The organism is Paenibacillus sp. P13VS (assembly GCF_015143645.1).
In the GTDB taxonomy this organism is placed as follows: Bacteria; Bacillota; Bacilli; order Paenibacillales; family Paenibacillaceae; genus Paenibacillus; species Paenibacillus xylanilyticus_A.
In genome coordinates, this window is the sequence record NZ_WYEV01000017.1 from 1 (window position 1) to 57671 (window position 57671).

Below are 57671 nucleotides of genomic sequence, written 5' to 3' on the forward strand. Positions count from 1 at the left end.
CGAACGCTTACCGAAGCACAAAGCAAAATCGAAAAATACATCCGTTTTTATAACAGAAGGCGGCCACAACGGAAACTAAAAAAACTGACGCCGGTAGAGTACCGACGTCAGTTTGCCGCCTAGGGTCTTTTTTCAATGTCTACAAAATGGGGTCTTGACCAGTGGAGGTTGGGGTCTTTTTTGGCGTCCATTGATTACGATGTGGCTAGTACCTGCATTGATCCAATGATCTTAGTCCACGTATCCAGCGTGGCCTTTTTCCATGAGATAGTCCATTTCGGCATCCAGAATGCCTTCTACTGTCAATTCATCGAGCTTCACATCTTTGCGGCTCAGGATGTAGTCAGCCAGATCATCGCCGTCGATGTCCACTTCACCCTTGGCATTTTCATGCGCTTTGTTGATGTAGGCTTGCTCATGCTTCAGCACAAGCGAAATATTCGCCTGGCTCGCTTTGGTTTTGTCCGCAATATATTGCATCATTTCCTGCTCATTAATCGAATTCGCTTCCGTCACGTTCAGTTCAGCTCCTTGGTTCATACATACTGTTGCCATTGTAGCATAGGTTAACCCATAACAGACATGCCTTATTCAGATCTAAGTTAGACGAACATAGAACGTAGCTCCCTCTCCTACTACACTACGAGCATAGATCTGACCTTTGTGCTGGTCCACGATGGATTTGGCAATCGCCAGACCGAGACCATGTCCACCATGCTTGCGTGCTCTGGATGCATCCGTACGATAGAACCGATCGAAGATACGATCCAAATGCTCTGGTGCAATACCTTCCCCTGTATTGGAGACGGCTAGTACCACCTCATGATTATGCTTCTTCAGAGAAACATTGACTGCGCCTTTGGCTTTGGAATATTTCACGGCGTTATCCAGCAGAATCAGAATGACCTGCTTGATCTGTTCACTATTGCCATGGACCATGAGCTCCGGCTCAATGCTGTAGTCGAGAGATATATTTTTCTCAAAAATAACAGCTTCCATCGTCAAAATAATGGTCTCTACCGCATCGCTCATATCAAACTTGGAGTGGATCATCGTGGAACGTGAATCATCGATCTCGGTCAGATATAACAGATCACTCGTTAACCGGGACATACGCTCTGTCTCCGACTTGATATAATGCAGCCATTTGGACTGGTTATCGATTGTATCGTCCCGATTGGCAAGCAGCACGTCGGTGTTGGTATTAATGATGGCAAGAGGTGTCTTCAGCTCATGAGAGGCGTCCGCGATGAACTGTTTCTGTTTATCGAACGCTTCCTTGACCGGAGCAATGGAACGATTGGCAAAATAACGGCTCAGGAAGTAAATAACGACTAACATGAACAGGCCTACGATGGTGAAGGTATAGATCAGATTCGTAAGAATGCCCTGCTGGGCAGTTACATCAATGAACGCAATCATATGTCCATCGCTGCTCGGATCAATGAGATACGCCCAGTTCGTTCCATTTAGCGCAAATTGTCCGGTCTTACGCTCTGAATGATCAGCCTTATCCACCTTCTCCAGTGCCTCCGCGTAAAATGATTCCTCCATGCTGAATCTGGATTGTGAATCCGTAATATTCCACTCATTATCTGTCTTCACCATGAACGAGACCGAACGACCTGGCGGCGAATTGGGATCTCCGACGGGTCCGTTCTGCGGCATGTCCGTTGGCGGATTACCTGCGATTGCGTCATCCCCACGCGGCATCTTGGACGAATTATATGGATTGTGATAGAAATCGGATACCTTGAAGAGCTCCATATTGGTTTCCCGCTGCACATTCTGGTACGTAATGATATAGATCGTCGCAAAAGCAACCAGCATCATGATGGAGATCGATACCAGATTGACGACCAAAAACCGGTTTCGAAGTCTCTTGAACATTAGGCCGTCACCTCAAGTACATAACCTACACCCCGGATGGTATTGATGCGGACCTTGGAGTTCAGGAAGGTCAACTTCTTGCGCAAAAACGAGATGTATACCTCCACATTGTTATACTCCACTTCAGAATCGAACCCCCACAGCTTCTCGATGATCTGCTCCTTGGACGTGATGGCCTGTTTGCGTGTGATTAGCAGCTCCAGCAGCTCGTTCTCTTTCAGATTAAGCTTCATCTCCTTGCCCTGCACGGCCAGCTTCAGCTGCGTTGTATTCAGTTCAATATCGCCAAACTTCAACCCGTCCTCGGGTACAACCTCGCCTTTTCTTCTAAGGGCTGCCCGAATCCGGGCCAGCAATTCCTCTGTCGCAAACGGCTTCGCAATATAGTCGTCCGCCCCACAATCGAGTCCGGTTACTTTGTCCGATAGCTCACCCTTGGCTGTCAGCAGGATCACAGGCGTGTGGTTTCCCTCACTGCGCAGCTTCCTCAGCACGCTGATCCCATCCATCTCCGGCATCATGATATCGAGCAGCAGCAGATCGTATATACCGCTTAACGCATAATCGAGTCCTGATCTGCCGTCATGGACCATGTCCACGGAGTAATTGTTTTTCTTCAATATCTGGGATACGGCCTCAGCCAAATGAACCTCATCTTCCGCAATTAATATTCTCATGATCTATTCATTCCTCTGCCTTGAATTGTTCGTCGCCACTTTCTTTTATTATATCAATCATTCTACCTGCGGAACCTTGAATCAATCTTAATTCATTTATTTTACGAGAACTATTATAGGAAGGTAAAAAAAGATCAACGGAACGTAAAATCATTTAAGATTCATTCAAGGTTGGCGCTCTAAGATACAGACATGGAAGCGATACACGATGAAACAAAACATACAATCCATGGATGAAAGGAATGAATCTTAAATGGCGATTGAAGTATTCAACCGATATGAGAGCAAGTATCTTCTGACCGATGAGCAATATGAACGTTTCTACCGTGATTTGCTGAAGTACATGGAACTGGACGCGTACAACAAGAAACACGAGTTCTACTCCATCAGCAACCTGTACTTCGATACTCCGCAGGATTCCCTGATCCGCGCAAGTCTCTCCAAGCCCAAATATAAGGAGAAGCTGAGATTGCGGGCTTATGGGGTTCCTGAAGAAAATGCCAAAGTGTATCTGGAGATCAAAAAGAAAGTGTTTGGCCTGGTAAACAAAAGAAGAACCGCCCTGATGCTGGATGAGGCTTACGAATTCGTCCGTACGGGACATGCACCGGAGCTGGCAGACTACATGAACAAGCAGGTTGTCGATGAGATCGAATACTTCCTTCGCTTATACAACCTGGAGCCAAAAGTGTATCTGGCCTATGAACGCAAAGCATTGTTCGATAAGAACAGCCGCGATCTCCGCATTACCTTTGACACCAATATCCGCAGCCGCAGATACGATCTGAAGCTGGAGCAGGGAGACTACGGTGAACCACTGGTGGAGGACGGTCGCTGGCTGATGGAGGTCAAGGCGGAAAAAACCGTTCCGTTCTGGCTGTCCCAGCTATTGTCTGAACATGGCTTGTACCGTGTAGGCTTCTCCAAATACGGCAACGAATTCAGACGCCTCGTCCGAACGACGAACCTGAACTACCAGGGGGAACGGATCCTCGTTCCAGGTACCGATTTCGATCCTGCCACGAAACCAAACCAAACGATCATAGAAAGAGAGAGTGTAGTATATGCTTGATTCCATTTTCAGTTCTGCTCTAACCGACACAAACCTGACATTCAGCAGCGCCGTGATCACGATTGGCCTAGCCATCCTTATGGGTGCAATTATCAGTCTCACATACATGAAAACCAATGCAAACACATACTCGCAAAGCTTCACATTAACCATGGTTGTCCTGCCTGTTATCGTTGCGATCATCATCCTGCTGATCGGCAGCAACGTAGCTCGCGCCTTCAGCTTGGCCGGTGCCTTCTCGATCATCCGTTTCCGAAGCGCACCTGGTGATCCAAAGGATATCTCCTACGTCCTGTTCACTATGGCTTCCGGTCTTGCCTGCGGCGTTGGCGCATTTGGATACGCAGTATTGTTCACCGTCATCTTGTGTGTACTGATGTTTGTTCTGAGCCATTTCAAATTCGGAGCCAAGAAGAGTCAACAAAAATTGCTTAAAGTCACCATTCCTGAAAACCTGAGCTATGAAGAAGCCTTTGATGAAGTATTCAAAAAATTCAATGTCGAGTACCAGTTAAACAAAGTGAGAACAACCGAACTTGGCAGCTTGTACGAACTGGTCTATCTGGTTCACCTTGGCCAGCACGTCAATCAGAAGGAATTCCTAGATGCTGTTCGTACACGTAACGGGAACCTGGATATTTCCCTCAACATGGCACCTACGCCGGAATATTAATTCGAGACATTTTATAATCGAGAGGAACGATATATTATGAATAAAAAATGGATTACAGGCAGCAAGTTATGGTCCGTAGCGATGATTACCGCAATGCTTGCGGCATGCAGTGCTCCAGCAGCAACCAGCTCAACCGCCAACGCCGCAACGTCAACAACAGGCACAACCAAAACCGTTTCCGTTAGTGAGCAGACCTCCGTCAAATATGCGGACCTGGTCTCCCTGGATGCAGACGATACCAATGTAAGCTGGAGTGAAGCCGATTCTACAACCATTAAACTGAGCGGGAAAACAGCAACCGTTACCGGCTCCGGAGCCAAAGCGGCGAACGGCTCGGTAACCATCTCCGAGGCAGGTACGTATGTGCTTAGCGGGGAACTGACAGACGGGCAGATTGTCGTTAATGTAACCGATAAAGGAACCGTTCACCTCGTGCTGAATGGGGCAACTATTCACGATAACGACAGTGCGGCCATCTACATTAAGGAAGCTGGCAAAGCTGTGATTACCCTGCAGGAAGGAACGGAAAATACCGTTTCGGATGGTACAACCTACGTATATGCTGATGATGCAACGGATGAGCCCGATGCAGCGATCTTCAGTAAGGCAGATCTGACGTTTAACGGCGCAGGTAAACTCAACGTAACAGGTAACTACAATGAAGGGATCACAAGTAAGGATGATCTCATCATTGTAAGTGGTACCATTAACGTCAAGGCAGCCGACGACGGCATCAAAGGTAAGGATATGCTTGCTGTCCAGGAAGGTACCATTACCGTTGATGCTGAAGGCGACGGTATGAAATCGACCAATGATACCGATGCCGAAAAAGGCTTCGTAGCCATTGCCGGTGGTACATTCGATATCCAAAGTGGTAACGATGGTATTCAGGCTGAGACTGCGCTCGTTGCCGATGGCGGAACCTTTAACATCGTAACTGGCGGCGGCAGCGCCAATGCACCAGCCAAAGCAGAAGAAGGTCCATTTGGCGGCGGTGGCGGTGGCTGGGGTGGCGGAACACCTCCAACAGACATGGGTACTCCACCAGATGGTGAACCGCCTGCTGATATGCCGGCAGCGGATGGAACGAATGCAGCAGGTACAGCACCGGCAAGTTCTGCGGATAAGGCTTCGACTACTGCCTCGGATGCAGATGCTGCGGCCACAACTACAACAGAAACAGAATCAACCAGTGCCAAGGCACTTAAGGCAGGGACAGATCTTACCGTTAACGGCGGTACGTACACCATTGATTCCATGGATGATTCCCTGCACAGCAACAGCAACGTAACGATTAATGACGGCAAGATCTCACTCGAATCCGGTGATGACGGCATTCATGCCGATCTGGTGCTGACCATTAACGGTGGAACAATTGTCATTGCGAAGAGCTATGAAGGGCTTGAAGGAGCATCCATTACACTGAATGATGGTGATGTGGACGTAACTTCTTCAGATGATGGTGTCAATGCTTCGGGTGACATCACTGCAGCAACTGCGGATGCTGAGGCAGCGACAGGAGAAGACAGCACTCAAGCAGCTGACACAACTGCCGCTTCCAATATCTCTGTAACCGAGACGACTGGAACAACATCAACAACTGCAGATACGGTTCAAGCAGATCAAAGTACGGACGCCAATACCAATACTCGCCCACAAGGTGGTGCTCCAGGCGGTATGCCGGGTGAATCTGCTGGAAACAGTGAGCTTCACATTAACGGCGGATCCCTTACCGTCAATGCAGACGGTGACGGACTTGACTCCAATGGTTCCATCTACATGACTGGCGGAACTGTAATTGTGAATGGTCCAACCAATGATGGCAACGGCCCGCTCGACTATGATGGCACATTTGAATTGAGTGGTGGTTACCTGATCGCAGCTGGCAGCTCCGGTATGGCTCAAGGTACATCAGAGAGTTCAACTCAAAACACCATCGTAATGACATTCCCTGAAACGCAAAAAGCAGGAACCCTGGTTCACGTACAAGACAGCGATGGCAACAACATCCTGACCTTTGCTCCGGCAAAAGATTATCAATCCGTTGTCATCAGCTCTCCAGATCTGAAAGAAGACGGCTCTTATGAGATCTACTCTGGCGGAACATCGACGGGTACAGCCACAGATGGCCTGTACACAGATGGTACGTACAGTGGCGGCACCAAAGTGGTTGCATTTCAATCCACAAGCAACGTTACTTGGGTGAATGAATCGGGTGTAACTACTGCCAATACCGGAATGGGTGGTCCTGGTGGAGGACGCGGCCAAGGTGGATTCGGAGGCGGACGAAACAGAACAGAATCCGGTACAACGACAGATAGCACAAGCACAAGTACCAACGCGACAGACTCCACAAACTCAGCAAAATAAGTAATGACGCACAGAACGGAGCGCTGTAAAATAAATCGCCTGTTCAGGATAACAATAGAAGGCGCCGAATTCACTGTAGAAGTGAGTTCGGCGCCTTCTTTCGTTCTCTTCAAAATGTGTATACATAAACCTTTGTACGCAAAGCATCCTTGCACGTGATTGTTCGGAGAGGAACTTTGCCCGGAAGTGCGAAACAGACACTGATAACCCGCGCCCCCGGTGGAAGCTCCCGGCTAAACTTGTCCACGAGCCGGGTCATGGCACCCGGAAACAGGTAACAGACCACACCGTCTGCATGTTCATAGGAGCTCTTGTAGATATCGCCGCGTATGAACCGCAGCCGTCCCCTCAGTGAATTCCGCTCGCCCTTGGCTTTCCTGAATCCAATCATCATGCTGGACATGACTTGAGAGAACCAGAAGGGAATGACCGAATTCTCAATGCCCGTAACACGCTTGCCCGGACAATGACGGACGATGTCCACTCCAAGCGTCCCCCAGCCGGAACCTGCCTCAATGATATCCCCGTAACCCGGAATGCGATGAACCTCCTGAATGACTACCTGCCGGACCATTCTGGATGTGGGCATGGGCGAGATTTCATTTTTCCAGCTGACCAGCACAATCGATATTACGGCGATTAGCGTCACCACGGCAATCAGCCATGGAATGAATTGAATAATCAACATGGCCTCATCCCTTTATTCATACAAACTGGTTACATCATGCCGCCCATAACGCCAGGCACATGTGATTTCATGTATACACCCTTTTTGTAAACGGACTTAATCGTAAAATGGTCACCCAACTTGCGATTGGTCCGATAGATCAGCGAGTTGATCTCATCGATTCCTACCGAATCGCTCTCCAGCATGCTTCGTTCAGGCCATACCTGGCCAACGATCTGCTCTCTCGTCACAAAATGATCCAGTTGACTGTACAGCAGCTTGAACAGCTGGAACTCCTTCTTCGACAGCGGAATTTCCACCTCGCCAATCTGTACCGTCTGCAGGTGATCATGTACCCGGACTCCCTCACCCAGCAGATCGGATATGCGGTATTCGCGTGTTTCTTCGAGATCACCCTCCGTCCGAAGCTGGATCAAACCGTTGACCATGGTCAGAATGTCTCCTTCGGCAAACGGGTATTTCTCATAGGGAACAAGCCGCTGCCCGTTCAATTCGGTACCATTTTTGCTATCCAGATCCTCCACCCACAGCTGACGCTGTGCATCATAATGTATGCGGCAGTGCCGCTTCGATATCAATTGATTATACACGGACAAGTCCGATTCACCGCCGCCCGTATAACGTCCCACCGTGATGGAACGTCCCTGGCTTACGTAAGCAAATGAGCCATCGCTCTCCTGCCCAGGTGTACGAATGACGATTTTTGCCGTCTCCCGCATGTTCATCTCCCACCTTCAATTTTAACTCTAGCTCTATACGTTTCATGAATAATGATAACTTCATCAGATTTGTTCCATTGTTTGCATCCCTGGATATTTATATAGTGTATACAGGCAATGATGTATTCGTTTCTCTACTATACCAGACGTTGTGCTTTTTTTCTCATATCGGTCTTTCATCCAGCCTAATCAACAAGAGAGGGTTATCATCATGAACAAAAAGAAGATTTTCATATACGTACTGCTCGCTTTTACCCTGTCCATTACACTAACTGTCCTGTCACGCATGACAGACGAAAGCAGCGAATTATTGAACGGCACGCCAGCCTCTGAAACATCATGGCTGCAACTGAACACACAGCCGTGAGCTTACTCTATTATAACGCGATCCATGTCATAAACGTTTCACCAATGTCATAACTCACCGTTTGGGTAGAACTTAACTCCCTGCCCACATAATTGCATAAGTCCACATGAAAAAGCCCCTTACACGCTGACATCACAGCGGGAAGAGGCCTGTTTGCTTTGCTTAGAAATATACCATTGGAAATGCGATCTGACGATTGTTCATATTTAAAAAAGTACTTACTCAGGCCGATCCGATTCTTCCACCTGTGGGGTCTTCTTGGCTTGAGCTTCCTCCATCCGACTGGATACCTTCTGATACAGATACGAAATGCCCAGCAATAACACACCAAAGCTGAAGTAGGCGATGATTTTGCTGCCCGTTGTCAGCAAACCTACATCGTAGAACACCATTTTCCCCGTGGAGAACAAGGTCAGACCGAGCCCGAGACGACGAATCATGACGTACCTTCTACGAAATCCGTACGCAATATAGAGAATCGCAAGCAGCAGATACATCAAGCTGAACATCAGACCGATGTCTCCCCATTGGAACTGCACCGTCAGGAAGACCGTGATGACACCCAGCAGGTAGATTCCCGCAATGACCGGGTACCACTCCACGCTCTTGAACTGTCCGCGTATGCCCGCAATCAGCAAATCTCTTCCAGCGAAAAACACGGCAATATTAAAGATAATCAGAACCAGCAGCCCCACAATCTCCGCAGCAGTATGCTGCTCCGCTCCCGGATCGAGTGCCGGCATGGACAACGTCACTGCAAGTGCAATACAGCAGCCTGCTGCATGCAGAAAGGTTGTGTAGTACTTCACCATCTGGTCATGAAATAACTTAGCTCGGCTTAAGCCATACGCCAGTGCGATGGTTAATGCAGCAAACATCAGCCATTTGTAGAACAAGTAGAGCAGGAAGGTCCCATCAACCGCTCGGGTATAGAGTTCATTTGACTCGTACAGAACATATATCCACAGGTTGCCGAGGGTAACGTACTTGAATAGATTCAGTGCGCCAAGCTCCAGCACACTATGATGAATTGTGGGTTTGGACCATATCCCTTTCCCGCTGCCAACCATGGCATAATACGATGTAATCAAAAGCGCACCCAGCGTAATGCAGGAGTATTTCAGCATAAAATAGGATTGCTCCCCCACCATGTACAACACCAGCACATCATAATATACGAAGGTGAACACACACAGGAGCACAACGCCCCATCCCGCACGTTCTACTGACCTGAACTGTTTCAAGTGACCTAGGATAACAAGCAAAATCCCCTCGATTAACCATCCCATGGACAGCCACTTCGCCCCAAACTGGAACGGAATCATCAGAATGGCAAAGGTCAAGGATGTGATATAGAACAGCAGTATGGTTTGTTTCTCCTGAACCATATTGCGCTGTACCCACCCGGCGAGTCCGACATACACCAGCGAGAAAATAAGCGCCAGCAATCCCTGCGCATCCTCCCAGCCTTCTGCGTCAAAGAGTACATACAGCATCAGACAGCTGATGCTCGTATTCATGGCCAGCAGGGCGAAATCCCACCAAGTCAGCTTAACCCGATGTTTGAATGGATACGCGAGTGTAATTCCCAGATATAATGCAAACGTAGCAACCGAATACACCATGCCCACCAAGTTGTTCGGCGATAGCCACAAGAGGATTAACATGCACGGTGTATTAAACAGAAAACTGATATAATGCACGATCGGCCAACGTTTGCCGAAGGAAATAAGTACAATAATGCCGTTAAGAAGCAGCAAATAGACCATGGCAACATATACGGCGTTCCCGCTGAGACCGAAATAGGCCATATACGAGAACAGAGGCAGATAACCGCCTACCAGACCAAGTGAGCAGATCGTCCTCGACTGATATCTTAGCGATAACAGGACGGACACCGCCGATACAAGGACAGAAAGTCCAAGACCCGTATATAGACCGATAATATGGAGCAGAAAATAACTGTAGAAAATGGAACCGAAAAGCACCGAAATTCCGCCTCCCAGCAAGCCCATCGCAAACGTCTGGCGTTTCCGCCGAAACAGCCACTCTCCCCCGGCGAGCATCAGCATGCCGAGCAGGAAGAACGCACCGCCCTTCATTTCATCATTGAACCACGTGGAATACGAATACTGGAACGCTGCACCAACGCCAAGAATAATAAGCAGGATGGCGACCTTGTTGATCCAGCTTAGCCCGATCTTCATCTCCATCCGGTTCTGACGAATCCGGCGCTGAATGGTTTCTTCACTCAATCCTTCCTCCGCCATATGCTCATAGCCAAGGTGCATCTGCTGCCGAACCGCTTCTTCCCGTTCCTGCAGCGTTTGTCTATGCCGTTCGATGCGTTCCTTCACCTCTGCAGCAAGATAAGCAATCCTCTCCTTGAACTCCATCGCATCTTCCTGAAGCTCCTCTGAAGCCTTGTTAAATAGAGCGTTCATGTTTATTTTGGTACGATGTTCGTGAGCTTCCAACCGGTCATTATGTACACCTGTTTTCCCGCGGAAATATGTCTCCATTTTCTCCTGGGATACGCGAATAAGATTCAGCTTCTCATCCAGCATCTGTTCGGACAACGCCATCCTCAGCCGGGCATTCTCCTCCTCCATCTTGCGCGCACGTGCCTCGATCTGACGCAGCTTCAGCTCGTGTGCATCCACCTGCTCACGAAGCTGTTCATTCTGCACAATCAGGTCATCCGACTCATAGTCCTGAAGCAGCGTGTTGTATTCTTTCACCAGCTGCCTTTGCTGCTGCTGAACCTGGCGAAGTCGGTCTTTGAAGTCCTTCATAAGGCTCCTCCATTGGTTGATGTTGATGTGTTTCCCTGTATTTTACTATACATATGCCGTTAAATGATCCTATAGATTGAGATTGGTGCAATAAATGCACAGCAAAAACCCCGGGAAGCAAGCTCGCTTCTCGGGGTTACACCATTTAAAATAATTCTACATAATAAACGTTTTATGCTGCATCCTTCTCTTCCCCATCTGCGGATTCAGGTTCAATGATGTCGGTCGCATCCGGGTCAAGCCAGTTGCTGAGCATGGTCCGTACATGCTGCAGATCATCCTCCGATAGATCATAATACCAAGTTCCACTGCGGGTTGCGCCTTCACCCTTCAGCATATAGTTGCTGATTGTTGGCGCGCTGTCTTTCATATATAAGGACTCGGCAAAGTTTACGATGAAATCCGAGCTCATGTTGGTTGTAAAATTCGATCCGGCAATCTTGATGACGTCCGGGATCTTGGTCAGATTTTTGACCTCCAATGCACGATTCATGAACGCGCTCAGGAAAATCCGGTGGCGCATCGTCCGGTTAAAATCGGAGTCCTCCCGGTATCTGACATAGCCGAGCGCTTCTTCGCCGCTATAGATGGGTTTATTTGCTTCCACAAACAGCTTCTCATGACTCTTGAGCTTGTTCTCAATATTTTTCTTAATCGGCAGTTCAACGCCGCCAACCGCATCGACAATATCCTTGAGTCCGTTAAAATTAATCGCAGCATAGAAGTCCACCTTGTTCCCCAGCAGATTCTCCACCGTATCCATAGCCATCTTGGCTTCGCCATGGGCATAAGCTGAATTAATCTTCGATTTCACATCCCGCCCGACAATCTCGGTATAGGAGTCTCGCGGAATGGACAGCAGCAGCACTTTATTGTCTTCCGGACGCACGACGGAATAGATGATCGTATCCGAACGGCTTGGTTCATTATCCCGTTGATCAATCCCCAGCAGCAGTAGCGAGAATGGGTCAGTGTGTTGTACCACAGGGACTTCTGCATTCTGATCTCCAACCGGTTTGAAGGAATCATCCAGCGCTTCCTTCACCGTACCTGAGGCAAATAGGTTAAATGCCAGCAGTACAAGTTGTTTTTGGTAGACATATCCGAGTCCTCCCAGCACGATCAGCACGCTTAGGGTAATGATTAGAGGTTTCTTCCATCTCTTTTTCGGTTTCTTCGGCTTCCGGCGGGTTAAATGTGCAGCACTGTTTTCCATCATATCTCCTTTAATAACGGGTTCTTAGAATCATTTAACTATATTAATAACACGTTTTCAATAGATTACGTTATAATCTGCTATACAAGAACTGACACAGAAGGAGCGATGATGAATGGAATATCGACGTTTGGGCAGCAGCGGCTTGCGTGTATCGGCACTTGGTCTCGGTACGAATGCTTTTGGTAAACGTGCAGATGACGCGGCTTCAACCCGCATTATTCATGCAGCACTGGATCAGGGAATCAACTTTATCGATACCGCCAACATCTACGCCGGAACCGAATCGGAACGGATTATTGGAGAGGCCCTGCAGGGTCGTAGGGAAAACACTGTGCTTGCAACCAAGGCCGGACTTCCCCGGCATGATGGTCCGCATGGGCGGGGTTCCTCCCGCTATCATTTGCAGCAAGAACTGGAACAGAGCCTCCGGCGTCTGCAGACGGACTATGTGGATCTGTATCAGATCCACACGTTTGATCCGCACACTCCGCTGGAGGAAACCTTGCGAACGCTGGACGATATGGTGTCCTCCGGTAAAGTTCGCTATATCGGGGCCTCCAACTATGCGGCCTGGGAACTCATGAAAGCTCTTGGCATCAGTGAAATGAAAGGTCATGTACGCTATATTTCCACTCAAACCAGCTACTCCCTGGCAGACCGCACGCCAGAGCTGGAACTTGTCCCCATGTGTCTGGACCAAGGCGTCGGAATCATCCCCTATTTCCCACTTGCGGGCGGCATTCTGACTGGCAAATATAATGGACAAGCAGGCATTCCTTCGGGCTCCCGAGCGGATACGGATCCATCCTTCAACCGGTTCCTGCTCGAGCACAATGTCAGATTAGGAGAGCAGGTAAGCGAGAAAGCAGCAGAATACGGCTGCTCTCCAAGTGTTCTGTCGCTCGCCTGGCTGCTGGCTCGTCCAGCCGTTTCGACAGTCATCGTCGGCGCCACACGTACCGAGCAGCTGGAGCATAACCTGGCTAGTTTAAGCCTGGAGCTTACGCCAGACATGATCACAGAGCTGGATCAACTCAGTGACTCGTTCCGTCATGGTGAGCCGTTCGCCTCGTACCGGCTCGAATAGAAGCTATTAAAAAAACCTCCCCGGCTCATGGTCGGGGAGGTTTTCAATGTTTGTATATAGAAGGCCAGGCGCCAGCTTATCTTACGTTGCTTCGATAGGTATATCATCTATGAGTTCAATAAATGTGGGTTACCATACAGCGATTATTCCGATTTATTTTTGATAAGCTCCCGCATAATGTCCATATACTCTTCCTTATGATCGCTTACCAGGTCAAAGAATTGTCTGTCAGCCTCTTCAACCAACTGAATTCCCCGATTGGCCAGTTCCGTGCCTTCCGGCGATGTAGTAATAATGTTCGCACGGGTGTCGGTCTGATGGCGACTGCGAAGGATTAACCCCCGCTTTTCAAGCGCTCGAAGAACCTGAGAGGTCACATTCACATCCACGTTGGCAAAATTCGCAAGCTGAACCTGCGTTACGCCTTTCCCTTCCGTATCTCTCTCATTCAGCCATAAGCAGCCATGCAGAAGTACAAATTGCGGCGGGGTTAATCCCAAGGGATCAAGCACCCTGCGCACTTCCTTCTGCCACATCGTTGTAACCTGCCACAGCAGGTGTCCTGGACTTTCATGTGCGTTTTTATACTGTGAACTCATCTCATTTATTCCTCCATCACTGATGCCTTGGGACTTGTTGTATGCCGTGTATTGTAGAGATAATCGGATAGCTGACTTGTTGTCAGCGGGAAGGGATGAACTGCTTCACCCATTGTCCGAATCCCTGCGGATTGCGGCTCTGGATCAGGACTGTGCCCTCGCCTCTGAATCGGCATACCAGTCCTTCACCACTGGTTACACTGGATAACCAGCCCTGCGATGCTTTTTCGATATGATACTCCATATATTGAGGCCAGGCAACCAAGTGCGCGTTATCCACAATGACTTCTTCTCCCGCGGCCAGGTGAATCGCATGAATTGCACCATAAGAAGACAGGAATACCGTGCCTCTTCCGCTGATCTCAATAATGAAGAAACCCTCTCCCGAGAAGAGGCCCTTCTTCAGGTTTTGCATTTTACTATTAACCTGGATGCCTTCGGTCCCCGCCAAAAAGCCATCCTTCTGCACATAAAGGGAATAAGAGCCATCCAGTTCAACAGCCTCCACACCGCCCATGGTGGAAGGTGACAGCAAAATCTCTGCAGGCCCTCCGGCAGCGGTTAACTCTTGAAAGAAAAACTTCTCCCCGCTGATCATTCTTCCAATTCCGGCAAACATGCCACCCTCCGCAGACCCCTTTAGCTGAACCGTCGGTGTCATGGATACCATGGCGCCGCTCTCAGCCTTGAATCGCTCTCCGCGCTGCAAACGAACCTTGAGCATGGCAAAAGCACCTTCATGCAAAATTTCGTAATTCATTGCTTGATCAGCTCCTTGTTCTCATCCGAATCAAAATGGTTCAATCCATTGTCCTCGAGCATCGCTGATTTGTCTCCGTACTCCTTCACGATGTGCTGCTCTCCCCAATTGCATAGAGCATTCAGAATCGGCTCCAGACTCCAGCCATATTCACTGAGCTCATACTCTACCTTGGGCGGGACCTGATTATAGACGATCCGGTTCACGATGCCGTCGTCCTCCAGCTCCCGAAGCTGCTGGGTTAACATCTTTTGGGTAATGGCGGGCATAATACGCTTAAGATCACTGGTACGTTTTTTGCCATGCGTGAGATGACAGAGAATAACACACTTCCACTTGCCGCCGATCACTTCAAGCGTAGCCTCGACCGAGATATTGTATTTTTTTCTGTTCATTATATGCTTCCTCCCTAATCATCTGATGAACTTGCCAAGCTTATCTATATAGGCACCAAAAAGTACGTATGGTACTAAAAAGTACGTACTATTCATTTTGTATCGAATAATTCATAATAGCATTTGCCGGTACGTAAATCTACATTCGGGGAGTTGAACAAGAAACATGGTACAAGATTCAAAACGCAGCACCTGGGCCCTGCTCGCACTGGCCATTAGTGCGTTTGCCATCGGCACCACTGAGTTTATCAGTGTTGGACTGCTGCCACTCATTGCGGGTGACCTGGGCATTTCCGTAACTACAGCGGGACTGACCGTTACTTTATATGCGCTCGGTGTAACCTTCGGGGCGCCCATCCTGACCTCATTAACTTCAACCGTGTCACGCAAGACACTGTTGATGGCCATCATGGTTGTTTTCATTGCAGGCAATACGATGGCCGCGCTATCCAGTGGCATCACCATGCTGCTTATAGCCCGGATTATTTCAGCCCTGTCACATGGGGTGTTTATGTCCATCGGTTCCACTATTGCGGCTGACCTCGTGCCAGCAAACCGCCGGGCCAGTGCCATTGCGATTATGTTCTCGGGCCTGACCATCGCTACCGTGACCGGGGTGCCTCTGGGTACGCTGATCGGTCAACATTTAGGCTGGCGTGCTGCTTTTATTCTCATTGTTATTGTCGGTATCATTGCCCTAATTGGTAATATGGTACTTGTTCCTTCCACGCTGCAGCGCGGAACACGCACAGCATTCCGTGACCAATTGAAGCTTGTAACGGGAGGGAGGCTGCTGCTGGCGTTTGCGATTACAGCGGTCGGTTATGGAGGTACATTCGTCGTTTTCACGTACCTGTCTCCGCTTCTGCATGATATCAGCGGATATTCCGAGAAAACCGTGGCAGCCATTCTGTTGTTATACGGAATCGCCATTGCAATTGGCAATATCATTGGGGGCAAAGCCGCCAACCGTGATCCGCTGAAGGCATTATTTTATATGTTTATCGTTCAGACGATCATTCTGGGCATACTGTACTTTACCGTACCGTTCAAGCTGGCAGCACTGCTCACCATTCTCGGCATGGGTCTCCTTGCCTTCATGAATGTACCCGGACTTCAGATGTATGTCGTCACGCTCGCAGAACGCTATGCGCCACAGGCTAAGGATGTGGCTTCTGCCTTCAACATCGCTGCCTTTAATGCGGGTATTGCCATAGGCGCATACCTGGGCGGGGTCATTACCGACTCCATTGGGCTCGTGCATACGACTTGGGTTGGTGCAATAATGGTTCTTGCCGCCGTTCTTCTTACAGGATGGGCCAGAGTACTTGAACGCAGATCATCAGTTGCATAAGCATTTGATATAAGAACAGACTGCACCAAAAAAATAGAATTCTCAGACTGATCACGCTCGGCAACTCATGAAGCCCTTATTTAAAGGAACCGGTTTTGCATGGTATAGTATTATAGTATGTTGGACCCTATTTAATCTACTCTCATTTAATTTTGGGGGATCAGATTGAACAATTTTGAGAGTTACTTTCTGTGAATTACGAACACACTTAGGAGGTCATCACATGACAGCACAACACTTACAATCCACAGTAGCTTTGCATAACGGCGTTCAAATGCCTTGGTTTGGACTAGGCGTATTTAAGGTAGAAGAAGGCGCAGAATTGATCGAAGCGGTCAAAAAAGCAATTCAGCATGGATACCGCAGCATTGATACTGCCGCTATATACGGTAACGAATCCGGTGTTGGACAGGCGATTGCCGAAGCGTTGAAAGAAAACAACCTGAAGCGCGAAGAACTGTTTGTCACTTCCAAAGCCTGGACTGCAGACCTTGGATATGAAGAAACTCTTGCAGCCTTCGATACAACTTTGAACAAGCTCGGTCTGGAATATCTGGATCTGTACCTGATTCACTGGCCAAAAGCGGGCAAATACAAAGGTGCATGGAAAGCGATGGAAGAGCTCTATGCTGCAGGACGTATCAAAGCGATTGGAGTAAGCAACTTCCAGATCCATCACCTTGAAGACCTGATGCAGGATGCCAAAGTGAAACCGATGGTTAACCAAGTCGAGTACCATCCTCGCCTTACTCAGGTTGAACTGAAAGCCTTCTGTGAGAAACATGGTATTCAGCTTGAAGCCTGGTCCCCGCTGATGCAAGGTCAACTGCTGGACAACCCGGTGCTTACCGAGATTGCTTCTGCCAAAGGCAAATCCGTGGCACAAGTCATCCTGCGCTGGGATCTGCAAAACGGTGTCATCACCATTCCGAAGTCCACTAAGGAAAATCGGATCATTGAGAACTCTTCCATCTTCGACTTTGAATTGTCCAACGATGAGATGGATCGAATCAGCGCCCTCAACGAAGATGTTCGTGTTGGACCAGACCCGGACAACTTTGATTTCTGATTTGAATGAAGCAAAAAGCCTCCATTCCCTCGCATATGCGGGGGGTGGGGGCTTTTGTGTGTTTTGGTTTGCAATCCTTCTCAAGGAAAAGCCTTATCACATAGAGGACACTCCTGAGTTCCTCAGGAGCATCCTCCTTTACAGGTATGTTACGGTTGAAGCTGCCACAATGCAGCCACATTGGAAGGCTCCCACCCCGGTAAGGAGGTATGGGATTGCAGGCATTTATACGTTTTTCCATTATACGTAACCAGCTGCCCTACGACATAAGCCGTATTTGCCTGCCAAGCGGAGACGCCGGGATTCGTCGTACCCACTTCGGTTTTCACCGTCAAGGCACTGCTCGCAGCAGACAGGTTGCCTGCCGCATCCTTCGCTTTTACTGTAAACGTATAAGAGGTGTCTGCCGTTAGACCCGTAACAGTTGCAGTTGTTCCACTAACGGTTGTTACCAAAGCAGTTCCGTTGTATACCTCATATCCGGTTACACCAACGTTGTCCGTGGAGGCTGCCCAGCTAAGGGTGATCGTAGATGAGGTTTTGGCAGTTGATGTGAGGTTGGTCGGCACGGTTGGTGCTTGGGTATCTCCCCCCGGCTGAACCGTAGTGCTTACTGTAACGCTATTACTAGCTGCGGATAGATTGCCTGCGGCATCCTTTGCTTTTACCGTAAAGGTATAGGAAGTACCTGGTGCAAGCCCGCTAATTGTTGCGGTTGTTCCAGTAACGGAAGTCACTAGGCTAGTGCCATTGTAGACGTTATAACCGGTAACGCCAACGTTATCCGTCGAAGCATTCCAGGCCAATGTTACGGAGCTTGTAGTTACTCCTGTCGAACGGGCGTTACCCGGTACACTCGGTGCCGTCGTATCCGCAGGAGGCACTGTACCCCCGGTTGACAGATCCGATTTCAACTTGTTTTGGAGTGTCTTGTTGCGGTCCCCACTGAGCTCCCAGAACATCGCTCCGCCAAGCCCTTTGCTCTTGATATATGCGGTTTTGTGTCCAATGGACTCCGCATCGTCATAGCTGATGAAGCGCTTGTTGGAGGCGTTATAGAGAAACGGCACTTTGGCTGTGTCGTTCCAATAGCGTGTGTATCCATTCTTATTAATGTAGTTCGCTTCCAGATCGTAAAAGTCAAAGGAGCCTGCCTCCCAAGTTCCTATAGAAGAACCACCCGAACACGTTTGATACTGGCCGTTATTCGCCTGTGCACATCCATCCCAGCCTCGACCGTAAAATGGAACACCCAGCACCAGCTTGGCAGCCGGTACTCCTGCATTCAGATGTCCTTGTGCTCCGGCAGCCACATTAAAAGTATTGCTATCTGGTACCCCTGCACTTGCAGCGGCAGGATCCGCATTCAGCGGTGCATTGTGTGCACTGATTTTCTGCCAGGCTCCGTTAAAATCGTAGGTCATGATGTTAATCCAGTCAACGATGGAAGCGATGTTCGCAAGCTCCGTATTGGCAGCATAGGTTGGAGATGCTCCGCTTGCAATCGTAAGCAGGTACTCTTTGCCGTCAACGGCTTCTGCCGCATCCAGCTTCTCGCGGATTTTGCTTAGGAGAAGGGTATAATTTTGCTTATCTTCTGGACGCTTGCTGTTACCATCCAGCCCGCCTGATACCGGGTATTCCCAGTCAAGATCCACCCCGTCAAAGTTGTATTTCCGCAGGAAATCGACTGCAGAGTTGGCAAAGACCTCACGGGTAGCTGATGTTGCGGCTACATCGGAGAAACGGTTGGACCACGTCCATCCTCCAATGGAGATGATTGTTTTCAGATTCGGATTGACCTGCTTCAGCTTGTTGAGCTGATTGATATTCCCTGCATAGGGCTGATCCCATGTGTCCCCTGCAAATTGTTTACCTGTGTCGATCCAGGGGTCTCCCAGAACAATCGTTCCATTCGGTACGTTAATTGTCTGGCTCTTCTCATTCTGGCAGCTCCAAGTCACCGGATTGGGGCCCGAAGGGTCTGGATTTCCATGAATGCCGTTCCAGCAAATATCAGCAAAGGCATAGTTGATATGCGTCACCTTGGTGGGATCAATATCCGTCACATTGTAGTTTCGTCCGTATGCCGCCCAGGCAGGATAGTAACCGACAATTTTATAGGCATCTGCTGCTTCGGCCGTTCGAGATTGAAGTGTAAATGAAGGGATGATGACTGATAAGAGCAGGACCACACCGAGGAGAACCTTACCGACTTTTTTGAAACCCATGTGTTTGGCTTTATATGACATTAGTACACAACCTCCTTCGTCGTTTGCGTGCTGAGCCCGTTCAGATACGAACGATGTGCGTTTGAAAATTGAAGGTTCGTATATGCATCCCAGTTAATGGACCAGGTCATAATGCCCTTAAGGCCCGGATACCCCGTGGGTTGGCGCAAGGTATAAGAACCGCCGTAGGATACACCCTTGATCAAATAATTCAGTGCCTTCTGCAGTTCTGCAGGTGATGTATAGCCCCCACCGGCTGCCTGCTGGGATGCCGGTACACCGATCGCAATCTGATCCGGACGCAACGGACTGAAGAATGAACCCGAGCTTCCACCTACTTGAAAGCCCTGAAGCAGCATCTCGGCCATGGCTACATGGAAATCTGCTGTGCCCTGAGCGTAGGAGCGTCCGTCCAGCCCGACCATGGAGCCACTGTTGTAGTGCTGCACATGGAGCAGCGTCAGGTCGTTACGCAAGGCATGAATCACCGGCAGATATGCTCCCCAGGGACCGCCATAGGACAGATAACCACCTTGGACATAGGCCGTCTCCGGTGCTGCTGTAAGTATGAACTCACTGCCAAAGTGTGACTTGACCGCCTTGACACCCTGGATGAGATTAACGATCTTGGGTGTCGTCGGATTACGGAAATCGGTATCCCCTGCATTCAGGGAGAGGGAGCTTCCTTCCAGGTCGATATCCAGACCATTGAAACCGTATGTTGAAATAATGGATTTCAGTGACTCCTCGAACTGCTGCCTCTTGCTTGCATCGGTAAGCTCAATCGTTCCATTGGCTCCTCCCATGGACAGCAGTACTTTTTTTCCCTGACTCTGAAGATATGCAATATCCGATTTGAACTCGGCTGTCGTTGCGTTATATGGAGTAAAAGCGAGCGTGCCGCTGCCGTGCGAAACCGGCTCGGCAAAGGAAACATTAATGATGTCGTAAGCTGTGGACACGTTGCGAAGTCTGATATTGGTAGAGCCATTATCGAAGTTGTGCCAGTAGCCGATCAGCCATTTGTTACCGATTGGCCCCGGATTCGGAGTTCCCGTGGAAGTCGTTACACTAAGTGGATTGCTTGCAGCAGACACATTGCCTGCAGCATCTTTTGCTTTTACTGTAAAAACATAAGCTGTGCCGCTAGTTAGCCCACTTATTGTCGTTGTTACAGCTGAGGTGCTCTTCACGAGAGCCCCATTTTGGTAAACGTCGTATCCGGTAACCCCCACACTATCCGTGGATGCATTCCAGGTAAGCTGAACTGAGGTTGCCGTGATCGAGGATGAGGTTAAGCCTGCAGGAATGGAGGGTGGGGTTGTATCCGGAACAGGTGTCTCTCCTCCCTCCCCGGGACCATCTCCAACATAGGTCCATAGTGCAGGAACCAGAGGAGGCTCCCAGCCGTTCAAAGCCGTATGGGACTGAATGCATTCATAATTTTTGTTTTGATATGTTACGAGGTCTCCTTTCTTGTATGCGGTGCCGGCCTGCCACTGGGCAGCGGCGTCTGCTCTTGGTGCAAACCACGAAATGATCAGAAGAAATGCCAAAGCGACTATGATAACCGGGCGGACTCGAACAGCTTGATTCAAGCAAAATCCCTCCTGTACTCAGCTTGTTTTCACCTTGCAAAAGCTTCTCTGTGCACTGGCATGTGATCTGCGGCGATAGGAATTTAATTCGTGATCCATATTTACGTTTGCAACTCCCCCTCTCTCTTCGACATCGGATCTGCCGTCCATTTACGTTTAAGATTAATGACATCCAAATTTTACAGGAAATTTACAGATCCTCATCTGTATTTAATCAGTAAACTGCAAATGAGATAAGGGATAAATTATTCTTTTGGAGGGCGAAAATTGAATATGACGCAAAAAAAAGACTGTCTGCCAAGCCCCTAACGGACTTGAAAGACAGCCTTGTATAAAGCTCCCGCAGCAGGCAGTATAACGTTGCCCCTGAGGAACTAGGAATTGTTAAGCTTCAGCCAAAGGGCTGCCATTCATCCTCTCCGGATAACACGCGAGATAATGAATATTCCCCGGCCTGCTGCTCATTCAAAATGGTTGCCCACGGCACGCGTCCTGCCCCGCTCCCTGCTCCCGGGCCCCTGCTGTTATATTCGGCGAACACCACGCTGGCCTCTGCATCAGGTTTGTTCCAGTTGTGCCAGCCCTCCTGCTTCACATGAGCACCCATCCAGCAATGCAGGAAGCATACTTTGGCGTGATTTCTCCACGGCCTGCCGAGGTATACGGATTGCGGGGGTGCATCGCTGGTCAGGGAACAGTCAATGAACACATAGCCGTACCGGACATCTTCCGGTGTAGAAGCTGCAGTGATCCAGCCATGAACTGCCTCTGCAGAGGCAGTAGGGTCATCAAACGCGCGTTTCTTCGCAAAAATCTCACAACCCTTAAATACAGCTGTAGCCGAACCAAAAATAAAATCGATATCGCCCTCGATATAACAGTCTTCATAATATTGGCGCAGCTTCCGCCTTTCTGCCCCTTCTCGGGGACCACCGAAGAAGCTCCGATCTAATGGCTGTTCCGGAAGCGGCCCGGTGAAAATCGTATCCTGATGTCCGATAAACCGACATTTGCGAAAAGCGGCCCGGTCCCCATCCACATATACGGCAAGAGCCTGCCCAACATCCTTGCCGGGACCCGCTGAGTTTACGAAGGAAAGCCCCTCTGCAGTGAAGTCATCCGCACCAATGAAGGCTGAATACGAATGAAATGTATGATAGGGCTCCCCGTTAGGGAACGACTTGAGGGCATAGTCGTCATATGTAACAATGGTCTGCTCTGCTCCCTCACCGATGAGATGAATCCATGGTTTCTCCATGTGCAGCTTCTCAACATACACACCTTGCTTAATACGAATAATGAATGTCTCGGTACAAGGTTCCGGTATGGCGTCGATTGCAGCCTGGATGGTGGGAAAATCGCCGCTCCCATCGAGTGAAACCGTATATGTGCGGGCGTTCTTATCCTTGGATATCGACTCTTTCATGACCAACGGCCTCCTTATTTTTAGCGTCCGTACACTTCGTATTGAATGCGTTTACAACAAATTTGTCCCATCTTAGCAGAGTCCACGTGGCTTGACAATATCAAAATATCTGTGACTACAATACAAATAGGATATACAAGCGGAAAACAGAAGGAAGGAATACGACATGATTATTGATGTACAACACGTGACTTGGAAAAGGGGACCGATCACCCTGCTGAACGATGTCAGCTGGCGGGTTAATGATGGAGAACACTGGGCGCTGCTCGGCCTGAATGGCTCCGGCAAGACCACGCTGCTTAACATGATCACCGGTTACCTCTGGCCTACCGAAGGCTCGATTTCGGTGCTTGGACATCCGTATGGAGAGGTCGACCTGCGTGAACTGCGCAAAACCATTGGTTGGGTCAGTTCTTCCCTCCAGGAGAAATTACATGGGACGGATCGGACTCAATATGTCGTCATTAGCGGCAAGCATGCCACGATTGGTCTATATGACAAGCTATCCGATGAGGATCTGGATCAAGCCCGGGAACTGATGACCACTCTTGGCTGTCAGCACTTGTGGGATCGCGAATATCGAACCTGCTCCCAGGGCGAGAAGCAGAAGCTTCTTATTGCCAGAGCCCTCATGGCGAATCCGCGCATTCTTATTTTGGACGAGCCCTGCAATGGGCTTGATCTGTTCTCCCGTGAGCGGTTGCTGGAGAGTATCAGCGAATTATCGCAGAGACCAGACTCTCCTTCCCTGATCTACGTGACCCACCATACCGAAGAGATTCTGCCCGTGTTCAGTCATAGTCTCCTGCTTCGGCGAGGTGAGGTTGTGAGCAGCGGGCTAACCTCTGAGGTGATGAACACCGAAGTGTTGAGCATCTTTTTTGAAGCCCCTGTAGATGTGGACCGACATGGAGATCGTGTCTATGTGAGAGCAGCCGTTAAATAAACAGCTCCTCTGCACACAGCCTGAGTACTTAAAAAGCCAAAAAACTTATCCACATGTGGATAGGTTTTTTGGCTGCTTCAGGTTATTCCATCTATCCACAGCATGCTGTGTGTTATTTGCTTGCCGAGTGGAACAAAAACAGCGGAATTCGTTGTCTGCGCAGCCTTCCGTTTCCATTGTTCGAAAGATAATACCTATTGTGCACGTGCTCTTCCATAAAAAAAGACTGCCTCTGAACAGGTCAGAAACAGCCTTTGTTTTACCATCAATGAACTCAGCCGAATCGCTGCGTTTTATACCATTTGGTTTCTCTGCGGAACAGCTTGTCCCCAATGAGAGAGACAAATGCCTTAACAGAGATAACCAGAAACAGCTGGGCATATGTGAAGTAGGAAAGGCAAGCCACAATGAAGTTTTGGGTATTGCTCTGTCCAATATCGGCGGAAAGCGCCAGATTAATTTGCAGTACATAGATGTAATACATAAGTGCCCAAGCGATAACTAGATATACGTATACGTCTCCGGAGAATTGAAATGGAGAAATAACGTTGGGATTAAACAGTGCGATAACTTGGTATACAAGGTTAGAAACAAAGATAATATCCGAAACAATAATGGCGATCATAAACCAGAAATAACTCGCAGCATAGTACAAGACATGGAGTTTAATTCTCCAGCTTGTACGGTCGAACAGATGCTTAATATTATCAATAACGACCTGATAGTTTCCCTTGGACCAGCGCTGGCGCTGTTTCATATACACTTTCAGCTGCTCCGGCTCCTGTTGATAGGCTTCCGCTTGCGGCGCTAGTGCAATAAGCTGACCACGGGTAAGGATATCAAACGAAACTGCCGTATCTTCTGTAATGGCGTCGGGATCCCATCCACCAATTTCACGAATCAGATTGGCCTTAATGATATAGTTGGTGCCTGGAATCGTCCCGAGCTTGAATAACTCCCATAGCCCGGTGTGGTGAACCCGCTGAACGGTTACAAGCTCCAGATTAATGCAGCGGGAGAGAAAATTCTGACCCCGGTTACGAGCCTTATTACGTCCAAATACAGCACCGTGCTTCTCAGGGTTCTCCAGCGCTTTCTGTGTCAGAAACATTAATGCATTTCGTTCAGGTGCCGCATCTGCATCATAAATGCAGATCCATTCGCCCCAGGCAAGTTCGAGACCATCATTCAGTGCACCGGATTTCCCTCCAGTGCCTTTCCGCTCCAGAATCGTGAAATCCCGGTCTGCATAGCTACTCTTTGCCTTGAGCTCCTTAAGCCGTTCAGCTGTATCATCCGTGCAATTATCTGCGATGACGATGACCTGAACTTTATGTTTGGGATAGTTCAGACGCAGAATATGCTCCACCGTGGAAACGATAACTACACCTTCATTATGTGCAGGCACCATAACCGTTACCGTTGGATAGTCATCCATGTTCTCCGGGATTTGAATTCCCTTTTTCTCTTGTTTATTGATGAATCGAATAGCCCCGGCCATAATGACAATAGATTCAGTGACCGATATCCAGATACTAAGAATGGACATCAGCAGCAGGAAATCAGCCATTCAACTTCCTCCGATCATATTTCCTGTTGATTTTCCCTCGAAAACGCAGTGTGGCGACGGTTAAGATAAGTATGGTAATCGTGAAGAAGCTGCTGACGATAATACAGAGCGGAACAAACCATGTTAAATAATTCACCGGACTATGCCTCCCTCTGCATCTAGATGTACTCTCCAATGAGATCTGTCTCTGTGTTCCGTTCAAGCGCAGCTATAACAGCATCGATATCCTCGTACTTACTGAACTGTTCCTTCTGGAAAACAAGTGCCCCGGAGCGAATAACCGTCTGCAGCTCGTTTCCCTTTTTATCGATAAATTGCAGATCCATCATGGCCTTTTTGATCCGTGCTGTGAGCACAGGCAAATATTCCACATTGGTCATCGGACAGAGAATGACGAACCGTCCCCGGTCTACAAAAAACTTATAATCTTCGAACCGAATTTGCTTCTGAATGGTGTTCGACAGCTCAAGCAGGAACTGTGCATACCGAACGGATCCGAGTGATTCAAGGACCAGCGGCAGAAATTCAATCTTGAACATAGCCATGCTGAACCCATACTGCTCCGAGTATCTTCTTGCCAGGTTACTCTGCTTGATAACCGTATCTGCAAGGGCCTCCTTATTGCCGAGGGTGGTGTCCAGATCCAGCTCGGGATTGCGATCCTGCAGTTCCTGCAGCCGCTCCATCACACGTGCGCTTCGAACCAGACTGGCTTTAATGAAGGCAGCCACCGCCACATTGGCCGGAATCAGCAGCCACCATGAGAACGTCAGTACATCCACGTTCGCGTAGGTCACAAGCCATACAAAATAAGAAACCAGGTATACAAACCCGGCAACAACAGACACTCCGACAGGTATCACAAAACCAAGGACCAGCGCGCCAAGCGACACAATGCTGAATATGACAACAAGCGTGGTAAAACTCTGATTCATGTAGATTTTGAGATAGATGACGAGCTGCTGAATAACAGCTAATCCAATCAGACTGGCATATCCCCATGCGATACGTTGGATAGGTGCTTTGTTTCTCATAGTTTCCTTCTCTCCGATGGTTTAAGTTATGTCTTCTAGTAATCCGCCAATTTATGACATCATTAGACAATGGTATCCTACCATATCTATACCCAAATAAGATTACAAATCCATTACTTTTTAAGAAACTTCTGTAATTCTGTCTCTCCAAGCAAAGGGAACAGATTATCAAACATATGGGTGTTCCCATCAAACACATATCCTCCCGGATAAGCCCCATCCTGACCACGCATTGTGATCATATGGTTATACAGCAGTTTGGCCCATTTTGGATCACCGGTGCGCACGGCAAGCAAGATGGCGAGTCCATATACGGAAGGCGATTCATAGGTTACCGCAGGTGCACGATTATTACGGACATACTGTCCGGGCAGCTGATGGCGGGTTTTGAATTCCTTTTTTAAAAAAGAAATCAGCTTGTCCGGTTTCCGGCTGGTCTGGACTAAGTGGTTCGCTACGATGAGCTGATCGATCATATTCACCTTGTCATCATATGTAAACTGCTGGCTCACAACGTTGAATGTTTTGGGATAGAACACTCCGTCATCGGGCATGTTTTGAAGCAAATTCTCATACTTGGCGTAGGTCCCAGGCTGCAGCATCTCGTGTTTTTCCAACTGCTCGAGAGCCGGCAAGTCCACATATACCAAGCTCAACGTATCCGGGGAATACCCTCCTGCAAAGTCATGAAAATCGACAAAGTATCCTTCATTCTGTACGGATTGGCTCAAGGTACGGGAAATCTCGGCAGCCGTGGTCAACTTCGCATCTCTGCCCTGTTCCCATTGATCCGCAGCCTTCAATAATGCGTCTATAATTCGAAAATCATCACCAAGTGCATTCGTCGTTACGTGGGCCTTGCCTTCCTTGTCCAGTTTCCAGGCAATATACTTCTGAGGCATCAGAAAATAAGTCGTCAGCAGTTCATAGCTCTGTTCAAACAAAGACTGATCGTTCTTGGCCACCGCATATTGCATCCACAAACCAAGTGACTCTGACAACGCCTCCCTGCCGGCAACAATGTCCGCCTGCTCTGAAGCAGCATCCTGCAAATAGGAAGCCAGCGTGCCATTCGGATTGGTCATATGGTTCTGGACAAATGCCACCGTCGGGGACACCGCGTTCATCACAAACCTCTCCTTCATGTACAGAAACGACCAGGCTATAATACTGACTGCAATAACGGATAGTGCCACCAGCCACGTCAGTCTTCTACGCTTGATGCTCTTCATGATTGCCTCCTGTGCGATTAATCCAGTGGAATGTTGGTTCTTTTCCTTGAAATAAGCTCGGCTATGGTCTGGGATGTAAGGATCAAGGATAGGGGCTCTGCTCATTCGGACTCGTTCATGTAGGCCCGGCGGCCGCCTTTTTTGACAAACTTCCAATCAACTTCGATATTATGGCGCATCCGCCGTAGAAGGCTGACCGCCAGCTCAATCTCTTCCTCTGTCAGTCCTTCCAGCGTAACCTGGTCGGAGTGCACTCCCTCTTTTTGAATAAAAGCCCAGGCATCCAGTCCGGCCTCTGTTGGATATAATTGCTTGTTCTTTTTATTACCCAATGCTGACTTCTTGACGATAAACCCGTCTGCTTCCAACTTGCTGATCGCTCTGGCTGCCGTGGTACGGTCCACTTTAATCATCTCGGCCAGCTGGTTAGGAATGATGCCAGGGTTCTCGCATATGCGATACAGATACAAATACTGTCCACGAGAGAGGTTCAAATGTTGAAATTCAACATTGCTGATGGAATCCAAACAACGTGCGATCATGCCGATCTCGCGCAGCACTTCTTTTTTCTCAGTCATTGTACGCACACCCTCTTATCATTTTGTTGCATTCGCAACATAATTAGTGATATAACTAAAATTAACTCATCTTAAAAGTGAACGATGATATTTTGCTTCTTTTGAGGATCCCATTTTGCTTTTGTATCAGTTTACCATGCCAGAATGACATTACTATCGGCCAAAGGAGAAACATTCATGAATACCACTATTGTAGAAGTTGATAATCAGGAACTGCTCGATGCCTGCTTCGCCATTCGTACCGCGATCTTTGTAGAAGAGCAAGGAGTTTCTGCAGAAGAGGAATTCGACGCCTACGATGCGCTCGGCACTGAAGCCCGTCATATTCTCCTCTACGTGGACGGCGTACCTGCCGCTTCCTCCAGATTGCGTATTGTGGAGAATGTCGCCAAGCTGGAACGGATCTGTGTGATGATGGATTACCGCAAACATGGCCTCGGCCGGGTGCTGATCGATAAACTGGAGCAAATGGCTCTGGATCAAGGGCTGGAGAAGGCCAAACTGCATGCGCAGGTTCAAGCTTCCGGGTTCTATGAACGTCTTGGCTATGCCGCTGCCTCCGATGTGTTTATGGAAGATGGCATTCCCCATCTGTTAATGACCAAACAGCTCAAATAGATATTAAAAAACGCCTCTGTACTCACTTTTTCAGTGAGATACGGAGGCGTTTTGCCTACGTGCACTATAACGATGCCGCACCAATCATCTCAAGGGGACGATTACCCCATAGCCAGACGGTCTGGCTTTGATTCAGCGGCATTATTTTTCATCTGTTTACTGCGCAGTTGACCGCAGGCAGCATCGATGTCGGTACCGTGCTCCATACGTACCGTGGAGTTGATGTTATTTTTCTTAAGTGTGTCATAGAAGCCCAGAATCGATTCTTCCGTACTCCGCTGATATTGACTATGCTCATCAACCGGATTGTATGGAATGAGATTGACGCTGACCATGCTCTTACGGCTGGACAACAGTTCAGCCAGCTCGGCTGCATGCTCCCGTTGATCGTTAACATCCCGAAGCAAAATATATTCAAACATGATGCGTTTGTTCGTGGTAGCCAAATAATAATCCACTGCATCCATCAGCTGTTCAATCGGGAAGGCCCGGTTGATCTTCATGATGTGTGTACGCAGTTCGTTATTCGGTGCATGCAAGGAGATCGCCAGATTAACCTGCAGACTGCTGTCTGCAAATTCCTTAATCTTGTCAGGCAGTCCACTTGTGGATACGGTGATACGCTTGGCAGCAAGGGCCAGGCCCTTACGATCCTTGATCACTTCAATGAAATTACTCATGTTCTCGAAATTATCAAACGGTTCACCAATCCCCATCACGACAACGTTGGTTACTCGCTCGCCTTGACCCGCTGCATCCAGGTGCCGCTGTACATGCATGATCTGTTCCACAATTTCTCCTGCGGACAGGTCACGGCTTTTCTTAATCAATCCGCTTGCACAGAAGCTGCAGCCAATATTACAGCCCACTTGTGTCGTTACACAGACGGTAAGACCGTATTTTTGACGCATCAATACCGTCTCAATCAGGTTGCCGTCCTGCATCCGCAGCAGAAACTTCACCGTACCGTCTGCCGACTCCTGCTTCACGTGTTCACTCATCGAGTTCATCGTGAAGTGTTCAGAGAGAACATCCAGACATTCCTGACGCACATCGTTCATCTCGGAAAAATCATGTGCTCGCTCTTGATATAACCATTCCCAGATCCGGGAAGCACGGGATTTCTTCTGCCCATGCTCCGGCAGCCAGGAACGAAGTTGCTCTAATGTTAATCCATAAATGGATGATTTGTTCATTGTATAGTCCTCTTTTCGCAAAAAGCATATGGCTTATCGGTCCTACCAAAAAACCTCTACTCTGTATTGTCCCAAAATTATCGAGGGAACACAAGGGCTTTTGCATTTCTTCCAAGAGGTTTTAGCTATGGCAAATCTGCACAATGCACATCGTTTCCTCTTACCCGGTCTTCATGGTTAGAAGTGTATGATACCGGATGTGTGCAGCAGCACGAGAATGACGAGAATGGGTGCCACATAACGCAGCATGAACAACCAGATCCGGAACCAGCCTGCATTCAGGCCTGAAGCCTCTGCAGCCTTTTTCCAGAAGTAACCCGCAAAGATCGTTACAAGCAATCCGCCGATAGGCAGCAGAATGTTGGACGCTACAAAGTCCATCCAGTCGAACACACTCTTCGAACCAATCGTCCATTCAGGCAGCAAGCCTAGAGACAATACAGAAGGCAGGCCAACGATGAAAACAGCCAGCGAGATCACCCATACAGCACGGCTTCTGCTCCAGGACAAGCGTTCCATGAAGTATTTCACCGGAACCTCAAGCAAGGATACGGCCGATGTCAGTGCTGCGATTGCCAGCAGGATGAAGAATAATCCACCAAACAGGAATCCTAGCGGCATAGCCGAGAACGCTGCTGGAAGAGCTATGAAAATAAGCGAAGGTCCTTGGTCCGGTGCAATACCAAACGAAAATGTCGTTGGGAAGATGATCAGACCGGCAATAAATGCATAGATCAGGTCACCCGCACCGACAGCGACAGTTGCCGCACCCAGCGATTGATTTTTATCTACATAGGAACCGTAAGTCACCAGGATACCCATCCCGAGCGACAGGGAGAAAAAGGCATGTCCAAGCGCAACCAGTGCTGATTCAGTTGTAAGCTGCGAGAAATCGGGATTCAGGAAAAAGGAAACTCCCGCACCCGCTCCAGGCAGAGTCACTGCCCGAATCATCAGGATAATGAGCAGAACCAGCATCGCTGGAATTAGCACCTTGTTGAATTTCTCAATTCCGTTGGAAATCCCTTTGGCTACAATCCAGCCTGTAATCAAAACGGAAATCAGCTGCCACATAATCGGCAGGTATCCGCCTACAAAGGAACCAAACTGCCCGGCATAATCCGGATTATCAAACAATGTACCGCTAAAAGAGGTCACAGCGTACTGCAGCGTCCAGCCTGCAATAATAACGTAGAAGGAAAGGATGATAAACGGTGTCAGTACTTGCAGTAATCCTGCAGCAAGCCAGCCCTTATGTCCACCAGCCTTGATAAATGCCGTAGCGGCGCTGCCTCTGCCACTGCGTCCGATGGCAAGCTCTGCAAGCAGAACGGGCAGACCAATCAGCAATAGACAGACGATGAAGAGCAGGAAAAACGCAGCTCCTCCATTTTCCCCCGTAATATAAGGGAATTTCCACATGTTACCCAGACCAACGGAACTACCGATGGCGGCTAGGATAAACCCGGCGCGTGAGAAGCGCTCACCTTTGCCAGTATTGTCTTGCTCCAGGTTTGACTTACTAAAATTCATCGTATCTACTCCATCACTTTAAAGTTTTCCCGTAATTATATAACACTCCTCGTGTCAGGTCATTCGAAAATCGAAATTAATCGAAATGTTATTTATTTACATTCGAGAGAAAGGTTAATTTTTATTAAATATTCACTACATTTCAGTATGGGATAAATTCAGACAGTCCAACCCCTTGCATTATATTAAACCTAATAAAGACTTCCGATAACCTTCCAAAACACTGTTTTTGGTTACAAAAAAGGATTACGCTCGCCACCCCCGTGGCAGCAACGTAATCCTCATTGGATCTGCAGTTAGTTCGATCTGATCTCAAGCAACTCATATTTGATGACACCCATCGGTGCATTGACATGAATGACGCTGCCTACTTCTTTGCCCATAATCTCCTTGCCGAGCGGGCTTTCGTAGGAAATTTTGTTATTTGCCACATCGGCCTCAGCTGGGCCAACCAGTTGATATTCAATCTTTTCTGCAAATTCAATATCATTCAGCAGCACGATTGAGCCAATGCTCACCTTGTTGGAGTCGATATTATCCGAACTAATCACTCTGGCCTTGGTCAGCATCTTCTCCAGAATCAAAATGCGGGTTTCCATAAATGCCTGATCATCTTTGGCTGAATGATACTCACTATTTTCCTTCAGGTCACCGTAACTGATCGCAAGCTTCAGACGCTCAGCCAACTCTTTACGCTTCACCGTCTTCAATTCCCTCAGTTCGTCCTCCAGCTTTTCCAAGCCTTCCTGTGTCAAAATTACTTCATCATTAGCCATTTTTCCATCTCCTAATCCTGCTTTCTATCTATATTCTAACCTATATCCACTCCAAACGGTTAACATACCCCCGAAAAAAGAATTTCATCCTCCATTATATAGATGCGGTCTGAATTGTACCGGTACAATCTGAGGAAATGTGAGTATCCATTTTCACTTGTCACTTCTACAATAAAATCATGGCCTTTTCGCTTCCTTTAAGAATGGCCGACTAACCGACTTGAGGTGATTCCGCTTGAACACAATGACAGATTCAGAACTGAAGTCCTATCTGAAACGAATCCACATTGATGATATTAAACCGTCATCATTGGAATTTTTGTCAGAACTTCATCGTGCACATGTACAATACCTTTCATGGCAAACGATAGATATCTTTACGGGGCGCCCGGAAGCAATCGACCTTGCTAATTCAGTCCGACTTGTCCTGCAAGGACGCAGCGGGTACTGCTTCCATCTCAATGGTGCATTCAGTGTCCTGCTCCGTTCTCTCGGCTATGAAGTACATTGGCATCGTGCGGGAGTGCAGCCCCATGGCGAGCAGCCGCGTGTGAATTCGTTCCATCTTGGGCTGTCCGTCCTCCTACCTGAAGCTGGTCCTGAGACCGAACGCTGGCTCGTCGATGTTGGCCTGGGTGGCATGCCCTTCGAGCCTTTGCCACTTCGTTATGAGGTTTATGGAGAGGCCCCTTTCACCTACAACTTAACCTCATCCAGCGTTGCTACTGAGGGATGGCGACTTGAATATGAACCTCATGGGCCCAGTGAGGGTGTAGACTATGCACCGGAGGTGCTCCTTACCCTGGATGAGTTTATCCCCAAACATCATTTCTACAGTCAATCGGCCGAATCGCCATGGCATCAGGTTTTCCTGCTTCGCCAGAGGGATGCCGCGGCCAGCAACGAGCTGCGTGGATGCATGCTGCGAACCCATACTGCTGAAGGCATTCATAAAACCGAAATACAGAGCTATACCGATTGGAGAGAGCTGCTGGATGGAGTCTTTCATGAACCGTTGGTACGCTACAGTGAGCCGGAGCGCGTGGAGATGTGGGAACGCATTCGAGCCGGGCATGAGGAGTGGAAGAGAACGCAACAGCTGTAAAACAGGAGCGAAGACTCAACGAAGGACTAAGGAATATAAAGGGGATTCTGCTGAACATGCCGAATATCTCCTCAGGTGATAAATGATGATAAACATTCAAGTTCTGCGCATTCCTGCAGAAATCCCCAATGAAGTTTGGCATTCGCTCCTCGCGCTCGTCTCGGCTGAGCGGCGGCAGCAAGCGGCACGTTTTGTCCATCAGGCCGATGCCTATCGTTCAGTGCTTGGGGAGGCGCTGGCTCGTGTGACATTGGGCAAGTGGACTGGTGCGAGACCGGGCGAGCTTGTCTTTATCCGCAATACATACGGTAAGCCTTCACTTATCAGCCACCCTGACCTGCCCTTCAATGTATCCCATTCCGGTGATTGGGTCGCAGTCATTTCAGGAGGTCACGCTCCACTCGGTGTGGATGTAGAGAAAGTATCCCCCATCGACATGGCGATTGCCGAACGTTTCTTCTCTCCGTTGGAGAGCCGGATGCTGGCAGCCGAGCCCGCAGAACAGCAGCTGGAAACCTTTTATCGGCTGTGGACGCTGAAAGAAAGTTATATCAAGGCCATCGGTATGGGGTTATCCATGCCGCTAGACTCCTTTTCCATGCTGCGTGGCATGGACGAACTCTGGTATTGTCCCGAAGCACCCACGTATCAATTCTTCAGCCAGCGTCTGGATGAGGGACATATGCTGGCAGCCACATGTTCCACGGCAATGGAGCTGCCAACCAAGCCTGATGTGATTACGATTGAGGAGTTGTATTCATCACTACTGTGAAGATAGTTAATAGTAGATATGTAGAAACACCAAAAACCCTGGCAAATTAGCCAGAGATTTTTGATATTTATTTATACTGATAATGGCCTTGGGATGCAGCCGGAGTCTCATCCGCCAGCCTCTTGGACCACACCTGACATCCCCGTTTCATCACAGAGGCTTAGTGGCTTCAGGTCCGTCCACTGCTCCGCAATGTAATCAAGACACACCCGGCGTTTTGCCTTGCCCAGCATCTGGGTCCAGCCTGCAGGGATTGGAATGGTTGCGGGCCAGAGCGAATACTGCCCTTCCTCATTCATTAATACCAGATAATTGCTGTCTTCCTGTTCAAAAGGGTTGCTCATCAGCTTATCCTCCTATTTAAGATGAACTTGGCGCTGGTTCAGTATCTCCAGCTTGGCCATCAGCGTCCGGCATATTTCAGCCAGTGGTCCAGGCTGGCAGAGATCCTTGTGACGGCAGGCAATATCATGCCTTTCCATTTGGCCTCCAATATAGGCATTCCACATCTCTGGTTCAATGGGATCAAACCAGTCCGGAATGACGGTAGAACGGAAGAAAATCAGATCCCCTTCGAACCGGGAAGGCGTGTACGCCTCCAGAATCTGGACAGAATTTTCATACGTTTTCCGCAGCTTCATGATCGTCTCCTCATCCAGAGTGGCCAGCGCACTTCCTTCACTGCGCAGAATACGCATGGCTGCAGCCATATCCAGCGGACCTTCCCCAATACTGTCCGGATCATATCCACCAAGGGCAAGCAAGGCAGTCAGGGCTTCTTCCTCATCCGGTTCCCCGCGAATCGGAAGATAATGACTCGGATAAGCGTCCAGCATGGCAAGAAACTCTACCTCTTCCCCTTCCGACTGAAGCTGTACGGCCATGGCCTGAGCTACATTGCCTCCAAGAGACCAGCCCAGCAATCGGTAAGGTCCCTCAGGCTGTACTGAGCGAATATGACGGATATAATCTGCGGTCATGTCCTCCAGCGTAGCTGGAAGATCCTCGTACTGGGCAATGCCGCGAGCCTGTAATCCATAGATCGGGTATTCCATACCCAGATGCTTCATCAATCCGGCATAACACCAGCTTAATCCTCCGGCAGGATGAACACAGAACAGCGGAAGGTGGGCTCCGTGAGTCCGGAGAGGCAGCAGCACTTGCAGCGAACCTGTTCCTGTATCCGAATCCATTTCAAGCCGTTCGGCCAGTCCGGCCACCGTTGCCGTTTCAAACAAAATGCCAATCCCCGGTTCCTTGCCCATGGCCTCCCGGATTCGGCTCATCAAACGAACAGCGAGCAGGGAATGTCCACCCAGGTCAAAGAACCCATCATCGATGCTGACACTTCGCAATCCCAGCACTTCGGCAAACAGATCACACAAAATCTGCTCTTGCGGATTACGCGGTGCCCGGCCACCGGAAGTCAGCTGCATTTCCGGTACAGGCAAAGCTTTGCGGTCCAGCTTGCCGTTGGCCGTAAGCGGGATAGCCTCCATGGTGACCACCGCTGATGGAACCATGTAATCAGGCAGACTCGCTGATGCATGACGACGAAGCATAGCCGATTCTGGTCCGGGTCCCATCTTCGAGTTTGGCACAATATACGCCACGAGGCGTTTATCTCCCGGCTGGTCTTCACGCACGATGACCGCAGCCTGTGCAACCTCTGAATGTCTGGCCAGCACCGCTTCGATCTCGCCAAGCTCGATGCGGAAACCGCGTATTTTCACCTGCTGATCCGCCCGGCCCAAGTAATCAAGCGACCCATCATGAAGTCTTTTCGCCAAATCTCCCGTCCGGTACATGCGTGTTCCTGCTGGACCGTATGGATCTGCGACGAAACGCTCTGCCGTAAGATCCGGTCTGCCCCAATACCCGCGGGCGAGGCCTGCTCCAGCCACATACATCTCACCTGTCACACCTGCAGGCACTGGCTGGAGATGATCATCAAGCACGTATACACGCAGATCCGGAATGGCACAGCCGATCCAGCTGCTTGCTCCTTCTGCGGCACTGCCTGCATGCAGTTCCTGATAGCTGACATGAACGGTGGTCTCCGTAATGCCATACATATTAATCAGTTTGGGTGCATCATCTGGATGGCGCTCATACCAACCCTCTAATCGTCCGAGCTCCAGTGCCTCTCCTCCAAAGATCACGTAGCGGAGTCCAAGCTTCTGTCCCCACTCGGGATGCTCCCGATCTGCCTGCATCAGCTGGTAGAATGCTGACGGCGTCTGATTTAACACCGTTACCTCTTGCTCGGCAAGCAGCTGCAGGAAGGCACCTGGCGAGCGACTAATCTCATGCGGCACAACGACCAGCCGGCCCCCATGCAGCAGCGGTCCCCAGATCTCCCAGACCGAGAAGTCAAAGGCGTAAGAATGGAATAACGTCCATACATCACTCGCATTAAATTGGAACCAGTGCTGTGTAGCCTCAAATAACCGGATCACATTGGCATGGGGAATAACCACTCCCTTTGGTTTGCCTGTGGAACCCGAGGTATAGATCATATAAGCCGGACTGAGATGAGATACGCGTCCATTGCGTTCACCATCTGCGGGATTTCGTTCATCCTGAGCAGACAGCTGCTGAATGGTTTGAGGATCGTCCAGGTTTAACCGTTGTACGGATTCGATCTGAGGCAGCAGGAACGCTACTTCCTCGTTGGTAATCATCACGCCCGGAGCTGCGTCTGTCAGCATATGCGTCAATCGATCCGAAGGATAATTCGGATCAAGCGGAAGATAGGCAGCCCCTGCTTTTAACACAGCCAAAATACCGACCACCATCTCAGTGGAACGTGGCAGTGCAAGAGCAACCATCTGCTCTGGGCCTACACCTTCTGCAATCAATAATCTTGCGAGCCTGTTGGCACTTGCATTGAGCTCTTGATAGTTAATGACCGTGTCTCCTAAGCTCAAGGCCGGTGCATCCGGGGTAGCCGCTGCCTGAATTTCAAAGCGTTCAACAATGGTCATTCCAGGTAAAGAAGCGTCATCCCCTGCGGCATAACACTGCTGCTCCAGGAGGGCACGTTCCGTGGGAGTTACCACGTTAAAGCAGCTAATGTGTTCATCCGTATGTTGGACCGCATCCTCCAGCACCTGGATCAATCGGACCACAAGCTCTGCTGCCGTTGATTCCCGGAAAAGATCCGTACTGTACTCCAGTACACCTTCAACTCCCGCTGGTAAACCATTGTGTTCACGCTGTTCCGTGAGCTCCACAGTCAGGTCGAATTTGGATGAACCCACGCCCTGCATACTCGTTTGGGATACCACACCTGGCAGATCCAGCTGAACGTCTGGCGTATTTTGCAGGACCAGCATCACCTGAAAGAGTGGATGCTTGGAGCGGGACCTGGACGGATTCAGCACTTCAACCAAACGCTCAAAAGGCAGATCCTGATGTTCGTAAGCAGCCAGATCCACTTCTCGCACACGTGCCAGCAGTTCACGGAATGTCGGATCTCCGGAAGTGTCTGTACGCAGCACAAGGGTATTGATGAACATGCCCACCACTTCGTCCAGTGCATCGTCGATCCTGCCGGCAATCGGGGTCCCAATCGCAATATCCGTACCTGCTCCCATGCGTGTAAGCAGTACCGACAATACCGCATGCATAACCATGAAGAGACTGACCTTGTTCTCCCGGGCCACAGCCAAGAGCTGTTCTTGCAGTTTCGGACTAATGGTAAAAGGAATCGTTCCGCCCCGGTAGCTCGAGACTACCGGACGTGGATAATCGGCTGGAAACGTTACTTGTTCCGGCAAGCCTTCCAGTTGACGGCTCCAGAACTCAAGCTGCCTTGCAATCAGGCTGTTCGGCTGCCCTTCGTCTCCAAGCAGTCGATCCTGCCACACCGCGTAATCAGCATATTGAACGCGCAGTGGTTCCCAGGAAGGCGGCGCCCCCTGAACACGTGCCCTATATGCTTGGGACAAGTCCCGCATCAAAGGCGACAGGGACCAACCATCTCCAGCTATATGATGAATCAGTACCAACAGAACATGCTCATCTGGACCAGATGTAAACAGCTCCGTACGGATGCCCGGCTCGCTTGAGAGCTCGAAGCTGTACCGGGAAGATTCGGTCAGAAGTTCCGCCAGCTCATCCTCTGTAGCGTATCTTACATGTAAGTTCACACGAAACTCTTCAGCATCCAGAATGGTCTGGTTTGCAGAACCAAGCTCTGGCGGATATAACGTTCTCAACGACTCATGGCGATCAACAATGTCTTGAACGGCGGCTTGAAGCGCAGGTATATCAAGTTTGCCGGTTAACCGCACCACAAGCGGAATATTGTACGTAGGACTCGGCCCTTCCAGACAATACAGGAACCAGAGCCGCCGCTGAGCAAAGGAGAGAGGAATCTCACCTTGACGTGCAGCAGGCTCTATTACTGGTCGAACTGAACCCACCTGATCCAATCTCTTGGCGAGGCCAGCTGCCGTTGGTGACTCGAATACGCTGCCAATGTTCAGCTCTGTTCCAAACACATCCCGAATCCGGGCTGTGATACGGCCTGCAAGCAGGGAATGACCACCAAGTTCGAAGAAATCATCATCGATCCCTACACGAGCGACACCCAGAATCTCAGCGAATAAACTGCACAGCATCTCCTCCTGAGGGGTCCTGGCCTCACGTCCGCTGGCATGGGACAATATTGAAGGGACAGGCAGCTGCTTGCGATCGATTTTTTTATTGGGAGTCAGCGGCATTTCGTCAAGGTTCATGAAGGCAGCTGGCACCATGTAATCCGGCAGTTCATCCGCCACATGTGCCCGAAGCAGCGACAGATCCAGACCTGAAGAGTATTCAGTGGCTGCAACCACATATGCGGCCAGACGCGGATTCCCAGGTTGGTCCTCGCGTGCCATAACCGTAACCTGGGCTACGCCCGGATATCTGGAAATGACGGATTCAATCTCACCCAATTCGATACGGAATCCTCTGATTTTGATCTGGTGGTCTGCCCGGCCCAAATAGTCAATAGACCCGTCAGGCAGCCACTTCGCCAAGTCTCCTGTACGATACATGCGGCTGCCTGCTTGTCCGAAGGGATTCGCAACAAACCGCTCGGCGGTCAGGTCAGGTCTTCCCAGATAGCCTCTTGCCAGCCCATCTCCCGCAATATATAATTCTCCGACAACACCCGGAGGGACTGGATTCAGACTCCCATCCAGCACGTAAAGCTGCGTGTTTCGAACCGGTCCGCCAATAGAGGGCTTACCCGTTGATTCAGCCACCATGGCAGCAGCCGTTGAATAAATCGTGGTCTCCGTCGGTCCATACTGGTTATGAACGTGACATCCCATCGCCTGCAAGGAAAGCTTCAGTTCCTCAGAGAGGGCTTCACCGCCTGTAATGACCGTCAGACCGTCAAATGTTCCAGGCTTGCTGGTCACCAGAGACTGCCACAACGTTGGTGTGGCTTGCATAATCGTTGTCCCCTGCCGTCTCATCTGTGCAGCCAGAGTCACCGGATCAAGAATGGTTTCTTTGCGAGCTATATCCAGCCTTGCTCCGGTCGTAAGCGGCAGAAACACCTCAAGAACAGAAATGTCAAAAGCAATTGTCGTGACCGATAACCAGCGATCCTGCCGACCGACCTTCAGTCTTAGCTTCATATCTTCCAGCAGATTGGAAAGGCCGAGATGGGTAACGGCAACCCCCTTCGGTTTACCTGTTGATCCGGAGGTATAGATGATATAAGAGGGGTTCAGCTGCGAGGCAGCTTTTGTGAGATCCTCTGGTTCGGGATTGCTCCCGGACTGACGGGCTATTCTCGCCGCAACCTTCGGTTCATCCAAGGCTAACATGGGGACATCGGACATGTGCTGCAAATGGGGCAGATTGTGCTTCACCGTAATTAGACATGCCGGTCTGGCATCCTCTAGCATGTAGGTTAGCCTCTCTTCAGGGTAATCCGGGTCCAGCGGAAGGTAAGCTGCTCCCGTCTTATGAACAGCCAGGATGGCAACCACGACCTCCAGAGATCGCGGCATAGCAATGGCTACAATCTGTTCTGGTCCTACCTTATAGTGTTGGATCAGCTCGTGGGCAAGACGGTTTGAACGCTCGTTAAGCTCGGCATAGGTCAGCGATTCAGCTTCGAACGTTGCCGCCATCGCAGATGGGGTGCGCCGAACCTGCTGTTCAAACATGGCCGCCGAGTTCCCTTCAGCAGCCCTGTGCTGTGTCTGATTCCACCCGTTCAGGACCTGGTCACGTTCTTCAGGTAACAGCACTTCCATTTGACCTACGTACTGCTCTTCGATTCCTTCCTGCATCATTGCATTCAGCAGCTGCATATAACGGAGCCGATGACTCAGCAAATCCGATTCGCTGTAGACGGAAGGATTGGCATCAAAATCAATCCGAAGTCCATGACCGTGCCCTTGGTCCACGACATGAATGGACAGGTCATCGACCGGACCTGTAGACAAGTTATGGATCATCCCGAGCTGACCTGCGAAATTCAGCTCATGATGGAATGGCATGACATTGATCATCGGCCCGAATAGTCGGCGATTCTCTCCCAACAGCTTCAGATCACGCCGCAGATCCTGGTGCCGATAACGTTGATGCTTGCGAACAGCCCGGATCTCCCCCACAATCTGCTCGGCCAGGGCAGATATGCGCATATTAGACTCCACTTTCAAACGCAGCGGGAGCACGTTCATAACCATGCCTGGTACACGCAAGGCTGCCGATCCCAGCCTGCACATGACAGGCAGAGCCAGTATCACATCTCGCGTACCGGTGATCCGGTGCACATAAATGGCTGCTGCTGCAATAACCAGATCAGGCCAGGTCACCCCGTACCGGTCCGCCGCATCTTGAAGGCGATCCCGATCAGACGGTGCAAGTTCAAACCTCTGTCGCAGGAAATGATCCGCTGTGCGCGAAGCCTTTTCGCCCAAACTTACGACGTCCGGTTCATCCGCATAACGCTCCAGCCAAAACGTGCGATCCTGCTCCCTTGCAGCAGACTCATGATAAGCCTCATCCTCCTGAATGACAGAGGAAAGCGGTCCAAATGCTCGTGCTTCCATGACACTCTCACCCGATCCACCCTTAACCCTGGCAGTATACAGACTTGCTACCCTACGGGTAATTAGCGATACGCCGTATCCGTCAATCGCAATATGATGCACACGCTGGTACCAGTAGTAGCTCCCTTCACTCACTTGGAACAGGGCTTCTGTAAATACCGGTCCAGCTGCAAGATTGACGGGGCTGGCGAGATCCCGGTGCATCCAGGCCATAGCAGCCGCATGGGGATCCTGTTCGCCGCGAACATCCAGTACATGAAACGTCCAATGGTCACCCTTCTGGCTGAGGGTCTGGTAGGGGCCGTGTTCATTTTCACCATAAACCATGTTTAAGGTTTCGGCCTCCTCGACGGTTTGACGAACACTCTGTTCAAACTGTTGTACATCAACATTCCCGTGAATGACCACATATTCGCCTGTATTGTACATGGGGTTGTCCGGATTCAATTGATGAGCATACCAGATCCCGGACTGCGCAGCCGACATGGGCCACGTTCCATTCCGACGCTGCGACAAGTTCACCGCCCCGTTCAAAAGTAATCTCCGTTCGGCATGACCCTGTGAGGCTGTGCATTCAACAGCACCGCCCACGAGGCTAGCGTTGGCTGCTCGGCCAGATCGACAAAGGTTACCTCTGTTCCTTCCACCCGAAAACGCTCCGCCAGGCTCATAATACGAATAGAATCGAGCCCCCAGATCTCAATGAGGTCATCATGCTCCCCGATCCGGGACGGTTGCTCCTGCAGCAGTTCGGCCACCTGTACTCGCAGCGCGTCCAGTCTCGCCTGAGCACTGCTGCCAATACTCGTCTCAGCAGAATCCATCGCTTCAGCAGTGTGTGATCTTGCCTCCGGGAAGCTTGCCCCGATCGAATCGCTTCCTTTAGCAGAGGCATCAAGCGATTCAAGCAATTGCCCGGTGGTTAGCGTCACTGCGCAGCGCTCCGACGCATAGGTAAGTGCCATACGGTGCTTCTCGGCTGAAAAATCAGCTACCGCGTCGGCAACCAGGAAGGCCTGAATATCCTTCATAAATGCCTCACAGGAGGTCATCAGACAACCAATATGAGCATAGATGCCACATACGATCAGCTGATCCCGCCCCTGCTCCTGCATCAATTCAAGCAGTTCCGTCTTCTGGAAGGCGCTGTATCGCCATTTGGTCATATACGTATCCTGAGGAGCAGGTGTCAGTGGTTCAATGATTTGCTTTTGCGTAGGTCCCCCATTAATGCCCGCTCCCCAGAAGTCCAGCTGAAGTCCACGCTGCTCCGGTGTCTGTCCACCCGGCTGGGCGGAATACACCACAGGTATGCCCAGTTCATGACACTTTGCACGAAGTTGTCCAATATGATCAATCAGCTCCACCACAGGTGATGCCCCAGCCGTAAAAGCATCCACGAAATATTGCTGCATATCGTGAATGAGTAGTACTGCACGCTTCGCATCCGGCGTCCACGCTACCTTATTGACCGGAAGCTCCGACTCTGCAGGCATTGCATATGACTTAATCACTGGAAGTGCCATCCATATCCCTCTTTTCAGCATTATTTATTTCAAACCTTTTTAACGTAGCCCTGCATCAAGATCGTTATATGGGCTGCTTCAACATCAGCATCTCGCGCAGTGCCTTTTTGCTAACCTTACCGACACCCGTCTTGGGAAAAGATTGGACAAACTCAACCCGATCCGGGATTTTATAGCTCGCCAGGCCGCGACTGCGCAGATAGGACTTGATTTCGGCAGCAGCCGGAGTCTCGCCGCTGGGCACGATAAACGCACAGGAGCGCTCGCCTAAATATTCATCCGGCATGGACACCAGGGCTGCATCATGAACCCCCGGATGAGCCAGCAGATGGTTCTCCACTTCCTCGGCAGCCACCTTATCTCCGCCACGGTTGATCTGATCCTTCGCCCGTCCCTCCACAATGAGGTAACCCTCGGGTGTCAAGCTCGCAATATCTCCAGTACGATAGAACCCATCTGTGGTGAAGGATCTTGCGTTGTGCTCTTCGGCCTTGTAATAACCACGAATGGTATAGGGGCCACGCGTCAGGAGATGCCCGGATTGCCCCAACTCCACTTCAATATCCTCGTCATCCACAATTCTTACCTCGTCGTAGGGGGACATCGGTTTACCCTGTGTGTTAATCAGGATGTGCTCGGGATCATCCAAACGGGTGTAGTTCACCAGCCCCTCGGCCATACCAAAAACTTGCTGCAGTGTGCAGCCCAGGACAGGTCTGACGCGTCCAGCCACCTCGGCACTGAATTTGGCTCCACCAACCTGGAGAACCTGCAGGGATGTCAGCTTGGTTCCTCTCGCAGCGGCCGCGTTCAGCCAGATCAGAGCGAGCGGAGGCACCAGTGCCGTGATCGTCACCTGATGCTCCTTGATGAGCGGGAAAGCTTCATCGGGGCTTGCCCCCCGTGACAGCACAACCGTACCTCCTGCATAGAGCGTGCCTAGTATTCCTGGTGAACTTAGAGGGTAATTATGTGCCACAGGCAGAACAGCCAGATATACACTTTCCGGACTGAGGCCGCAGACCTCAACGCTTCTCCGCAGACTGTAGATATAGTCATCATGGGTGCGTGGAATCATCTTGGACAGTCCGGTGCTTCCACCAGACAACTGAAGAAAGGCTACATCCGAAGAGACTGGTTGAATATCCTGGAGCTGAACGGGATCAATATATAGATCCTCCAGATTAGTAAAAGCACCCGCTTCTCCTGCCACGATGATATGTCTAAGGCTCGGCACCTCTGCCTGAACTTCTGCTGCAAGTTTGCGATAATCAAAACCTCCATCCTGATCCGGGATCAGATAAGCAACAGCCTCAGAGAAGCGGGCGAAGTACTCGATTTCACTTTTACGATGCAAAGGAAGGGCAAACACCGGCAGTGCTCCCAGACGGAACAGGGCAAAGATCACTTCAACAAAAGCCGGTATGTTCGGCAGCTGCACAATAACGCGGTCATATTGCCGTATTCCCTTGGCATACAACCCTGCCGCCAATCGGTCAACTCGTGTGTCCAGCTCTGCATAGGTGAATTGCTCTCCACCGCTAATAATGGCAGTACGATTGCCATATACAGCCGCACGCTGCCGGAGCATTTCCCCAAATGTAATGCCCTCCCAGCAACCTTGCTGACGATAAAGCTCTGCAAACTCTTCAGGCCAAGCCTGATATCCTGGCAGCATCTTTTTTATTCCTCCTTCAAATGGGTTACGGTCGAATCCAGACCCATGGCAAGCAGCATTGTTCTGAATTTGGCGGAGGTCTCTGCCAGTTCCGCTTCCGGTGTGGAGCCCGCTACAATGCCTGCACCAGCGAATAATCGAAGTTCATTGCCCTCCACTTCCGCACAGCGGATGGTCACAGCCCATTCCCCGTCGCCCTCGCTGTCGCACCAGCCAACCATGCCGGTGAACAGTCCGCGATCAAACGGTTCCTGTGACCCAATGGCCTCTCTGGCCGTTAATACAGGCATTCCGCAGATAGCCGGGGTCGGATGGAGAGCAAATGCCACCTCCAGTGACGAAATATCTCTATTCAGCAATTCTCCATGAATCTCGGTAGACAAATGCCACATCGTGCTTGTCTGGATCAAGGAGGGCTCTGCCGGAATGATCAGTTCTTTGCAAAGAGGTCGGAGTGCAGCAGCAACAGCATCAATGACGACAGCATGCTCATGCCGATCTTTGGCTGAAGTGAGCAGCGCATCTGCGCGGCGGCGATCCTCAGCAGGCTCATCACTACGGGGTGCGGAGCCAGCCAGCGGATTCGCCCGTATAATGGTGCCTTTTCGAGTCACCAACAACTCCGGACTTGCGCCAATAAACGTACGTGTTTCTTGGTAATTCACTTCGTTATCATTGCGAAAAGTCGTTGTTATCGTACTTTTTGTTTCAGAAACATTCCTCATGGGAACCGCAAACGTATACCCGTGTGCATTATCCCTGAACAAATTACGCAAAAGCTGATGTGTATCCACAAGATTACGTGAGACCACACGCAGTGTACGGGATAACACCACTTTGTCGAGTTCTCCCTGCTCCATCTGCTTCAGCACATGATCGACACTTCGTTGATACGTCTCGGCCCCAGGCACTTCCTCAATCTCACAGCCAGCCGCCGCCGGGCGCCTCTCGTATGATCCGTTTGCAGCATGGCTTGGAGGTTCTACCCATTGCACCGTTTCCGGGATGAACAGCTCGGCAGAGGACTGACTCGGATCAAAAGGTATCGCTCCCACCACAATTGGTTTCCGTAGGCCCGTTTGCTGCGCTTCCTGAATCATTTTGCGAACCTGTTCGATAACAAAATATACTCCTTCCACGTGGTTATCATGGGCATGACCCATGTTTTCTGTTGAATCAGATACCACCTGCTGCTGAACAGCGGCGACAGGAAACCTCGATCGTTCGCCCTGAGCGAGCATGGTATGCTGCGGTGAAGACCAGAAAAAGGATGTCCCCTCTCGATATTGTTCCAGAAGGTGTAAGGCGGAGGTGGCTGCGATTGCACCCGCTTTTGACATATTCATCATCTCCTTATCTTGATTCAGACGCCGAGTGTGGCGCCTCCATCCACACACAAATCATGCATGGTAATATGTCTCGCCTGGTCTGACGCCAAAAAGAGTACGGCATCCGCGATATCGGAAGGCAAAGCCAGCCTGTTCAGAGGAATGCCGAGACGGTACGCCTGCTGCGATCCTGCAATGACGGCCTGCCCGCCATGATCATCCTGCCATAATGCCCGCTGCATGGGGGTGTCCGTCGACCCTGGAGATACAATATTGCAGCGGATATGCTGCTCCGCATATTCAAGCGCAAGACATTTGGTAAACATGGTGGACGCTGCCTTGGAGGCTGCATAAGCCGACATGTGCATCCGGGGTACGCCCGAAGCGTTCGAACCGACAGTAACCACCGTTCCCGATTGGTGCTTCGCCATATTTCGTACAACCGCACGTGACATATAAAATACACCGTGGGTATTAACATCGAATGTTCTTGTCCATTCCTCGTCACTCAAGGATGCCACTGTACCTGTATGCAGCACACCAGCTGCATTGATCAAAATGCCAATCGGTCCAAGTGTTGCCTCGATTCGCTGTACGGTATCGTCCACCGATTGGCGATTCGCAATGTCAGCAGGATAAGCAGCCGCCTGATGGCCTTGATGATTAAGATCCACAGCCAGCTGTTCCAGCTGCTCTTCCCGAATATCTACTGCCGCTACAACTGCACCGTGTTCAGCCAGAGCTCTGGCAACCGCTTCGCCGATTCCCTGTGCTGCACCGGTGACCAGAGCTACTTTTCCATGAATTCCTGTATAGCTCACGCTGTGTACCTCCCCTGACTCACTGCCTGTTGAACGTTGATTGATTGTTGAACTCGATTGGATCATCCATGTCATCTCAGCCAATCCAAAAAAAGCGGCCTATTCCACACCTTAATCAAACAAATATCTATTCCTCCGCCCCTAGGCTTCAGGACTGCAGGCCAAACGTATCGTACGACTGATCAGAAACGGCAGCACCGAGACATGATTCTCTTCCTCGAACTCGGTATATTGGATATCGAGGCCCGGCTGTTTCAATGCAGATAGGCGTTCCGTTAAAGCCGATGCCTTGTCATTGTTGCGGGCAGGATGGTTCTTCTCCTGTTCGCCCATGCCAATCCAGACCTTAACGTTGACTGGATGCTGCTCCAGACCTGCGATGAACGCCTGTTCCTCGGCCAGCATCACCTTCTGGTTCCAATGAAGCGAAGGGCTTCCAGCAATGTAGTAACGGAAAGCGTCCGGCTTGGTAAAAAGGGTGTGCAGAACGAACAACCCGCCAAGTGAATGGCCAAAAATGGCCTGTCTGTTCCGATCTATGTTGAACTGCTGCTCCATGTCAGGCTTCAGTTCCTCTTCAATGAATTGCAGAAAAGCATCCGCTCCCCCCTGCTCAGGCAGAATTGTCCCATCCGACTTGTGGGTATATTCCGTCGTGGCCTGCGGAGTATAATCGTAATACCGATGAGGCGAGAACGCTGCGGCAGTCGGGTACCCGATTCCAACGATGATGGCCGGCAGTGCTCCGGTCTTCTCTGGTCTTCGTCCTTGTATGCGGGCCGCTTCCACCATCGTGCCGAACACAGAGTTAGCATCGAGCAGGTAGATCACAGGATATCCAGACGGCGGGGCGGCCTCTGCAGGCTGATATACCATGATCTGATAGGCATGATTCCCCGCTCTCGATTTCATCGTCCACTGTTCTGAACGGGGAATGGGAACAGCACTGCGTGCCATCTGCTCAAGGGTACCTGAGACTGATTGATTGGGCTGAAACGTCATTACGGATGGATCCTCCTCGTTGTTCAACTTACATTGCTATGTGTAGGTAGATCATATCGTTTTATATGAGATTGATTCTCATTACCAATTATAAAAGAGTGATTTCGGCTGTCCCATGGACGATATCCAGAATTCATTTTGATTATCTCCATATTTACATATTTTTCTTGATAGGTTTATGCCTTGGCAAAAAAAACAACAGCTCCTCCCCGTGACACCTCGAACACCGAAATAAAATCCGGTTCGGGACACTCCGAGGAGGAGCTGATTCATCGCTATTATTGGGTCAATGCCTTCAGTGTATCGTCAATGACATGACCATAGGCAATCAATCCGCCGCCCAGCCATGGTGCTGGCTCAACTGCATAGACATTTCCCGCTTTAACGGCAGGCATACTCTGCCATACTTTGGTATCCGTCATTTCTTTCATGCTTCCTGGTCCCTGTTCCACGGTGAAAATATAATCTGCGTCAATCTCGGGCAGCACTTCGGTGGAGACAATAGCACTGTTCTCCGTCTCGACGAGCGCAGGCTTGCCGAGTCCCAACTGTTCATATACGACATAGCCGCTGAAGTAGTTTCCGCCCATCATGCTGATTCCGCGGGGAGCAAAGCGGATAATGGCTGCTTTCTTGCCTTCCGCTACCTTGGCGATCTCTGTCTTCGCCGCGTCTACCTTGGCGTGATATGTCTCGATAGCCTGTTCAGCCTCAGCCGTTTTGCCAAGCAGATCGCCAATGACCTCCAGTGACTTCTCCACATCGCCGGATGCATTGTTAAATACATAGGTTGGTGCAATCTTCGAGTAACTCTCATAGACACCGTTCTCGGCATAATTCGCCGTGTGCAGGATAATAAAATCAGGGTTGTAAGCCATCAACGCTTCAGGCGAAGGCAGCCCACTTGAGAAATCGAGTGTAGGTACGTCACTTAGCTGATCCTGTAAGTAAACATGCCCTTGGGTGCCGCTGGCCCATTGAGCAACAGGCTTGACGCCGAGTGTAAGCAGGGAATCCTCGAGATAAGGTGCAAATACACGCTCCACTTTGGCAGGAACCACTACATCATGTCCCATTTCGTCTTTTACAGTTCGTTCGCCAGCTGCGGTTTCTGCAGTCTCCTCTTCCTGTACCGCCGTTTCTGATGAGGCTGTCGTGGAGGCCTCGGCTGTCTTCTGCTCCTGCTGCGCTGCTCCTTCATGTTCCGATGTGGAGCCACAGGCCGCCAGTAATCCCACCAGTAATACGAGCACAATCAAGGCTGACAGCCGATGATTATTCCACCTACTTGGAGCGAAACGCTGCCCGTTCTCTTTTTCCTGCTGATGCATGATATATCCCCCTTGATAAACATTCTCATTTAGATAGATGGATTATATGTCATGTCGCTCGTGAATCACCATGGACGTTATCCAGATATATATTTGGACAATATCCCGTGAAAATGAGCAGTGCCTCATCCAGCATGCGCATAACGCCTACTGCGGAGTAATCGAACCAGGGATCGCCAGTGATCAGATGTGTCTGATACTGACGCACAGCGTTCAGCTGTCTCCATACTGGTGAGTGCTGCAGACTGAGCCAGTAAGCCCGCGAAACGGCCTCCGGGCATACCATGATCAAGATCCGGTCCGGATTCAATACATTTAATTGTTCCAGCGTTAGCGGTGTATTGGTGCTGGCATCGGGAAAGGTCTCCAGCTGCAATGCACCATAGAGTACCTCCTCAATCCCCGGATTACTATAGAGATAGAGGCGCTGTCCATATACACGGATTACAGCCACCTTCTCGCATCCCACTTCCTTCTGCACCGATTCCCGTGCTTTCTCTACCCGCTTGTTATATAGTTCAATCCACTGTTCTGCTTGTTCCTCCCGTTCCAGGAACGCAGCAATCATACGCAGCTGTGCACGCCAATCGGTCTGATGCTTGGGTACAAAACAGCAAGGCGCAATCTCGGCAAGTCCAGCTTGGTCCTCTTCACTGAGTTGATCGGTACCAATGATGGCGTCCGGCCGTATGTGCACAAGCCTCTCCACGTTCGCTTCGAATCTCCAGCTGGTATAAGGATCGGTTAGTTGAAGATGGGACTGGATTTCTGTGCGGTGCGCGTTATAATAATACGCTGTCCATTTCGGATCGATGGGCGCTGCAATGGGCATGACATTGAGGGCCAGCAGTTGTCCGATGACGCTGGAGGAGCAGGTGGCAATGCGTTTTCTGGCGTTCTTGGCATAATCGGAAGGAGACACGCCGACTTCCTTTTTGAATTTGCGGCTGAAATAATATTCATCGCTGTATCCGACTCTGAGCGCAATATCACGCAGTTTATATCCGGATTCCTTCAGATAACGCTTGGCCCGGTTAATGCGGAGATCTGTCAGATACTCCATTGCGCTGAGACCGTAGGTTTTTTTGAATAGATCAACAAAATACTTCGGACTGATATTTGCTCTCTGAGCAAGATCGGCAATAGACAATGCTTCATTGTAATGCTCGTCCATATAGGCTTTTACTTCAGCAAGGTCCGTCTTGGGGCTGCGACTCATAACGGGGGCTAGCACAGCACGGTGCAAATCATTCTCCAGTAACATGAGGCCACTCCTCTCGATCTGTTTGATCATCTTAATATGAAGCGTACAGCGTACGTTGAGGTCAGTTGACTGATTATCATTTATCGACAATGATAATCATTATCAATTAAAGTATCACAATCTTTTCCTCTCAGTCAATCCATATATGGAAATATGTGCACCCGTTTTAGTTCGAATGATCATCATCATCCACTTGCATAAAAAAAGCCAACGTCGTGACGATGCACGCGTTAGCTCTTGGATTTGAACCGTTATCTCAATTGTACTTATTCGTTCCTAGTCCCGGCTCCGCAGCTTGCTGAGCAGACGTAAAATCTCAATATACAGCCATACCAGGGTAACCATAAGCCCAAATGCGCCGTACCACTCCATATATTTTGGAGCACCTTGTTCAGCGCCGTTCTCAATAAAGTCAAAATCAAGCACCAGATTCAGGGCCGCCACAATAACGATTACGACAGAAATCCCAATTCCGATCAGACTATTGTCATGCAGATAGGGAACGGTAATTCCGAACAATCCCAGCACGAAACTGAGCAGGTACATGATCATAATGCCGCCGGTTGCTGCTACCACTCCCAGCTTGAAGTTCTCCGTAGCTTTGATCAGTCTCGATTTGTACGCGACCAGCAGGGCGATGAACACGGCCATCGTCAGCAAAGCAGCCTGCAAAGTGATTCCATTGTACAATGACTCGTAGGTTGCGGAGAGTGCGCCAAGGAACATACCTTCCGCGATTGCATAGATGGGAACCAGATAGGGTGCTGCCACAGGTTTGAACGAGATAATCAACGCCAGAATAAATCCGACGATGGCACCTCCGATGGCGAGAGGAAGCACTTCCTGACCGTTAAAGAACATCATCCATGTCGCAAATGCACTGCCGAGCAGGATGACCAGCGTAATGAATGCTTTGTTCACTGTGCCGTTAATCGTCATGTAATGCTGATATCGGTCATCTCCATATCCACCAGCATTTTCAAATGTACTGTCCTTGAGTGTGGGGTTACCACTGCGTCCGATCAAAACAATCACCTCTTCTATGTATTGGGTCAAACTTTGAAGCCAATCTTTATGTTCTTCGTTTTCTTCGTGTTCTTCATGTTCTACATTTCCAATGATCTGCTATTCATATGTTTTGATGTTCAAGCACAGACTTGGATGCAATCGGTCGATCACATCCTTATCCATCGTTACAACCCTGTAGGACATATGTCCCAGGCTGTAATACCTTTTTTTAAATTGATACAGACAATTAAATGCTAGTTGTTGCTGTAGTTACTAGGCAGAAGACTTAGTTGTAGAACACTTTGTCTACATTGTATTTCGCACGCATCGTATTAATGATATAGGTCTCATAAATTTCACGGTCTACGGCATCCTCCACCAGACAAACCTCAATGGTCGCCACTTCTTCCCGGTGGTTCTTCATTGGAGATACGGTATCCTCAAAATGCTTCTTGATCCGCGGTCTCAATTTTCTTGCTTTCCCGACAAATAACAGCTCTCCATCGGCATTGTAGAACATGAAGATTCCACCCTTTTCACGCGTGATCAGGTGAAAATCGGTGAAACCATAGATGTGGCTAAGCTGCGGGTTTTCCTGCTTCGTAATGGTTACATCCGGCGTTGGTACGGTAATCTGAATCATTGGGTTCACTTCCTCATTATCTATAGGCTTACATCCTATCATACATTATTACAGGAAACCATTTCATCCTATAAGATGCACAATTCACGCTATTTTCAACTATTACGACAATTATTTCAAAAAAAAGGTTAACTTCCCTGATTCAAAGTGGTACTATAGGGGTATGAGGAAGAAATTGGGCACTAAGACATATGTCTTTATATCTACTTCCGTCTATTGTACCCTTTGAATCATGATCTTTTTCATACTGTATTCTGTAATGTGCGCACCACAACAAGAGGACAGTTAGCACGTATTGCAAGTCTGTAGCTTTTATGATTCATCATCAATACGACCCTTGCAGCAAGCAAATGTAGAAAGAGATTCATTGTAGATTGTAATGTAGAAAAAGAAGTAGAAGTACGAAGTGGATTTGAATTAGAACGCCTGCAATTCCAGTCAGCAACGACCAACTAGATCCACGCAGAAGAACCGATAGCTATCGATCCTAGCAAAGAGAAGAATGGTCATGCCATGCAATCTTAGTAAGTCATAACTTCATAACAGCAGATCTATATAGAATTGGATCAAGCTACACCCACAGCCCGGCACGAAGCCAGGGCTTTTTTACGTTGTCCTCCTTAAACCATTTATAACAACCTCCGTATACTCAATCCATGCCTCATAGCTTCTTGAGTTCGCAGTATATTTAAAAGAAAAAAAGAGACGCCGACCAAGCGGCACCTCTTAAACCATCCCAGAAAGATCCATATATACGAGACGATAGCGGAGAGCCCCAGATTCCCTTACACATGGGCTTTCTCCCTCCCCCGACTCAAATAAATCATTAAAAACACAAACGCAGCAGCAAAAGAAGCCGTAATGATCCAGATCGGAATCCGTGGATCGAGCGCGTACGCCCAGCCTCCCACGATACCGGCCGGGGAAGTAAGCAGCAGGATCACGACGGAAAGCATCGAGAATACCTTCGCTCTTTTTTCGTCGTCGATCGCGTTCTGGACGGCTGCTTCGAGGTACGGCGAGCTGATCATCAATCCGACGGCGGCAAGCACGGTACTCAAACCTATCCAGACCAGATTCGACGTCGGCCACAGCACCAGCATCACGTTCGAAAGCAACGACAGCACAAAACCAGCCATCATCGAGCTCGTCTCTCCTTCAGCTGGAATCTTCGGCATGATGAACCACAGCGCGAGCAGCATAATAATAGAGGAAACGGCAGGAACGAGTGAGATTAGTCCGCTGTCCACTTTCAGATAATCGGCCAGATACAGCGATAGATAGGTCGTTTTTAGCGTCATTTGAAAGTTGAACAGGATATAAACGACGAAGATCAGCATTAGGCTGCGGCTGGCAAACAGATCTCGGATCGCGCCGCTGTAGTCGATCAAACTCTTTTTGAGACCGAGTTCCTTCGTCTCTTTCATTTTCCGATAGCCCATTTCCGTTTCCTTTGTGGTCAGATGCCGCCCGATGAATTGGAAGGTCATGAGCACCGAACACAGCACATACATGATCCGAGTGCCGTCCACCAGCCCGTAATGATCGACCAACAGACCGCCAAGCGGAGCGAACAAACCACCGACAACGCCGATGATCTGAAGCAGAGTGAAAACGTAAGTCCGGTCCTTTTTTGGCGTATCCTCGACGATCAGACAGTAAAAGGCGATATGTGGAACTCGCTGAAGCCCGTTGATGAATGTCGCGATAACGAAAAACCAGACATTTTGGGAAAAGGCAAAGATGAGCATCGCCACGCTCCAACTAAGCACGTCGAAGGTGAGGATGGCGCGTTTGCGTCCCATTCGGTCGGTCAAATACCCGCTCATGAATGATGACAGCACCTGCACGATCAGCCCGAGCGTCGTAATCCAGCCAATATTGGTCTCGGTAACGCCCAGCTCATACATGTACAGCGTAGCGTAAGTTGCCATCATGCTGTACGGAATCAGGAAAAACGGTTCAAAAGCGAGACAGCCTCGGCTGTTGCCGCGAAGTCTCGGGAAAAGCGTTCTTGCCATGCGGGATTTCCTCCGGTGTCGTCATATTGGAATTAAAGCATTTTTGGTCATGCTAAAATATAGGTTACTATAGAAAAAACATGAAAAATAGAGGCATTGGAAATAATTTACCGTGACCAAAGACGGCTGGACGGATCGGAAGCTATCGGTTCCGTGTTCCAACCACCTCGTAATGGAAACAGAGGTATCGTGGTTCTTTCGGTGGGGTTTATAATATGGCAAGATAGCAAACAGAGGGAGTGATGGGATGTATTCCGATCTGCAACTGACGGAGGACCGCCCTGTATATATACAAGTCAAAGATTATATGAAGCGATTGATGCTCAAAGGCGGTTTGCAAGCGAAGCAAAAGCTGCCTTCCACCCGTGAACTCAGTACACTGATGAAGGTTAGCCGCAGCACCGTCCTGCTCGCTTATGCCGAGCTTGAAGAAGAAGGTCTGATCTATGCGGTGAAAGGCAAAGGCAACTATGTCAGTCCCCTGATTGAAGCACCTGAGCCAACCAATGGCTGGCAGCTGGATTGGAAGAGCCGCGTAAGCGACTATGCAATTCAGGCGGAACAATATGATCTGATGAAACATGGTTCCGGTGCAGAACGTGGCGAGATCTCGTTTACCAGTATTGCCCCGGATGAAAAGCTGTTCGATCTGCATAATGTGAAACGGGCCTTCCTTGATCGCATGTCTCTCGAAGGCGAAGTGCTGCTGAACTACGGATATGCACAAGGCTACCGTCCTTTGATGAACTATCTGCTCCGGTACATGGAGAACAAGGGTGTTGACCTGACCGGCAAGGGCATTCTAATTACCAACGGATTCACGGAAGGCTTCGATCTGGTGCTTGGTGCCTTGCGCAGACAAAGCGGCAGAGCTCTATGCGAGAACCCTACCCATCATACGGCCATCAAAAATCTGAAGCTTCATGAGTTCAGCCTCACAGGCGTGGACATGGAGCCGGACGGACTCAATCTGCAGCAGTTGGAGCATGAACTCATCACAAGTTCGTATGATCTGGCCTATTTGGTACCTTCATATCACAATCCAACCGGAACGGTGACTTCTCCTGCCAAACGGGCAGAGATTATCCGGTTAATGAATCAATACGAAGTGCCCATTATCGAGGATGGGTTCAATGAGGAACTGCGTTATTCCGGTTCCCATGTCTCTCCTCTCATCGCTAGTGCGGGCAAGGGTAATGGACTCGTCTATCTGGGCAGCTTCTCCAAGGTACTCTTTCCCGGACTGCGGGTAGGCTGGGTCATTGCAGATGCAGCGCTGATTGATTATTTGGAAAGCATGAAACGGGCACGCAGCATTCACACCTCAACACTGGACCAATCCCTGCTCTACCAATACTTGAGCAACGGCAATTTTGAGAAGTATCTGAAGCGGGCCCGCACTGAATATAAGCGAAAATACGAACTGGTCGTGCGCTGCTTGCGCAAGCATCTGCCGATGTGCCAGATCTCCGGCGAGGGCGGTTTGCATTTATTTGTACAATTCCCTCCGGGATACCGGACCCGGGAATTGCTGGCTGCCTGCAAGGTGAAGGGTGTGACCTTCACGCCCGGCGATACCTTTTATCTGGAGCCAGGTCAGGGGTTAAATACGATGCGCCTGGGCTTCTCCAGGATCAGCGATGAGAATATTCGCAAAGGTATCCGTATCATTGGTGAAACTGCGGCTCAGATGAGCTAAAACGGTTGAATAACAACATGGGAGGATTACACATGAAGGTTGGCGTGATTATGGGCGGAACATCTTCCGAGCGGGATATTTCCCTGCTCACCGGACAGGAGATGATTGCCCATTTGGATAGAAATAAATATGAGGTCATTCCCATTGAGCTAAGCAGCAAACGGGATCTGATCGACAAGTCGGCGGGTATTGATATGGCCTTACTCGCACTGCATGGCAAATACGGCGAAGACGGTACAGTTCAAGGTACCCTGGAGTCGCTGGGCATCCCATACACCGGTTGCGGTGTCTTGTCCAGCAGCGTATGTATGGATAAGGACATGTCCAAACAGCTCATGCACCATGCGGGCATACCTACTGGAGCGTGGGTGCAGGTGAACCATCTGGAAGAACTGTCATCTACAGCGGTTCAGCAGTTGACGTATCCCGTCGTTGTGAAGCCGAACTCAGGCGGCTCCAGCATTGGCACCCAGGTTGTTCAAGAGCCTTCATCTCTACAAGCTGCGGTTGAAGCAGCACTTAAATGGGATGACACGATCATGATTGAACAATATATCGCAGGGGATGAAATTACCTGTGCCATTGTAGATGGCAGGATGCTCCCGATCATCTCCATTCGTTCAAGTGCAGAGTTCTTCGACTATAGTTCCAAATATAATGACGGTGGTGCTGAAGAACAGGTGATTCAGCTTCCTGCCGACATTCACCAGCGCGTGGAAGATGCCGCACTGGCCTGTTATCGTGTGCTGAAATGCAGCGTCTATGCCCGCGTGGATATGATCATCCGTGATGGCATGCCTTATGTGCTTGAAGTCAACACGCTTCCAGGTCTAACCCGTAACAGTCTGCTGCCCAAAAGTGCAGCCGCTGCAGGCATCTCCTTTGCGGAGCTGCTGGATACCATCATTGAACTTTCACTGAAGGAACGAAACAAGGAGGCACAGCTATCATGAGCCAGGATATAACAATACGCAGCAGTTCAACGGAAGATCTGCAGGATATGGTCATTCTCATGGACCAACTGGGCTATCCTACGACGTACGCTGAAATGCAGGAGCGTTATGCCCACATTGCAGCTGATGCCAATTTTAATACGCTCGTCGCCCAGGTCCGTGGACGTGTGGTTGGATTGATTGGCATGCAGACCTATTACCTCTATGAGAAAAACGGTCAGCACTGCCGCATCATGGCACTCATCGTGCATGATCAGTTCCGAGGCACCGGCATAGGCCGTCAGCTGATTCTGGCAGCAGAGCAATGGGCCGCCAGCCAAGGCATAGACTCGCTCTCCTTGAACAGCGGTAACCGTCCCGACCGTGAAGCAGCTCATGAGTTCTATCGGCAAATGGGCTTTACCGCCGGAAGTACTGGATTCAGCAAAAAGCCGCAGGCTCTTCAGCATGCCTAATATTCGATCATATTAATAAAAGCGCCTGTACCCAACAACTTGCTGGGAACAGGCGCTTTCTAATGACGGAGATAACACTTAATATTTGGCTGACTGTGCATCATTAATCGGATAACAGCACCATTGATCATCGGCGCTTCACCCGGAAATGTCGTACAAATGTTTTAACTTATGGCCGATCGATAAAGATCCAGCCTGTTTCTTTTTCCTTATCCACGGTTGCTCCAAGAGACTCTGCCATGAAGCGCAGTGGAACGTATGTCTTACCGTTTTTGCCCACATAGGCGGATTCAACCATGGTTACTTCCTTGCCCGCAACCGTTGCGTTCTTGGAACCCACAGTCAGCACAATCTCATTGCCTGTGATGTCGTCAATAACAACGATGGTATCCGATCCCTTGGTCCATTTCACCTCGGCATCCAATTCCTCGGACAGGTAACGCAGAGGAACGAATGTTGTATTTTTCACCGTAATGGCACCGTAGGTCTCATCTTCCGGATACAGCATAATGCTCTTCCGAGTGAT

The 57671-nt window shown here is 49.7% G+C and carries 50 protein-coding genes (1 of these 50 running past the window's edge); 16 read left to right on the plus strand and 34 right to left on the minus strand.

What is annotated here, in order from left to right; translation table 11 throughout:
- A partial coding sequence (locus GUA98_RS26710; protein ID WP_193724950.1) for an IS3 family transposase occupies window positions 1-123 on the plus strand: 123 nt, incomplete at its 5' end.
- 108 nt (window positions 124-231) lie between these two features.
- Here GUA98_RS26710 and GUA98_RS26715 read toward each other — a convergent pair.
- Genes GUA98_RS26715 through GUA98_RS26725 form a run of 3 tightly spaced genes read right to left on the minus strand, consistent with a single transcriptional unit; the run spans window position 232 to window position 2567 of the window.
- Entirely contained in the window at window positions 232-555 is a 324-nt protein-coding gene (locus tag GUA98_RS26715; RefSeq protein ID WP_227780152.1) for a hypothetical protein, read from the minus strand.
- Window positions 556-597: 42 nt separating this feature from the next.
- Window positions 598-1890, minus strand: coding sequence for a sensor histidine kinase (locus tag GUA98_RS26720; protein WP_193724951.1), 1293 nt, complete (start codon window positions 1888-1890; stop codon window positions 598-600).
- Entirely contained in the window at window positions 1890-2567 is a 678-nt protein-coding gene (locus GUA98_RS26725; RefSeq protein WP_193724952.1) for a response regulator transcription factor, read from the minus strand. The genes GUA98_RS26720 and GUA98_RS26725 overlap by 1 nt, the downstream gene beginning before the upstream one ends.
- Before the next feature lie 253 nt (window positions 2568-2820).
- Here GUA98_RS26725 and GUA98_RS26730 point away from each other — a divergent pair, with 253 nt between their 5' ends.
- From GUA98_RS26730 to GUA98_RS26740, 3 genes are read left to right on the plus strand one after another with little or no spacing between them, the layout of a single operon-like run.
- Window positions 2821-3639 (plus strand): polyphosphate polymerase domain-containing protein, encoded by an 819-nt coding sequence (locus tag GUA98_RS26730; protein WP_193724953.1) that lies wholly within the window; start codon window positions 2821-2823, stop codon window positions 3637-3639.
- On the plus strand, window positions 3632-4312 hold the full coding sequence (locus GUA98_RS26735; protein ID WP_193724954.1) for a DUF4956 domain-containing protein: 681 nt from the start codon (window positions 3632-3634) through the stop codon (window positions 4310-4312). Before GUA98_RS26730 ends, GUA98_RS26735 begins: the two co-directional genes overlap by 8 nt.
- A gap of 36 nt (window positions 4313-4348) precedes the next feature.
- Window positions 4349-6682: a carbohydrate-binding domain-containing protein gene (locus GUA98_RS26740; protein ID WP_193724955.1), complete on the plus strand. Its 2334-nt coding sequence runs from the start codon at window positions 4349-4351 to the stop codon at window positions 6680-6682.
- Between the two features lie 109 nt (window positions 6683-6791).
- On the opposite strand, the gene GUA98_RS26745 is transcribed toward GUA98_RS26740, so the two are convergent.
- The gene (locus tag GUA98_RS26745; protein WP_193724956.1) at window positions 6792-7370 is read right to left on the minus strand and encodes a class I SAM-dependent methyltransferase; all 579 of its coding nucleotides are present in this window, start codon (window positions 7368-7370) and stop codon (window positions 6792-6794) included.
- Window positions 7371-7399: 29 nt separating this feature from the next.
- A complete protein-coding gene (locus tag GUA98_RS26750; RefSeq protein WP_153980383.1) occupies window positions 7400-8089 on the minus strand; it encodes an FHA domain-containing protein in 690 nt (229 codons plus the stop codon).
- A 211-nt stretch (window positions 8090-8300) separates the two neighbouring features.
- Between GUA98_RS26750 and GUA98_RS26755 the strand changes: the two genes are divergently transcribed.
- Window positions 8301-8456, plus strand: a complete 156-nt coding sequence (locus GUA98_RS26755) for a hypothetical protein (protein ID WP_153980384.1) — start codon at window positions 8301-8303, stop codon at window positions 8454-8456.
- 218 nt (window positions 8457-8674) lie between these two features.
- Here the strand turns inward: GUA98_RS26755 and GUA98_RS26760 are convergent, their stop codons facing one another.
- Together GUA98_RS26760 and GUA98_RS26765 are read right to left on the minus strand one after the other, a co-directional pair.
- A complete protein-coding gene (locus GUA98_RS26760) occupies window positions 8675-11251 on the minus strand; it encodes a DUF2339 domain-containing protein (protein ID WP_193724957.1) in 2577 nt (858 codons plus the stop codon).
- A gap of 172 nt (window positions 11252-11423) precedes the next feature.
- Window positions 11424-12467, minus strand: a complete 1044-nt coding sequence (locus GUA98_RS26765) for an LCP family protein (RefSeq protein ID WP_193724958.1) — start codon at window positions 12465-12467, stop codon at window positions 11424-11426.
- Window positions 12468-12582: 115 nt separating this feature from the next.
- Between GUA98_RS26765 and GUA98_RS26770 the strand changes: the two genes are divergently transcribed.
- Window positions 12583-13557, plus strand: coding sequence for an aldo/keto reductase (locus GUA98_RS26770; RefSeq protein ID WP_193724959.1), 975 nt, complete (start codon window positions 12583-12585; stop codon window positions 13555-13557).
- 143 nt (window positions 13558-13700) lie between these two features.
- Here GUA98_RS26770 and GUA98_RS26775 read toward each other — a convergent pair whose 3' ends face one another.
- From GUA98_RS26775 to GUA98_RS26785, 3 genes are all read right to left on the minus strand, one after another.
- On the minus strand, window positions 13701-14156 hold the full coding sequence (locus tag GUA98_RS26775; RefSeq protein ID WP_193724960.1) for a MarR family winged helix-turn-helix transcriptional regulator: 456 nt from the start codon (window positions 14154-14156) through the stop codon (window positions 13701-13703).
- An 82-nt stretch (window positions 14157-14238) separates the two neighbouring features.
- A complete protein-coding gene (locus GUA98_RS26780) occupies window positions 14239-14916 on the minus strand; it encodes a TIGR00266 family protein (protein ID WP_153980388.1) in 678 nt (225 codons plus the stop codon).
- Window positions 14913-15311, minus strand: coding sequence for a winged helix-turn-helix transcriptional regulator (locus GUA98_RS26785; protein ID WP_095290738.1), 399 nt, complete (start codon window positions 15309-15311; stop codon window positions 14913-14915). The genes GUA98_RS26780 and GUA98_RS26785 overlap by 4 nt, the downstream gene beginning before the upstream one ends.
- Before the next feature lie 166 nt (window positions 15312-15477).
- On the opposite strand from GUA98_RS26785, the gene GUA98_RS26790 reads away from it, so the two are divergent.
- Together GUA98_RS26790 and GUA98_RS26795 are read left to right on the plus strand one after the other, a co-directional pair.
- Window positions 15478-16665, plus strand: a complete 1188-nt coding sequence (locus GUA98_RS26790; protein WP_153980389.1) for an MFS transporter — start codon at window positions 15478-15480, stop codon at window positions 16663-16665.
- Window positions 16666-16888: 223 nt separating this feature from the next.
- Complete coding sequence (locus GUA98_RS26795; RefSeq protein ID WP_095290736.1) at window positions 16889-17734, plus strand: aldo/keto reductase; 846 nt, start codon at window positions 16889-16891, stop codon at window positions 17732-17734.
- A 149-nt stretch (window positions 17735-17883) separates the two neighbouring features.
- Here the strand turns inward: GUA98_RS26795 and GUA98_RS26800 are convergent, their stop codons facing one another.
- The 3 genes from GUA98_RS26800 to GUA98_RS26810 form a co-directional block, all read right to left on the minus strand.
- Entirely contained in the window at window positions 17884-19986 is a 2103-nt protein-coding gene (locus GUA98_RS26800) for a glycosyl hydrolase family 18 protein (RefSeq protein ID WP_193724961.1), read from the minus strand.
- Window positions 19986-21563 carry a chitinase gene (locus GUA98_RS26805; RefSeq protein WP_193724962.1) on the minus strand — a complete coding sequence of 526 codons (1578 nt, stop codon included), beginning with the start codon at window positions 21561-21563 and terminating at the stop codon, window positions 19986-19988. Before GUA98_RS26805 ends, GUA98_RS26800 begins: the two co-directional genes overlap by 1 nt.
- 391 nt (window positions 21564-21954) lie before the next feature.
- Window positions 21955-22989 (minus strand): pectinesterase family protein, encoded by a 1035-nt coding sequence (locus GUA98_RS26810; RefSeq protein WP_193724963.1) that lies wholly within the window; start codon window positions 22987-22989, stop codon window positions 21955-21957.
- 166 nt (window positions 22990-23155) lie between these two features.
- On the opposite strand from GUA98_RS26810, the gene GUA98_RS26815 reads away from it, so the two are divergent.
- Both GUA98_RS26815 and GUA98_RS29850 read left to right on the plus strand, forming a co-directional pair.
- Complete coding sequence (locus GUA98_RS26815) at window positions 23156-23935, plus strand: ABC transporter ATP-binding protein (protein ID WP_153980393.1); 780 nt, start codon at window positions 23156-23158, stop codon at window positions 23933-23935.
- 53 nt (window positions 23936-23988) lie between these two features.
- Window positions 23989-24126 (plus strand): hypothetical protein, encoded by a 138-nt coding sequence (locus tag GUA98_RS29850; protein WP_227780153.1) that lies wholly within the window; start codon window positions 23989-23991, stop codon window positions 24124-24126.
- A gap of 83 nt (window positions 24127-24209) precedes the next feature.
- Here the strand turns inward: GUA98_RS29850 and GUA98_RS26820 are convergent, their stop codons facing one another.
- The 5 genes from GUA98_RS26820 to GUA98_RS26840 all read right to left on the minus strand — a co-directional run bounded on the left by GUA98_RS26820 (window position 24210) and on the right by GUA98_RS26840 (window position 28349).
- Window positions 24210-25505, minus strand: coding sequence for a glycosyltransferase family 2 protein (locus GUA98_RS26820; protein WP_193724964.1), 1296 nt, complete (start codon window positions 25503-25505; stop codon window positions 24210-24212).
- Entirely contained in the window at window positions 25498-25641 is a 144-nt protein-coding gene (locus tag GUA98_RS26825; RefSeq protein ID WP_167301716.1) for a hypothetical protein, read from the minus strand. The genes GUA98_RS26820 and GUA98_RS26825 overlap by 8 nt, the downstream gene beginning before the upstream one ends.
- Before the next feature lie 22 nt (window positions 25642-25663).
- Window positions 25664-26539, minus strand: coding sequence for a diguanylate cyclase domain-containing protein (locus GUA98_RS26830; protein ID WP_193724965.1), 876 nt, complete (start codon window positions 26537-26539; stop codon window positions 25664-25666).
- A 113-nt stretch (window positions 26540-26652) separates the two neighbouring features.
- Entirely contained in the window at window positions 26653-27771 is a 1119-nt protein-coding gene (locus GUA98_RS26835) for a glycosyl hydrolase family 8 (RefSeq protein WP_153980395.1), read from the minus strand.
- A 101-nt stretch (window positions 27772-27872) separates the two neighbouring features.
- Window positions 27873-28349, minus strand: a complete 477-nt coding sequence (locus tag GUA98_RS26840) for a MarR family winged helix-turn-helix transcriptional regulator (RefSeq protein WP_095290726.1) — start codon at window positions 28347-28349, stop codon at window positions 27873-27875.
- 177 nt (window positions 28350-28526) lie between these two features.
- Here GUA98_RS26840 and GUA98_RS26845 point away from each other — a divergent pair, with 177 nt between their 5' ends.
- Window positions 28527-28967: a GNAT family N-acetyltransferase gene (locus GUA98_RS26845; protein ID WP_153980396.1), complete on the plus strand. Its 441-nt coding sequence runs from the start codon at window positions 28527-28529 to the stop codon at window positions 28965-28967.
- A 101-nt stretch (window positions 28968-29068) separates the two neighbouring features.
- Here GUA98_RS26845 and rlmN read toward each other — a convergent pair whose 3' ends face one another.
- The 3 genes from rlmN to greA all read right to left on the minus strand — a co-directional run bounded on the left by rlmN (window position 29069) and on the right by greA (window position 32472).
- Window positions 29069-30163 carry a 23S rRNA (adenine(2503)-C(2))-methyltransferase RlmN gene (rlmN, locus tag GUA98_RS26850; RefSeq protein ID WP_193724966.1) on the minus strand — a complete coding sequence of 365 codons (1095 nt, stop codon included), beginning with the start codon at window positions 30161-30163 and terminating at the stop codon, window positions 29069-29071.
- 177 nt (window positions 30164-30340) lie between these two features.
- Entirely contained in the window at window positions 30341-31696 is a 1356-nt protein-coding gene (locus GUA98_RS26855; RefSeq protein WP_193724967.1) for a sodium-dependent transporter, read from the minus strand.
- A gap of 296 nt (window positions 31697-31992) precedes the next feature.
- On the minus strand, window positions 31993-32472 hold the full coding sequence (gene greA / locus GUA98_RS26860) for a transcription elongation factor GreA (protein WP_095290722.1): 480 nt from the start codon (window positions 32470-32472) through the stop codon (window positions 31993-31995).
- Between the two features lie 235 nt (window positions 32473-32707).
- Between greA and GUA98_RS26865 the strand changes: the two genes are divergently transcribed.
- Both GUA98_RS26865 and GUA98_RS26870 read left to right on the plus strand, forming a co-directional pair.
- A complete protein-coding gene (locus tag GUA98_RS26865; protein WP_193724968.1) occupies window positions 32708-33577 on the plus strand; it encodes an arylamine N-acetyltransferase family protein in 870 nt (289 codons plus the stop codon).
- An 85-nt stretch (window positions 33578-33662) separates the two neighbouring features.
- A complete protein-coding gene (locus tag GUA98_RS26870; RefSeq protein ID WP_193724969.1) occupies window positions 33663-34349 on the plus strand; it encodes a 4'-phosphopantetheinyl transferase family protein in 687 nt (228 codons plus the stop codon).
- Between the two features lie 107 nt (window positions 34350-34456).
- Here GUA98_RS26870 and GUA98_RS26875 read toward each other — a convergent pair whose 3' ends face one another.
- From GUA98_RS26875 to GUA98_RS26930, 12 genes are all read right to left on the minus strand, one after another.
- Entirely contained in the window at window positions 34457-34693 is a 237-nt protein-coding gene (locus GUA98_RS26875) for an MbtH family protein (RefSeq protein WP_321573917.1), read from the minus strand.
- Between the two features lie 12 nt (window positions 34694-34705).
- On the minus strand, window positions 34706-41932 hold the full coding sequence (locus GUA98_RS26880) for an amino acid adenylation domain-containing protein (RefSeq protein WP_193724970.1): 7227 nt from the start codon (window positions 41930-41932) through the stop codon (window positions 34706-34708).
- A 14-nt stretch (window positions 41933-41946) separates the two neighbouring features.
- A complete protein-coding gene (locus tag GUA98_RS26885; protein WP_193724971.1) occupies window positions 41947-42942 on the minus strand; it encodes an isochorismatase family protein in 996 nt (331 codons plus the stop codon).
- 64 nt (window positions 42943-43006) lie between these two features.
- Window positions 43007-44620, minus strand: coding sequence for a (2,3-dihydroxybenzoyl)adenylate synthase (locus tag GUA98_RS26890; protein ID WP_193724972.1), 1614 nt, complete (start codon window positions 44618-44620; stop codon window positions 43007-43009).
- A 5-nt stretch (window positions 44621-44625) separates the two neighbouring features.
- On the minus strand, window positions 44626-45960 hold the full coding sequence (gene dhbC, locus GUA98_RS26895) for an isochorismate synthase DhbC (protein ID WP_193724973.1): 1335 nt from the start codon (window positions 45958-45960) through the stop codon (window positions 44626-44628).
- 23 nt (window positions 45961-45983) lie between these two features.
- Window positions 45984-46769 carry a 2,3-dihydro-2,3-dihydroxybenzoate dehydrogenase gene (locus tag GUA98_RS26900; RefSeq protein ID WP_193724974.1) on the minus strand — a complete coding sequence of 262 codons (786 nt, stop codon included), beginning with the start codon at window positions 46767-46769 and terminating at the stop codon, window positions 45984-45986.
- Window positions 46770-46910: 141 nt separating this feature from the next.
- Window positions 46911-47771, minus strand: a complete 861-nt coding sequence (locus GUA98_RS26905; RefSeq protein WP_193724975.1) for an alpha/beta hydrolase — start codon at window positions 47769-47771, stop codon at window positions 46911-46913.
- A gap of 278 nt (window positions 47772-48049) precedes the next feature.
- Window positions 48050-49102, minus strand: a complete 1053-nt coding sequence (locus GUA98_RS26910) for an ABC transporter substrate-binding protein (RefSeq protein ID WP_193724976.1) — start codon at window positions 49100-49102, stop codon at window positions 48050-48052.
- Window positions 49103-49151: 49 nt separating this feature from the next.
- Window positions 49152-50366 (minus strand): AraC family transcriptional regulator, encoded by a 1215-nt coding sequence (locus tag GUA98_RS26915; RefSeq protein ID WP_193724977.1) that lies wholly within the window; start codon window positions 50364-50366, stop codon window positions 49152-49154.
- A gap of 276 nt (window positions 50367-50642) precedes the next feature.
- The gene (locus GUA98_RS26920; RefSeq protein ID WP_193724978.1) at window positions 50643-51392 is read right to left on the minus strand and encodes a Bax inhibitor-1/YccA family membrane protein; all 750 of its coding nucleotides are present in this window, start codon (window positions 51390-51392) and stop codon (window positions 50643-50645) included.
- A 268-nt stretch (window positions 51393-51660) separates the two neighbouring features.
- The gene (locus tag GUA98_RS26925; protein WP_095360246.1) at window positions 51661-52017 is read right to left on the minus strand and encodes a nucleotide excision repair endonuclease; all 357 of its coding nucleotides are present in this window, start codon (window positions 52015-52017) and stop codon (window positions 51661-51663) included.
- Between the two features lie 785 nt (window positions 52018-52802).
- Window positions 52803-54038: an MFS transporter gene (locus GUA98_RS26930; protein ID WP_193724979.1), complete on the minus strand. Its 1236-nt coding sequence runs from the start codon at window positions 54036-54038 to the stop codon at window positions 52803-52805.
- Window positions 54039-54285: 247 nt separating this feature from the next.
- On the opposite strand from GUA98_RS26930, the gene GUA98_RS26935 reads away from it, so the two are divergent.
- Genes GUA98_RS26935 through GUA98_RS26945 form a run of 3 tightly spaced genes read left to right on the plus strand, consistent with a single transcriptional unit; the run spans window position 54286 to window position 57145 of the window.
- Window positions 54286-55737 carry a PLP-dependent aminotransferase family protein gene (locus GUA98_RS26935; protein ID WP_193724980.1) on the plus strand — a complete coding sequence of 484 codons (1452 nt, stop codon included), beginning with the start codon at window positions 54286-54288 and terminating at the stop codon, window positions 55735-55737.
- 32 nt (window positions 55738-55769) lie between these two features.
- Window positions 55770-56690 (plus strand): D-alanine--D-alanine ligase, encoded by a 921-nt coding sequence (locus tag GUA98_RS26940; protein WP_193724981.1) that lies wholly within the window; start codon window positions 55770-55772, stop codon window positions 56688-56690.
- Window positions 56687-57145: a GNAT family N-acetyltransferase gene (locus tag GUA98_RS26945; protein ID WP_227780154.1), complete on the plus strand. Its 459-nt coding sequence runs from the start codon at window positions 56687-56689 to the stop codon at window positions 57143-57145. The genes GUA98_RS26940 and GUA98_RS26945 overlap by 4 nt, the downstream gene beginning before the upstream one ends.
- A 169-nt stretch (window positions 57146-57314) precedes the next feature.
- Here the strand turns inward: GUA98_RS26945 and GUA98_RS26950 are convergent, their stop codons facing one another.
- Window positions 57315-57671 carry the final stretch of a copper amine oxidase N-terminal domain-containing protein gene (locus tag GUA98_RS26950; RefSeq protein ID WP_193725004.1) on the minus strand. It continues 1131 nt past the right edge of the window, so only the last 357 of its 1488 coding nucleotides appear in the window; its start codon lies beyond the right edge, outside the window; it ends in the stop codon at window positions 57315-57317.

Bases quoted from the DNA above. Each gene is read 5' to 3' on its own strand.
- GUA98_RS26760 (WP_193724957.1), bottom strand. From the start codon at position 11,251: ATGAAGGACTTCAAAGACCGACTTCGCCAGGTTCAGCAGCAGCAAAGG.
- GUA98_RS26935 (WP_193724980.1), top strand. From the start codon at position 54,286: ATGTATTCCGATCTGCAACTGACGGAGGACCGCCCTGTATATATACAA.
- GUA98_RS26845 (WP_153980396.1), top strand. From the start codon at position 28,527: ATGAATACCACTATTGTAGAAGTTGATAATCAGGAACTGCTCGATGCC.
- GUA98_RS26855 (WP_193724967.1), bottom strand. From the start codon at position 31,696: ATGAATTTTAGTAAGTCAAACCTGGAGCAAGACAATACTGGCAAAGGT.
- GUA98_RS26730 (WP_193724953.1), top strand. From the start codon at position 2,821: ATGGCGATTGAAGTATTCAACCGATATGAGAGCAAGTATCTTCTGACC.
- rlmN (WP_193724966.1), bottom strand. From the start codon at position 30,163: ATGAACAAATCATCCATTTATGGATTAACATTAGAGCAACTTCGTTCC.
- GUA98_RS26945 (WP_227780154.1), top strand. From the start codon at position 56,687: ATGAGCCAGGATATAACAATACGCAGCAGTTCAACGGAAGATCTGCAG.
- GUA98_RS26870 (WP_193724969.1), top strand. From the start codon at position 33,663: ATGATAAACATTCAAGTTCTGCGCATTCCTGCAGAAATCCCCAATGAA.
- GUA98_RS26780 (WP_153980388.1), bottom strand. From the start codon at position 14,916: ATGAATTACGAAATTTTGCATGAAGGTGCTTTTGCCATGCTCAAGGTT.
- GUA98_RS26785 (WP_095290738.1), bottom strand. From the start codon at position 15,311: ATGAACAGAAAAAAATACAATATCTCGGTCGAGGCTACGCTTGAAGTG.
- GUA98_RS26835 (WP_153980395.1), bottom strand. From the start codon at position 27,771: ATGAAGAGCATCAAGCGTAGAAGACTGACGTGGCTGGTGGCACTATCC.
- GUA98_RS26910 (WP_193724976.1), bottom strand. From the start codon at position 49,102: ATGCATCAGCAGGAAAAAGAGAACGGGCAGCGTTTCGCTCCAAGTAGG.
- GUA98_RS26915 (WP_193724977.1), bottom strand. From the start codon at position 50,366: ATGTTACTGGAGAATGATTTGCACCGTGCTGTGCTAGCCCCCGTTATG.
- GUA98_RS26905 (WP_193724975.1), bottom strand. From the start codon at position 47,771: ATGACGTTTCAGCCCAATCAATCAGTCTCAGGTACCCTTGAGCAGATG.
- GUA98_RS26930 (WP_193724979.1), bottom strand. From the start codon at position 54,038: ATGGCAAGAACGCTTTTCCCGAGACTTCGCGGCAACAGCCGAGGCTGT.
- GUA98_RS26750 (WP_153980383.1), bottom strand. From the start codon at position 8,089: ATGCGGGAGACGGCAAAAATCGTCATTCGTACACCTGGGCAGGAGAGC.
- GUA98_RS26890 (WP_193724972.1), bottom strand. From the start codon at position 44,620: ATGCTGCCAGGATATCAGGCTTGGCCTGAAGAGTTTGCAGAGCTTTAT.
- GUA98_RS26720 (WP_193724951.1), bottom strand. From the start codon at position 1,890: ATGTTCAAGAGACTTCGAAACCGGTTTTTGGTCGTCAATCTGGTATCG.
- GUA98_RS26820 (WP_193724964.1), bottom strand. From the start codon at position 25,505: ATGGCTGATTTCCTGCTGCTGATGTCCATTCTTAGTATCTGGATATCG.
- GUA98_RS29850 (WP_227780153.1), top strand. From the start codon at position 23,989: ATGTGGATAGGTTTTTTGGCTGCTTCAGGTTATTCCATCTATCCACAG.
- dhbC (WP_193724973.1), bottom strand. From the start codon at position 45,960: ATGTCAAAAGCGGGTGCAATCGCAGCCACCTCCGCCTTACACCTTCTG.
- GUA98_RS26795 (WP_095290736.1), top strand. From the start codon at position 16,889: ATGACAGCACAACACTTACAATCCACAGTAGCTTTGCATAACGGCGTT.
- GUA98_RS26740 (WP_193724955.1), top strand. From the start codon at position 4,349: ATGAATAAAAAATGGATTACAGGCAGCAAGTTATGGTCCGTAGCGATG.
- GUA98_RS26885 (WP_193724971.1), bottom strand. From the start codon at position 42,942: ATGGCACTTCCAGTGATTAAGTCATATGCAATGCCTGCAGAGTCGGAG.
- GUA98_RS26775 (WP_193724960.1), bottom strand. From the start codon at position 14,156: ATGAGTTCACAGTATAAAAACGCACATGAAAGTCCAGGACACCTGCTG.
- GUA98_RS26815 (WP_153980393.1), top strand. From the start codon at position 23,156: ATGATTATTGATGTACAACACGTGACTTGGAAAAGGGGACCGATCACC.
- GUA98_RS26925 (WP_095360246.1), bottom strand. From the start codon at position 52,017: ATGATTCAGATTACCGTACCAACGCCGGATGTAACCATTACGAAGCAG.
- GUA98_RS26940 (WP_193724981.1), top strand. From the start codon at position 55,770: ATGAAGGTTGGCGTGATTATGGGCGGAACATCTTCCGAGCGGGATATT.
- GUA98_RS26875 (WP_321573917.1), bottom strand. From the start codon at position 34,693: ATGAGCAACCCTTTTGAACAGGAAGACAGCAATTATCTGGTATTAATG.
- GUA98_RS26770 (WP_193724959.1), top strand. From the start codon at position 12,583: ATGGAATATCGACGTTTGGGCAGCAGCGGCTTGCGTGTATCGGCACTT.
- GUA98_RS26800 (WP_193724961.1), bottom strand. From the start codon at position 19,986: ATGTCATATAAAGCCAAACACATGGGTTTCAAAAAAGTCGGTAAGGTT.
- GUA98_RS26830 (WP_193724965.1), bottom strand. From the start codon at position 26,539: ATGAGAAACAAAGCACCTATCCAACGTATCGCATGGGGATATGCCAGT.
- GUA98_RS26810 (WP_193724963.1), bottom strand. From the start codon at position 22,989: ATGAAAGAGTCGATATCCAAGGATAAGAACGCCCGCACATATACGGTT.
- GUA98_RS26735 (WP_193724954.1), top strand. From the start codon at position 3,632: ATGCTTGATTCCATTTTCAGTTCTGCTCTAACCGACACAAACCTGACA.
- GUA98_RS26755 (WP_153980384.1), top strand. From the start codon at position 8,301: ATGAACAAAAAGAAGATTTTCATATACGTACTGCTCGCTTTTACCCTG.
- GUA98_RS26745 (WP_193724956.1), bottom strand. From the start codon at position 7,370: ATGTTGATTATTCAATTCATTCCATGGCTGATTGCCGTGGTGACGCTA.
- GUA98_RS26725 (WP_193724952.1), bottom strand. From the start codon at position 2,567: ATGAGAATATTAATTGCGGAAGATGAGGTTCATTTGGCTGAGGCCGTA.
- GUA98_RS26840 (WP_095290726.1), bottom strand. From the start codon at position 28,349: ATGACTGAGAAAAAAGAAGTGCTGCGCGAGATCGGCATGATCGCACGT.
- GUA98_RS26765 (WP_193724958.1), bottom strand. From the start codon at position 12,467: ATGGAAAACAGTGCTGCACATTTAACCCGCCGGAAGCCGAAGAAACCG.
- greA (WP_095290722.1), bottom strand. From the start codon at position 32,472: ATGGCTAATGATGAAGTAATTTTGACACAGGAAGGCTTGGAAAAGCTG.
- GUA98_RS26715 (WP_227780152.1), bottom strand. From the start codon at position 555: ATGGCAACAGTATGTATGAACCAAGGAGCTGAACTGAACGTGACGGAA.
- GUA98_RS26790 (WP_153980389.1), top strand. From the start codon at position 15,478: ATGGTACAAGATTCAAAACGCAGCACCTGGGCCCTGCTCGCACTGGCC.